This is a genomic window from Streptococcus hyointestinalis, assembly GCF_041225505.1.
Classification (GTDB): Bacteria; Bacillota; Bacilli; order Lactobacillales; family Streptococcaceae; genus Streptococcus; species Streptococcus hyointestinalis_B.
Genome location: NZ_JBCLSK010000011.1, coordinates 1 through 52,721 on the forward strand (window position 1 = coordinate 1; position 52,721 = coordinate 52,721).

Below are 52,721 nucleotides of genomic sequence, written 5' to 3' on the forward strand. Positions count from 1 at the left end.
AGACATATGAAAACTCCCCTTATAGTTTCTAGTGAATTTTTGTTTTTTCACTGTCTACTATATGGGGAGTATATCAATAAGTTAGATGTTCGATTTTTTCTTTTCTTCTATTTCATCGTCGGAAACAGCAACACATCACGGATGGTTGTAGTGTCAGTGAGGAGCATGACTAGTCGGTCAATACCGATACCGAGTCCGCCAGTTGGTGGCATGCCGTACTCAAGCGCTTCGACGTAGTCGTAGTCGATGCCAGTCGCTTCATCATCCCCAAGCTCTTTGGCAGCGGCTTGTGCTTTGAAGCGCTCAAGTTGATCGATTGGGTCATTGAGCTCGGTAAAGGCATTACCATATTCTTTGGCCATGATAAAGAGCTCAAAGCGGTCTGTAAAGCGTGGGTCGTCTGCATTTTTCTTAGCAAGCGGTGACACTTCGACAGGATGACCGTAGACAAAGGTTGGTTGGATAAGGGTTTCTTCGACAAATTCTTCAAAGAAAGCATTGATGATGTGCCCGACACTAGTGAAGTGTTTTTCAACAGGAACACCCTTGTCAGCAGCTAGTTGCTTAGCTTCGTCTAGAGTCATTTCACGCCAGAAGTCAACGCCAGTCACTTCCTTGATAGCGTCCACCATGTGCACACGCTTAAACGGCTCGTTAATCATGATTTCAGTGTCTTGATAAGTGATAGGCCCGTCTCCCTTGACTGCCTTAGCAGCGTGTTGGATGATACCCTCAGTCAAGTCCATGATGTCTTGGAAATCAGCATAGGCTTGATAGACCTCAATAGAGGTGAACTCAGGGTTGTGTGTAGCGTCCATGCCTTCGTTACGGAAGATACGTCCAATCTCATAGACACGCTCCATACCACCGACAATCAAGCGTTTGAGGTGCAACTCTGTTGCGATACGAAGCACCATGTCCAGATCTTGCGCATTGTGGTGCGTGATAAATGGACGAGCAGCAGCACCACCAGCTTCATTGTGCAAAACAGGCGTTTCCACTTCAAGGAAGCCAAGTCCATCAAGGTAATGACGGATTTCAGAGATGATTTTAGAACGTGTGACAAAGCGCTCAAAGCTATCACGGTTTGAAATCAAGTCGAGGTGGCGTTTGCGGTAAATGGTCTCAATATCAGTCAGCCCGTGGAACTTCTCAGGCAGTGGGCGAAGCGCCTTAGAGAGGTGGGTGATGTGTGTCGCCTTGATAGAGAGCTCACCCATATCTGTACGCATAACCTCACCTTCAACCCCTAAAAAGTCACCAAGGTCAGCCTTTTTGAAGATGTCGTAGTTTTCTTCACCGACAGCGTCTTTTCTGACGTAGATTTGGATTTGTCCATCTCGGTCTTGGAGATGTGCAAAGCCAACCTTACCTTTACCACGCTTAGTCATCAAGCGCCCTGCGATGATAGCTGTTTCATTGATTTCATGCAATTCTTCTTTGGTTTTGTCAGCGTATTTTGCTTTTAATTGACCAGATGTTGCTGTGCGCTCGAATCGTTTCCCAAAAGGGTCAATTCCTTGCTCAGCTAAAGCCGCCATTTTTTCACGGCGGACAATTTGTTGGTCATTTAATGTTTCATTATGTTCGTTTGACATCATTTCCTCCAAGTAGTTTCTCTCCGCTATTATACCATAAATAAAAGGAGACTTCACTATATTTTTAGATTGTCAAAGCTTTCTATTGTGATACTTGTCACATTGCAATAATTTTCTAAAAAAGGTATACTAATAAGGAGTAGAAAGGACTAAATAATGATTACTTCCATTGTATTTGACGTTGATGATACTATCTATGACCAGCAGGCGCCTTATCGTGTGGCTGTTGAGAAGTGTTTTCCAGACTTTGATATGAGCTGTATCAATCAAGCCTACATTCGTTTTCGTCATTATTCTGATGTTGGTTTTCCACGTGTCATGGCTGGTGAGTGGACGACAGAGTATTTCCGATTTTGGCGCTGCAAGGAGACGCTTCTTGAGTTTGGCTATCGTGAGATTGACCAAGAAAGCGGCAGCCATTTCCAAGAAGTCTATGAAAAAGAGCTGGAAAATATCACTATGCTGGATGAGATGCGCATGACGCTTGATTTTCTCAAGTCCAAAAATGTGCCGATGGGAGTGATTACCAATGGTCCAACAGAACATCAGCTCAAAAAGGTGAAAAAGCTAGGGCTTTACGACTATGTCGACCCTAAGCGTGTCATCGTCAGCCAAGCGACTGGTTTTCAAAAGCCTGAAAAGGAAATCTTTAACCTAGCGGCTCAGCAGTTTGACATGAATCCTGCAACAACTCTTTATGTGGGCGATTCCTATGACAATGACATCATGGGAGCTTTTAATGGCGGTTGGCACTCCATGTGGTTCAACCACCGTGGACGTAAGCTAAAGCCAGGTACCAAGCCTGTCTACGACCTTGAGATTGACAACTTCGAGCAGCTTTACGGCGCTGTCAAGGTCCTCTTTGACCTGCCAGACAATAAATTTATCTTTGACGTCAATGACAAGAAAAATCCTGTCCTTGAGCTGGGGATTAACAATGGCTTGATGATGGCAGCTGAGCGCCTGCTTGAGAGCAATATCAGCATTGACAAGGTCGTGATTTTGCTGCGCTTAACACCACAACAAGAAAAAGTCCTGCGTATGAAGTACGCACGCTAATCCATCAAAAAGGATTTTGGAAATGTCCAAAATCCTTTTTTTAAGCGATGGTTTCAACGGTTTCAAGATAAGTCTTGTCGTTCCAAGTGAGGAGGTCGTAGTGCTTGCAGTCTGTGGTTTCAAGGACAGTGACACTGGCATTGTAAAGCCCTCCATTTTGGCGGAGTTCACCGATGTCGTAGCCTAAGAGAGTACGAATAGACGCCGTCAGATTGGCACCGTGCCCGACGATGAGGACATTTTGATAGTCCTTGTCAGCGAGTGTTTGTAAAAAGCGCTTGACCCGTATGGTGGTATCATGCGGCGTCTCTGCTCCAAAATAGCCCGAGTGAAAAGCAGCTAGATTGTGGTGAAAGGCAGTCATTTCCTGCGGATAGATGTCTGTGATGACCGAAACCTTTTGCCCTTCGAGTCTGCCGAGGTGCCATTCTCGTAGAGCAGGAGTTGCGGTGATTGCGATAGGCTGATTGTTTTGCGCCATGATGACCTCTGCGCTATCCACAGCTCGCTTTAAATCACTAGAAAAAGCAGCGTCAAAAGAGACATTTTGTAAAAATGCTCCAAGCTCTGCTAGTTCATCACGAGCTTCAGACAGCAGTGGCGAATCTCCCTTTGCCCCCTGAAAACGCCCTTCTAAGTTCCATTCCGTTTTTCCGTGTCGTACAAAATAGATTTTCATTATTTTCCCTCAATGTGTTTCTAATAAATCTGCAAAGTCAGCAGAGACAAAGTCAGCTAGTGTCTGGCTGTCAATGCGAATGGAGCGCCCAATCTCACCAGCAGAGACAATCAAAAAGCCCTTGTCTTTTGCGGTATTGTCAATGTAAATCGGAAAGGCATGCTTTTGGCGGATACCGACAGGATTGTTGGCACCGTGGATATAGCCAGTTGTTTTTTGCAGGTCTTTTTGTGGAATCATGCTGACCTTTTTATTGCCAGAGACCTTGGCGAGTTTCTTTTCAGACAGGTGCTCGGTGATAGGGACGATACCGATAAGAGGACCGGTTTTATCTCCGATAAGGGCTAGGGTTTTGTAAATGTCAGATTTGTCGATGTCGTCTGGTAGGTCATCCTTTAGCGCATTGAGAGCAAGGCTATCATGCTCTATTTTTGCCTTGTCTAAGATTTGGTCGACCAGTGTTTTTTTGAGTTTTTTTGCTTTTGCCATCTTTATCCTTTCTTGTCTTATTGTCGTAAAAACAGCGCGTCCTAAAAGGTACACGCTAGTTTTTAGAAGTCACTTTGCCAAAGAGTTTTTCGTAGGTCTTTTTAGTGTCCTTGGTCACTGCGATTTGATTGAGGTCAAGGACATTGTCAAATCCAGGCAAAACTCCCTGTGACGTATACTGGTGCAAATCATAGGTGAGTGTCGTGTTTGGTGCAGCCTCATAGTAGCCTGAGTCGGTACCATAAGTCGGTATCCAAACAGCGTCAAACCCTTTTGTAGAAATGCCCTGTTCTTCCATAAAGTAAGTACCGATATAAAGCCCAACATTCTTAGCACCTAAGCGTCTCAGCTCGTCACGAAAAGCCTTGACCCCTTTATTCATATTGGACATGGTCTTTTCCTCAACGTCAATCCAGTAAAAGGTTGGGCTGTAAGGCGAAGCGTTTTTATAAAAACTTCTGGCTTCTGCCTTCATCTCCTTGACACTTTTACCTAGAGCGTAGCTGTAGACAGCGACAGGGACATTACGCTTTTGAAAGGCGGTGATATGCTCTTTAAAGGCTTTATCCACACCTGTTGTATAGGCGGCGTTGTTACTGCTAGTAATCTGTGAGCCTCCATAGACACGGACAATAGCGCCTGAGATATTATTTGAAAGTGTATCGTAGTCAATCTCGCTAGGACGCTGCCAGCCCGAGACATCAATTATCGGTTTTAGAACAAATTCGTCTTCATCTGTGGTGCTTTTGGTCGTCTTGGCTGTGCTGGTTTTGCTGACAGAAGGGATACTGTTTTTAGCATCGGTCAGCTGCTGCTCATAAGCTTTTTGCATTTTTTGATGGCTATAGAGCAAACAAAAAGCGAGAAAACCAAGAAAGAGATAGACCACAATAGGCTTAATTCTTCTTCTCATTTGGTTTTATTGTACCGTAAAATAGCTAAAATAGCAAAGTTTTTCGCCTGCTTTCTTCTATTCTTGGGGAAAATAGACTAAACATGATAGCGTTTTACATATCACAAGTCATGTTACACGATAAAAAGTCTCCTTGTGGAGACTTTTGTGAATTATTGTGAGATAGCTTCGCTGTAAGCGATAATGCTATCAACCGTGTCACTCAAGAATTGAATGGTGTCACGAAGAGGCTTGTCTGTACTGATGTCAGCACCGATGATTTTAGCTGTTTCAAGCGGTGTCTTGCTGCCACCAGATTTGAGAAAATCAAGCCAGTCAGAAGCGCCATTAGGACTTGACTTGAGATGGAGATAGCCGCTGGTTGCAATCACCAAACCTGCTGAGTAAGTGTAGCTGTAAAGCCCCATGTAGTAGTGGCTTTGGCGCATCCAAGTCAGAGCGGCGTCGTCATCAATCTCAACCGCATCGTCCCAGAAGTCGCTAAGCACTTCCTTCATGATGGCGTTTAATTGCTCAGCACCAAAGGTGCCGCCCTCTTCGATGATGGTGTAAACCTTACGTTGAAAAGCAGCTTCCAGCAAGTGCGTGATGAAGTTGTGGAAGTAAGTATCTGTCAGCCTGTGAGCAAGAGCAAAGCGTTTTTGACGAGCTGTGTCAAAGGCATGCTCTAGGTAATCACTGAGCAAAAGCTCATTGAAGGTTGACGGTGCTTCGACATAGTAGGTTGACATGTGGGTGTTAAAGTAGCTTTGGTGATTGTCAGAAAAGATAAACTGTCCAGAGTGTCCAATCTCATGGATGAGCGTGTAGACATCGCTCATACGTCCTGTCCAGCTCATCAGTACATAAGGGTGTACCTTGTAGGGGTCAGCAGCGTAGCCACCAGAGTCTTTGTTGGCGTTGGCTGCAAAGTCTACCCAGCGCTCTTTCTGATAGCGCTCGACCTCTCTTGTGTATTCGCTACCTAGACTAGCTACAGACTTCATGACAAGGTCGTAAGCCTCATCAATAGTCACGTCAGGATTGAGTTCATTGTCAATATCTAGTTTCCAATCGGCAAAGGTCATCTTCTCAAGACCATTGACCTTGGCGACATGTTTGAGGAATTTTCTAGCGACTGGGGCAAACTCCGTCATGATGAGGTCAATCTGACGGTCAAACATGGAGCGGTCAACCTCCTGCTCAGCAAGGAGGTAGTCAAAGACGGAGTCATAGCCACGCATATCAGCGATGAGCTTTTCAGACTTGACCTTAGCGAGGTAAGCCGCAGCGGCAGCATTTTGATGCTGTCTCAGACCTTTTGAGAAAGAGCGAAAAGCCTTCTCACGAATAGCTGCGTCCTCGTGGTTTTGGTAGAAGTTTTCATAGAGGACAAAGGAGTTGGTGTAGGTCTTGCCGTCCACCTCAAAGTCCTCCATAGAAAAGTCGCCAGCCCGCATTTTGGTATAGATGTCGTAAGGTGCGCCCATGACTTCGTTGAGGTTGGTGAGTGCCTTTTCGACCTCTGGCGCTAGAAGGTGCGCTTTTTGGATTTTTGCCTGACGAATGGCTGCGCTAAAGTGCGGATTTTCCTCTAGTTCATCTAAAATCGCCTCATCAGCCTGCGCTAGAGCCGTGTCAAAGAAACTGAGCTCAACGCTCGCTTTGGTCATAAAGTCACTACCAGCCTTGGCGATTTGGGCAAACTCTTCATTGCTAAAGTCTGTCGTCTGTGGCATGAAAGCATAAGTGTCAATGTGGCTCATCTGGATGTAGATTTGCTCGATTTCCATCAAGGCTTGTGTGAAGTCATCAACATCTGTCAGTTTGTTTTCATAGTTCTTGCGAAAAACACGCACATCCTCTAGCGCTTTTTCAATCGCCAAGAGAAAGTCTTCACGGTCTTTGTAGAGAGCGGTCAAATCCCAGAGTTCATTCTCGGGAAATTCTGAACGTTTTTTGAGTTCCATAGGTGTCTCCTTTGATTTTATTCTATTTATTTAGTATAACACAATTGAAAACGATAACAACGAATTTTACTATCTTTTTCTGTCAGAATATTCGTAAATAACTGGTAATTTTTCAGAAATAAGTTTACTTTTAAGGTCAAAAAGGGTATGATAATAGCAAGAAGTCTTTAATGTATCATTAAATCCAGATGAGAGGAGTGAAATCTGTGACGACTAAAAAGTTAGAAAGCAGTAGCAGCAATGGGCATATCACCGAAGAGGTCGCTATTTTGAAGCGTCTGCTGGATGAGACTGCCCAGCAATTGGTAGGAGAGGAAACTTTTGATACCATTCAGGAGTTGGTGTCTCTCTCAGCTACTGACCAGTATGTGGAGCTTGAAAAGCTAGTAGCTACGATTAGTAATGATGAGATGGTTGTAGTGGCGAGGTATTTCTCTATCTTACCGCTTCTTATCAACATCTCTGAGGATGTGGACCTTGCTTACAAGGTTAACTATGCCAATAACACTGATAGTGACTACCTGGGAAAATTATCAGCTACCATTGATACCGTAAGCGACAAGGATAATGCTAAGGAAATCCTAGAGCATGTCAATGTCGTACCAGTCCTAACTGCTCACCCAACGCAAGTACAGCGTAAAACAGTCCTTGAGTTGACCACTCAAATCCATGACCTTTTACGCAAATACCGTGATGTGCAGGCTGGTATCGTCAACAGAGAAAAATGGCTGGATGAGTTGCGCCGCTATGTTGAGATTATCATGCAGACCGATATTATCCGTGAGCGTAAACTCAAGGTCAAAAATGAAATCACCAATGTCATGGAATACTATAATGTTTCCTTGATTAAGGCGATTACAAAACTAACTACAGAGTACAAAAAACTAGCGAGTGAGCGTGGTCTCACACTAGACAACCCACGCCCGATCACTATGGGCATGTGGATTGGTGGTGACCGTGATGGGAACCCATACGTCACAGCTGAGACGCTGCGCATGTCAGCGACTGTCCAAAGTGAGGTTATCCTCAATTATTACATTGAGAAATTAACCACGCTTTACCGCACCATCTCACTCTCAACCACGCTTTGTCAGGCGTCTGATGCGGTTAAGGAAATGGCAGAGCACTCAAACGACACCTCTGTCTACCGTGAAAACGAGCCTTATCGTAAAGCCTTTAACTACATCCAATCAAAAGTTATTCAAACGCTGATTGAGCTTAAGACAGACGGCATTCCAAAACGCACTACAACTCTGGGAGACGTCTACACCAGCACCAACAACGCTAGCGTCGTTGCTCGCTATGTCCAAGGCAAGCTGACTGAGGTAGCGTCTGAGTTTAAGCAAGAGGTCTTTCCACACTACACAAGTGCAGCTGACTTTAAGCAAGATTTGTTGACCATCAAGGAGTCTCTAGAGGCTAATGGCGACCATGCTCTTATCAAAGGCGACTTTGAGGAGTTATTGCAGGCTGTTGATGTTTTTGGTTTCTACCTAGCAAGTATCGACATGCGTCAAGACTCTAGTGTTCATGAGGCTTGTGTGGCAGAATTGCTCAAATCTGCTCACATCGTTGACAACTACAGTGAACTCTCAGAGGATGAGAAATGTCAAGTTCTCCTAAAAGAACTGCTCGAAGACCTACGTCCACTGTCTGCAACGCATGCGCCTAAGTCTGAATTGCTGGAAAAAGAGTTGGCTATCTTTAGAACAGCTCGTGAGTTAAAAGACCAGCTAGGAGATGATGTCATCAAGCAACATATCATCTCACACACAGAAAGTGTCTCTGATATGTTTGAGCTTGCCATCATGCTAAAAGAAGTTGGTCTAACAGACAGCGAGTCTGCTCGTATCCAAATCGTGCCTCTCTTTGAGACGATTGAGGACCTTGACAACTCACGTGCCATTATGACACAGTACCTTGAGTATGATATTGTCAAAAAATGGATTGCAGCCAATAAAGGCTACCAAGAAATCATGCTGGGCTACTCTGACTCCAATAAAGACGGTGGCTATCTTGCTTCTGGCTGGACACTCTATAAAGCGCAAAACGACTTGACCAAGATTGGGGATGACCACGGTGTCAAGATTACCTTCTTCCACGGTCGTGGTGGTACTGTTGGTCGTGGTGGCGGTCCATCTTACGAAGCCATCACTTCTCAACCATTTGGCTCTATCAAGGATCGTATCCGTCTAACTGAGCAAGGGGAAATCATCGAAAACAAATACGGCAACAAAGACGCTGCTTATTACAACCTCGAGATGTTGATTTCAGCTTCTATCAACCGTATGGTCACTCAGATGATTGCTAATCCAAGTGAGATTGATGGCTTTAGAGAGATTATGGACGCTGTGGTGCAAGATAGTAATGTCATCTATCGTGATTTGGTGTTTGGAAATCCTCATTTCTATGATTATTTCTTTGAAGCAAGTCCGATTAAGGAAGTGTCTAGTCTCAACATCGGCTCACGTCCAGCTGCTCGTAAGACCATCACTGAGATTTCAGGTCTGCGTGCCATTCCTTGGGTCTTCTCATGGTCACAAAACCGTATCATGTTCCCAGGTTGGTATGGTGTCGGCTCTGCCTTTAAGCACTTTATCGACCAAGACGAGGCAAATCTGGCTAAACTCCAACACATGTACAAGACTTGGCCATTCTTCAACTCGCTACTATCAAATGTAGATATGGTGCTGTCAAAATCAAACATGAATATCGCCTTCCAATACGCTCAACTGGCTAAGGAAGAAGAAGTCCGAGACGTCTTTAACATCATCCTAGATGAGTGGCAGTTGACCAAAAATGTGATTTTAGCTATCGAAGGACATGACGAGCTCCTAGCAGAAAGCCCAAGCTTACGTGCTAGTCTTGATTACCGCTTGCCATACTTCAATGTGCTTAACTACATCCAAATCGAACTCATCAAGCGCTTGCGCAATGACCAGTTGGGTGAAGATTATGAAAAACTCATTCACATCACTATCAACGGTATTGCAACAGGTTTGCGTAATTCAGGCTAATAGAGAAACCTACAGTGTAAAAGCTGTAGGTTTTATCTTGCTGTTCAACTTTTACTTTGCCTAGCAAAGATGATATAATGGTAAATGCAAGTTTTGAATGAACGAGGTATTTATGAAAATTGAGAAACGCCATTTGCTAAATTACTCTATCCTCATTCCTTATTTGATTTTGTCGGTGCTGGGCTTGATTGTTATTTATTCGACGACCAGCGTCAGCTTGATTAGTAGTGGGCTCAATCCTTTTAAGTCTGTACTCAATCAGGCAGGATTTTGGGTAGTGAGTTTAGCAGCCATTGCTTTTATCTATAAACTCAAGCTAAACTTTTTGAAAAACGGCAATGTTCTGCGCATTGCTTTGATTGTCGAGATGATTTTGCTTTTTATCGCTCGTTTCTTTACACGAACGGTCAATGGGGCGCACGGCTGGATTGTGCTTGGTCCGATTAGTTTTCAGCCGGCGGAGTATCTTAAGGTCCTTATCGTCTGGCTCTTAGCTTTTACCTTTGCTAGAAAGCAGAAACTGATTGAAACCTATGACTACCAAGCGCTGACCAAGCGCAAGTGGATTCCTAGGAGTTGGTCAGATCTCAAGGACTGGCGGGTCTACTCACTTGTTCTTATCGGTATGGTTGTCATCCAACCTGACCTTGGGAATGCGGCGATTATCGTATTGACAGCGGTCATCATGTACTCTGTCAGTGGGGTGGGCTACCGTTGGTTCTCTGGGCTTTTAACAGCCATTGTGACTGTATCGGCTGCCTTTCTTGGCTTGATTGCCATTGTTGGTGTAGAGACTATGGGAAAAGTGCCTATCTTTGGTTATGTCGCTAAGCGTTTCAGCGCTTTTTACAACCCCTTTAAGGACGTGACAGACTCAGGACACCAGCTGGCAAACTCTTACTACGCTATGAGTAATGGCGGTTGGTTTGGGCTAGGTCTTGGAAACTCCATCGAAAAGCGGGGCTATCTGCCAGAGTCAACGACCGACTTTGTCTTTTCCATCGTCATGGAGGAGCTAGGTGTTATTGGCGCTTGTCTCATCTTAGCCTTGGTCTTTTTCTTGATTTTACGTATCTTTCACGTGGGTATCAAGGCGAAAAATCCCTTTAACTCCATGATGGCGCTGGGTATCGGAGGCATGCTCTTGATGCAGGTCTTTGTCAATATCGGCGGTATCTCAGGACTCATTCCATCGACTGGGGTAACTTTTCCTTTCCTATCTCAAGGGGGAAATAGTCTCCTCGTCCTTTCAGTAGCGGTAGGGATCGTCCTCAATATCGATGCCAATGAAAAACGGGACGCTATCTATAGAGCAGAAGAAGAAAAAAAAGAGCAAAGACGACAAGCCAAGATGCTTTCCCCAACAGACGACAAAATTATCCCTTTTAACCGTCAAGCCTAAAAAGTTTGAGTGACAACTCAAGCTTTTTTTACTATAATGGAGAAGTCCAAATGTGACACTTATCGCATAGACAGTAGAACAAGCAGAAGAAAAAGCAGATAAGATTTTCCCACTTTACCCTTTTTTAAAAAACAGAAAACAAGTAAAATTTGAAAAAGGCGTGGTTAAGGCTTGCAATTTTACCGGAATTTGTTAAAATAATAAGGTAAAGTTAGACTGTATTGCCTACCGTCTATCTATAAAATATATTTTATTGGAGGCTTTTCCTAAATGGCAAAAGAAAAATACGATCGTAGTAAACCACACGTTAACATTGGTACAATCGGACACGTTGACCACGGTAAAACTACTTTGACAGCTGCAATCACTACAGTTCTTGCACGCCGTCTTCCATCAGCAGTTAACCAACCACAAGACTACGCTGCAATCGATGCTGCTCCAGAAGAACGCGAACGCGGTATCACAATCAACACTGCACACGTTGAGTACGAAACTGAAAAACGTCACTATGCGCACATCGACGCACCAGGACACGCGGACTACGTTAAAAACATGATCACTGGTGCCGCTCAAATGGACGGTGCTATCCTTGTAGTAGCTTCAACTGACGGACCAATGCCACAAACTCGTGAGCACATCCTTCTTTCACGTCAAGTTGGTGTTAAACACCTTATCGTCTTCATGAACAAAGTTGACTTGGTTGACGATGAAGAATTGCTTGAATTGGTTGAAATGGAAATCCGTGACCTTCTTAGCGAATACGATTTCCCAGGTGATGACCTTCCAGTTATCCAAGGTTCAGCCCTTAAAGCTCTTGAAGGTGATGAAAAGTACGAAGACATCATCATGGAATTGATGAACACTGTTGATGAGTACATTCCAGAACCAGAACGTGACACTGACAAACCACTTCTTCTTCCAGTCGAAGACGTATTCTCAATCACTGGACGTGGTACAGTTGCTTCAGGACGTATCGACCGTGGTACTGTTAAAGTCAACGACGAAGTTGAAATCGTTGGTATCAAAGACGAAATCCAAAAAGCAGTTGTTACTGGTGTTGAAATGTTCCGTAAACAATTGGATGAAGGTCTTGCAGGGGACAACGTTGGTGTGCTTCTTCGTGGTATCCAACGTGACGAAATCGAACGTGGTCAAGTATTGGCTGCACCAGGATCAATCAAACCTCACACTAAATTCAAAGGTGAAGTTTACATCCTTACTAAAGAAGAAGGTGGACGTCACACTCCATTCTTCAACAACTACCGTCCACAGTTCTACTTCCGTACAACTGACGTAACTGGTTCAATCGAATTGCCAGCAGGTACTGAAATGGTTATGCCTGGTGATAACGTTACTATCGACGTTGAATTGATCCACCCAATCGCCGTTGAACAAGGTACTACTTTCTCTATCCGTGAAGGTGGACGTACTGTTGGTTCAGGTATCGTATCTGAAATCGAAGCTTAATTAGTATTAAGTTCCCAAATTAACAATTATAGTCAGACAACTTTAATTGTAACGAGCTCTTTGAGCTCGTTTTTTTGTAGACAAAAACACCACTAGCAAGGCTAGTGGTTTCATTTTTGGAAAAAGAAAATGCCACAAGCAGTGGCAATCAGATAAGAAAGATGTAGATGACAAGACCAAAGTAAAATAAGAGGGTGACAAGAAAGCCTACTCGCCAAAAGAGCTTGATAAAACGCTTGTAGCTAAAACGGTGCTTTTTAAAAATCAGAAAAGCAGCAATGGCTAGAGCTAAAAGGCTAAAGAGTGAGATGAGGTAGGGCAAAAGCCCGTGGGTTAGAAACTTGTCAGAAACAAGGATAATCTCTAAGACGTAGAGTGGGAAAGCGACGTCTGGAAACAGGAGCTTTAAGCGGTTAAGTCCAAAGAGTTTGACGATAATATAGGAAAAAATAGGGGTTAAAACAAGTAGCAGTAGGGCAATAAACTTATACATCATAGTATTATTTTACCTCTTGTGAGGAGACTTGTAAACTTTTTTAAAAGAAAAACTTGGTTTACCTTGATTTATTTTGAAAATGCGTTATAATAGTTAGGTATGCTAAAAAGCATATCTGTGGGAGGTAAAAATCTACAATTACCGAACGAACCACAACAGGAGGATATTTAAAATGGCTAAAAAAGTCGAAAAAGTTGTTAAACTTCAAATTCCTGCTGGTAAAGCGACACCAGCTCCACCAGTCGGACCAGCTCTTGGTCAAGCAGGAATCAACATCATGGGATTCACTAAAGAGTTTAACGCTCGTACAGCTGATCAAGCTGGTATGATCATCCCAGTTGTTATCTCAGTATATGAAGATAAATCATTTGATTTCATCACAAAAACTCCGCCAGCTGCTGTTCTTTTGAAAAAAGCTGCAGGTGTTGAAAAAGGTTCAGGTGAACCAAACAAAACTAAAGTTGCTAGCGTTACTCGTGCACAAGTACAACAAATCGCTGAAACTAAAATGCCTGACCTTAACGCTGCAAACATCGAGTCTGCAATGCGTATGATTGAAGGTACTGCTCGTTCAATGGGATTCACTGTTACTGACTAATAGTCCCCACTAAACCCGCACGACTTCATCAACATCTGATGAGTGACGTGGGAGATTTCACTAAATCGCTAGACCACATTACAAGGAGAAAATATAATGGCTAAAAAAAGTAAAAACTTGCGTGCTGCTCTTGAGAAAATCGACAGCACTAAAGCATACAGCGTAGAAGAAGCTGTAGCTCTTGCAAAGGAAACTAACTTTGCAAAATTTGACGCAACTGTAGAAGTTGCTTACAACCTTAACATCGACGTGAAAAAAGCTGACCAACAAATCCGTGGTGCAATGGTATTGCCAAACGGTACTGGTAAAACATCTCGTGTACTTGTATTTGCACGTGGTGCTAAAGCTGAAGAAGCAAAAGCTGCTGGTGCAGACTTCGTTGGTGAAGATGACCTTGTTGCTAAAATCAACGGTGGATGGCTTGACTTTGATGTTGTTATCGCAACACCAGATATGATGGCTATCGTTGGTCGTCTTGGACGTGTGCTTGGTCCTCGTAACCTTATGCCAAACCCTAAAACAGGTACTGTAACTATGGATGTTGCAAAAGCTGTTGAAGAGTCTAAAGGTGGTAAGATTACTTACCGTGCTGACAAAGCAGGTAACGTTCAAGCGCTTATCGGTAAAGTATCATTTGATACTGACAAATTGGTTGAAAACTTCAAAGCTTTCAATGACACAATCGTTAAAGCTAAACCAGCTACAACTAAAGGAACTTACATCACAAACCTTTCTATCACAACTACTCAAGGTGTTGGTATCAAGGTTGACCCAAGTTCACTTTAATTGTGAAAAGACCCGTTTAGGGTCTTTTTTGTGTGGGAAAATAAATCATGTATTTAGCAGGCTTATAGTGGTATTTTAGAAGACTTGATGATACACTAATAGTAAATAAAGAAGTAAGGAAATGATTATGAACGAATTTGAAGCATTTAAAAAGACTTTGTCGCAAGAGAGCCTAACGGACATCTACAATGAAACCAAAACAGAAGTGACAGAGGATTATTTGGAAGGGACAGAAGCCTTTTCAGTTGCTTTGGCGACGCAAATGGCGGTCAATCTGGTCGAAAAATACCATGAATGGCTAAAGGAAAAATAAGCTGCTTGTCTGCTACTAGGATTGTCAAAAAATCCTGCCTAGGCACTAGGAGAATAATGCAAAATATGATAAAATAGATAGGATAAAATAAGGAGAATTAAAATGGTTGAACCGAAATATCATCGTATTTTGATTAAATTGTCTGGTGAGGCATTGTCTGGTGACAAGGGTGTTGGTATTGATTTGCCAACTGTTCAGGCTATTGCAAAGGAAATCGCAGAAGTACATCAGTCTGGTGTGCAAATTGCGCTTGTTATTGGTGGGGGCAATCTCTGGCGTGGTGAGCCAGCGGCTGCTGCTGGGATGGAGCGTGTCCAAGCGGACTACACTGGTATGCTAGGTACTGTCATGAACGCTCTTGTTATGGCAGATAGCTTGCAGCAATGTGGTGTAGATACACGTGTGCAGACAGCTATTCCAATGCAAAATGTGGCTGAGCCTTATATCCGTGGGCGTGCGCTTCGTCACTTGGAAAAAGGGCGTATTGTCATCTTTGGTGCTGGTATTGGTTCCCCTTATTTTTCAACGGATACAACGGCTGCGCTTCGTGCGGCTGAGATTGAAGCGGAAGCTATTCTTATGGCTAAAAATGGTGTGGATGGTGTCTACAATGCCGATCCTAAGAAAGATGCCAATGCTATCAAGTTTGACGAGTTAACACACGTTGAAGTGATCAAGCGTGGTCTCAAAATCATGGACGCTACCGCATCTACCCTATCTATGGACAATGATATTGACCTTGTCGTCTTTAACATGAATGAGACAGGTAATATCAAACGTGTTGTCTTTGGTGAGCAAATCGGGACAACTGTATCAAATAAAGTATCTGAGGAGTAAAAGAGTATTATGGCAAACCCTATTATTGATAAAGCAAATGAGCGCTTTGAGCAGTCGCACCATTCGCTTGCTCGTGAGTTCGCAAGCATTCGTGCAGGCCGTGCAAATGCGTCACTACTTGACCGTATCGAAGTGGAGTACTACGGTGCTCCGACACCGCTTAACCAGCTAGCGTCTATCACTGTACCAGAAGCACGTGTTCTTTTGATTTCTCCATTTGATAAAGGTTCTATCAAGGATATTGAGCGTGCTATCAATGAGTCAGACCTTGGTATCAACCCAGCCAATGACGGCTCTGTCATCCGCTTGGTTATCCCAGCTTTGACTGAGGAAACACGTAAAGAGCTCGCTAAAGACGTGAAAAAAGTCGGTGAAAATGCTAAGATTGCTATCCGCAACATCCGCCGTGACGCTATGGACGAAGCTAAAAAGCAAGAAAAAGCCAAAGAAATCACAGAAGACGAACTCAAAGTGCTTGAAAAGGACATCCAAGCCGCTACAGACGCTGCTGTCAAGCACATTGACCAAATGACAGCTAATAAAGAAAAAGAACTCTTAGAAGTTTAATCAGACAGAACTCAGCTGGCTTGGCTAGCTGAGTTTGTTTGCCAAAAGAAGCATGAGATAAGATATGAATACACATTTAGCAACAATGATCACAGGTCTTGTGACCGATGAAAATACGGACTATTACTTTGTCCAAAAAGACGGTGTGACCTTTGCCCTTGCAAAGCAAGAAGGAGTGCATAAGCTTGGGGACATGGTCGAGGGATTTGTCTACACAGACAAACATCAGAAAAAGCGCATGACGACCGTCAAGCAAGAAGCAAGTCTAACCAGCTACGGCTGGGGTGTGGTGACTGAGGTGCGCCGTGACCTTGGTGTCTTTGTCGATACGGGGCTTCCAGACAAGGAAGTGGCAGTGTCACTAGATGTCCTCCCAGACCTCAAAGACCTGTGGCCTAAGAAAGGCGACAAGCTCTATGTCCGCTATGAGCTGGACAAAAAAGAGCGTCTGTGGGCGATTCCAGCCAGTCCAGAGGTCTTTCAAAAGCTGGCACGCCCTGCCTATGACAATATGCAAAACCAAACCTTACCTGCCATTGTCTATCGTCTCAAGCTGTCTGGGACATTTGTCTACCTACCTGAAAACAACATGCTGGGCTTCATTCACCCTAGTGAGCGCTACGCTGAGCCACGTCTCGGTCAGGTGCTAGAGGCCAGGGTCATTGGCTTTCGTGCGGTGGATAGAACGCTCAATCTCTCCATCAAACCACGCTCTTATGAGATGTTAGAGAATGATGCGCAGATGATTCTGACCTATCTAAAGGCAAATGGTGGTTTTATGACCTTAAACGACAAGTCCTCACCCGCTGACATCAAGGCGACCTTTGGTATCTCCAAAGGGCAGTTCAAAAAAGCCCTTGGTGGTCTCATGAAAGCTGGCAAAATCAAGCAAGACCAGTTTGGTGTGGACTTGATTGAAACAGACGATAAAGACTAATTTGTTTAAAAAGGATGTTTAGAGTTTCTTCTAAGCGTCTTTTTTGTTACAATAAAAGTCAACTTTTAGAAAGGAGAGCGGCATGCGAAAATCATTTTACACTTGGCTGATGACTGAGAGAAATCCAAAGTCAAACAGTCCCAAGGCGAGATTGGCGGACTTGGTCTTTGAGGAGACGACTTTTCCAAAGCACAGTTCGGACTTTGAGACCATCAGCCGTTATCTGGAAGATGAGGCGATTTTTTCCTTTAACTTGGGCGATTTTGACCAGATTTGGGAGGAGTATCTGGCGCATTAGGAGGTTACATTAGGATGAGTAGGAGTGAGGAGTTTATGACAAGGTGTTAGGCACTTTGGGTGAGTGTTTGCACAAGGATGAGGTTATTTTGGCGAAGTCACCTGTTGGACGCAAGGGCTATTTTTACGTGGCTGTTTTTCGGGATAAGTACTACTATAAAGTGCTGCGCTTTAGCGACCACAAGGCAGCTGTCCCTTATCTGGCTATTCCAACGATTGACTACACGGTATCACGGTCGGTTTTACGAGCTCGCATTGAAAAGGGCTTGAATGAGTCGTGGGCACGCTTTACTTTTGAGTCTTTTTATGCGCTCAAGGTGATTGAAAAATGGGCAGAACATCGTGTGTCTATCTTTTATGAAGAGGCTTATCGGCAAAAGCACTATCAAAAGCAGTCTTTTTATTTGCGTGAGGACTATGCTCTTGAGGGCAAGCGCATTTGTCTGAGTGAAAATGTCTCCAAAGAGTTGCGTCGTCTTTTGGTGACTGGGCTTTTAAATATCAGACGGGATATTGCTAGTCGGGACTTGCCTCTCTATCTGACGACTATCTCGACTGTTTTTAGTCATTATTTTGACCGTGAGTATGGAAAGACATGGACACAAAAAGCTCAGCAAATCAGCTGGCAATTGCCAAACAGCGACTCCTTTGAAGCGAGAAAAAGCCGCCTCAAAGAAGATGTAAAAGTAGCTTATCAGGTTGACATGAGTCAGCTCTATCCTATCTCATCAGAGCCTTACTATCCGACCTACCTCTATCAAGCAGCTGCGCTACCTTTTTGGCGACGCCTTTGGCAAAAGATTTGTCAGATATTTAATAGAAAGAAGCAAGCGATAGAAGAAATAGCGCCATTGGAAAAAATAGAAGCGCAGGCAACAACAGCTCCTCAAGATAAAGAAAAAAGAGAACAAAAGCTATCGCCAGATGATGTGCTACTTGCTGAGAAAAAACGGCTCGAAAAGTATAAGAAAAGCACGCACTCGCTAAAGGATGAAGCCGTTAAAAAACGGCATATGGTCGGTATAGAGACGACCATGTCTGCCCAGTCCCTTGAAAAGCTCCAAGCCCTAAGAGATAGTCTAGCTAAAGAAGATGAAAAGCACTAAGCCGTGGTTTTCAAGCACCAAATGGCTGATAAAATGGTATAATAAAGTGATACAGAGCAAGGGAGACAAAGAATTTGCAAGATTACTCAATTGATATTCAACTGGCTCATCCGGATGATATGATGAGTCTCTTTGGAACGAATGAACGGCATTTAAAAGTTATCGAAAAGGCGCTAGATGTGACTATTCACGCTCGAGTGGAGCGTGTGCAGGTGATTGGTGAGGAGTCAGCTGTTGAAGTGGCGAGACTGGTCATCAATGCCCTCCTTGTCCTTGTTGGGCGTGGCATGCTGGTCAATACCTCTGACGTGGTCACTGCGCTCAATATGGCGCAAAATGGTACTATTGACAAGTTTGTAGCCCTCTACGAGGAAGAAATCATCAAGGACAACTACGGTAAACCCATCCGTGTCAAGACGCTGGGGCAAAAAGTCTATGTCGATAGTGTCAAAAAGCACGACATTGTCTTTGGGATTGGTCCAGCTGGTACTGGTAAGACCTTTCTAGCGGTGACTTTGGCTGTGACGGCGCTCAAGCGTGGTCAAGTCAAGCGTATCATCCTCACACGTCCCGCAGTTGAAGCGGGCGAGAGCCTTGGTTTTTTGCCAGGGGACTTAAAAGAAAAGGTCGACCCTTATCTACGCCCTGTCTATGACGCTCTCTATCAGATTCTCGGCAAAGAGCAGACGACACGGCTCATGGAGCGTGAGATTATCGAGATTGCACCGCTTGCCTATATGCGTGGGCGTACGCTCGATGACGCTTTTGTCATCCTCGATGAAGCGCAAAACACCACCATCATGCAGATGAAGATGTTTCTGACTCGTCTTGGCTTTAACTCCAAGATGATTGTCAATGGTGATACTAGCCAGATTGACCTGCCAAGAAATGTCAAGTCTGGTTTGATTGACGCAACGCAGAAGCTGAAAAATATCGAGCAGATTGACTTTATCTATCTGTCTGCTAAGGACGTGGTGCGCCACCCAGTGGTCGCTGAAATCATCACCGCCTACGAGGAAGATACCGAAAGACCCGATATGCCTAAGGAAAGTCAGACAGAAGACAAAGACACTAGGTCTGGTCTCACCAACTACGAAGTGATTGGTGAGCTGCCAATTTCTGATGAGAGCTGATATTTGCCACAAGCCCCTTTAAAAAGGGGCTTTTTTGGTCTAAGTATGGTATAATGGGAGTGAATAGAACAGTTGGAATGTGAGAAAAAAGATGTATGTAGAAATGATTGATGAGACGGGTCAAGTCTCAGAAGCTATCAAAAAGCAGACGCTAGATTTGCTGCAGTTTGCGGCTGAAAAAACTGGCAAAGAGGACAAGGAAATGGCGGTTACTTTTGTGACCAATGAGCGCAGTCATGAGCTCAATCTGGAGTATCGGGATACCGACCGTCCGACCGATGTCATCAGCCTAGAGTACAAGCCAGACGAGGCTATCACTATCGATGAGGACATGCTGGCGGCTGACCCTAAACTTGCCGATATGATGTCAGAGTTTGACAGCTATATCGGTGAGCTCTTCATCTCGGTGGACAAGGCTCATGAACAAGCCCGTGACTACGGACACTCCTTTGAGAGAGAGATGGGATTTTTAGCGGTGCATGGTTTTTTACACATCAATGGCTATGATCACTACACCTCAGAGGAAGAAGAAGAGATGTTTACGCTGCAAGAAGAGATTTTGAGCGCCTATGGACTTACAAGACAATAACCAAAAAAAGTGGAAAAATCGTGATTTACTAACCAGCATGGAGTTCGCCATGACAGGGGTCGTGACGGCTTTTAAGGAAGAGCGCAACATGCGCAAGCACATGGTGTCGGCTGTCCTTGTGATTATCGCTGGTTTTATCTTTCAGGTATCGGCTATCGAATGGCTCTTTTTACTGCTTAGCATTTTTTTGGTCGTGACTTTTGAAATTATCAACTCGGCTCTTGAAAATGTGGTGGACTTAGCTAGTGGCTATCACTTTTCACTCCTTGCTAAGAACGCCAAGGACATGGCAGCTGGAGCGGTGCTGGTCATTTCAGGCTATGCTGTTTTGACGGGCTTGATTATCTTTGTGCCAAAAGTGCTAAGACTCATCTTTAGATAGAAAGGACAAAAAACAAGGAACGATGTTTAAGTCAGGTTTTGTGGCGATTTTAGGTCGCCCAAATGTAGGAAAATCAACCTTTTTGAACCATGTCATGGGACAAAAAATCGCTATCATGAGCGATAAAGCCCAAACCACTCGTAATAAAATCATGGGGATCTATACGACAGATAGTGAGCAGATTGTCTTTATCGACACACCAGGGATTCACAAGCCAAAGACGGCGCTTGGGGACTTTATGGTGGAGTCTGCCTACAGTACACTGCGTGAGGTGGACACTGTCCTCTTTATGGTGCCAGCGGATGAGGCTCGTGGTAAGGGCGATGACATGATTATGGAGCGCTTGAAGCAGGCAAAAGTGCCTGTGATTCTGGTCATCAATAAAATCGACAAGGTGCACCCAGACCAGCTTTTAGAGAAAATCGAGGACTACAGCGCTCAGATGGACTTTAAGGAAATTGTGCCTATCTCTGCTCTGCAGGGCAATAATATCCCAAGACTCCTTGAGATTTTAAAAGACAACCTAGAGGAAGGTTTCCAGTACTTCCCAGCGGATCAGATCACAGACCACCCAGAGCGCTTTTTGGTGTCTGAGATGATCCGTGAGAAGGTCTTGCTCCTCACTCGTGAGGAAGTGCCTCACTCTGTAGCAGTCGTGGTGGATAGCATGAAGCGGGACGAGGAGACCGACAAGGTGCATATCAGAGCTACTATCATGGTCGAGCGTGACAGCCAAAAGGGTATCATCATCGGTAAAAAAGGCGCTATGCTCAAGAAAATCGGCAGTCTCGCCCGCCGTGACATCGAGCTCATGCTAGGCGATAAAGTCTATCTGGAGACTTGGGTCAAGGTCAAGAAAAACTGGCGTGACAAGAAACTAGACCTGGCAGACTTTGGGTATAACAAAAAAGAATATTAAAAAACATTTAATGGCATTTGCCGTTAGATGTTTTTTTGTTGGGAAGATTTTTTCTGTAGATTTTCAAATATATCTTTATCTGAAAGTTTCGATGATACAGAGTTAGAGTTGCACATCTTTGTTAAGAATAACGAAGACGGTAAAGGTTGCTACCTATCTTCTGCTTACTTCACAAAAGCTGGTACCACAGTTGCTAGAGAAGTTGAAGAAACTGAAGAAGCTACAAATTGTAAAACAGAAATTGTGAAAGTACAACCAGAGTTCAGAAACGTTTACGCTAAAGAAGCTGGTAAAAATCCAAATGCCAACAACAGCAAGTCTTCTCTAGGTATCACAAAGACTGTTACAGGTGACTACGCAGATAAAGATACCTCTTTTGAATTCAACATCACTGTTCAAGAACTTGCTAGTGAAGACGTATTAAAACAAGTTATCAAAGAAGCTAGCGCTGCTGATAATCCATGGTCAAGTATCACTGTAAAAAATGGAAAAATCACAAAACTAACAGCCTACGTGCAAGATATCAAAAACTATGACAAGGTTCCAGGTGTAGAAGATAAAACTGCTAAAGCAGTTACCTTGACTGCTGATGGCAGTGGTCGCTTTACAGGTACTTTCACCCTCAAAGACGGTCAATACCTCACCTTTGTATCACTTCCAGCAGGATTCAAATATGACGTTACAGAAAAAGGAACAGGTGGCTTTACTCCAAGCGCTACTTTGTTCGAGAACGTAGACTTGCGAAACGATAAAACTCTTCTTGGTAGCCAAAACCCAATCCAACAACGTTTGGCTACCATCAAAGCAGGTCAAGGCTTCTCTACAACATCAGCTCCAATCTCTCTTACTGATGATAACGACGCTATTAAGGTGACATCTACTAGTGAGCGTGGATTCGGTGAAAGTCTACGCTCTAAGAAAAACATCCTTATCGGTGAGCACGACAACTCATTTGACGTGACAAATAGAGGTGAAGATCTTCCTGGAACTGGTCTTATCGTGAAAAACTTACCATTTATCGTCATGATTGGTCTTGGTGTGCTTGTCTTTCTTGGTCTTACTAAAAAACGTCGTGCTAACGACTAATGGAGACGGCAAAAGAAAAAAGGAAAATAGGATACATCCGTAGAGGGATAGCAGTTCTAGACAGTGTGATTAGCCATGTGTTACTCTTTGGCGCTAGTCTCGTCTTTCTCCTTGGCTTTTACGCACTATGGGATAGCAATCAAGTCCAGCTAGAGGCGTCCTCTAGCCAGTACCAAAGCTATAAGCCCACGAGCGACACTACTGATGAGCTTGCCACTTTCTCTGGCTTTCAAAAGCTCCAAAAGATCAACCCCGATGTCCTTGGTTGGCTCAACATCTATGGTACAAACATCGACTACCCCTTAGTACAGACGACTGATAACGATACTTACCTCAACAAAAACGCCAAGAAAGAGGATAGCGTAACAGGAGCCCTCTTTCTGGACTATCGCAGCAGTCCGAACTTTGACGACTTTAACACCATCATCCATGGTCACCACATGGAAAACGGTGTCATGTTTGGCGATATTGATAAGTTTATGAAAAAAGCCTACTTCAAAAAACATCGCTACGGTACAATCTACTATAACGGCAAGGAAAAAGGTATCGAGATAGTAGCCATCCTAGAGGCGGACGCCTATGACGAGACTATCTACCAGCCAGCGGTCAAGACGACTGAGGAGCGCCAAGCTTACTATCAGTACCTGCTCTCAAAGGCAAAGCACAAGCGTGATGTAGCAGTCAGCGCTAGCAGTAAGCTGGTCTTACTCAGCACCTGCTTTGTCGATGTGACCAACGGACGGCACCTGCTCGTCGCTAAAATCACCGACAAAGTCACACAGGGAGTAGCGACATCAGCTAGTCCTGAAAAAAGTGGCTTTCTCCTTGTCCTTGCTTGTGTCCTGCTTGTCCTTGCCCTCATGATGATTGGCGTGATTCTCTACCTAAGAGCACGTCTGAAAACGATCCTAACACTCTCACGAAAAAACAATAAGGAGGCTATATGAACAAACGACAACTCATCGCTCTGGTGACCATCTCAGGCATGCTGCTGTCCCCCTGTTCCTATCCCTTAGAGACGCTAGCAAAGGCAGATACGGTCTTGGAGGATACATCTAGCGAGCTAGACAATCTTGAGGAAAAAGATACCAGCCTAGAGGATGAAAAGGCAGAAGAAACAGATACTAAAGATACCATTGACAGCGACACATCTGATAGTGCTACAGATGATAGTAGCGATAAAGATACAGAAGAAACACCAAGTCAGCCTAGCACCCCTAGCCAAGGAGAGGAGACAAAGGAAGACACTGATACATCAAGCTCTACTAGCTCAACCAGCACTCCAGCTGTCGTCCCTATCCCACAGCCTAGTAGCCGACCTAGCTACCAAGCGCCAGCCCTCTATCCTCCTATCAGCTCGAGTACACTTGATGAGGACTACTCAAATGACATCAAGCCCGTCTATGTCAAGGACTGGTCTGGTGAGGACGCTTACAGCCATCACTTGCTTTGCCAGCGCTACGGTATCACAGCAGAGCAGTTAGACGGCTTCCTAGACGCTACAGGTATCGCCTACGACAAGAGTCGTATCAACGGCGAGAAGCTCCTTGAGTGGCAGGAAAAGAGCGGGCTGGATGTCAGAGTCATTGTCGCTATTGCCATCATGGAGAGCTCACTCGGCACGCAAGGTGTCTCTAGTAATAACGGTGCCAACCTCTTTGGCTACGGCGCCTTTGACAATAACCCTGACAACGCCAAAAACTATGACGATGACAAGGCAGTCTGTCAGCTGACAGCAGTGACCATCATCAAGCACCAAAACACCAGCTTTAAGAGCCAAGATATCAAGGCGCAAAAACTAGCAGAAGGAACGCTTGACGTTAGCAGTGAGGGCGGTGTCTACTTCACCGACACATCTGGCAGTGGTAAGCGCCGTGCCGAGATTATGGAGGCGCTCAATGACTGGATTGACACTCACGGTGGCACGCCAGAAGCACCGAGTGAGCTGATAGCGACAAGTGGCTCTGCGACTTTACAGAGCGTGCCTGCTGGCTATGCGTTGAGCAAGAAAATCAACGTCTCAAACTACATCAGCCAGACCTACCCTTGGGGGCAGTGCACTTGGTACAGCTACAACCGTGCTCGTGAGCTTGGTGTCTTTTACGACGCTTATATGGGTAATGGCGGCAGCTGGAAAGATAAGGCAGGCTACGCTACGACCAATACGCCAAAAGTCGGCTATGCCGTGTCCTTTAGCCCAAATCAAGCTGGCGCAGATAGCACTTATGGGCATGTGGCGATTGTCGAGGTAGTCAACGAAGACGGCTCTATCCTCATCTCAGAGTCCAATGTCCTAGGGCTGGGTATCGTGTCTTATCGCACCTTTAGCGCCCAAGACGCTAAAAAGCTGACCTACGTCATCGGCAAAACAGCGCCGTAAGTGTGAGTAAGCTGTTCATTTTTCTTTCATGCACTTTAGTCAAAATTATGATAGAATGTATAGGTCTAGTCGGTTAGAAATAGAGAGTGAGTGTGCTGCTGTACACTCTCTTGTTTTTGACTTTGTGACGATTATCCTAGAAAGTGAGAATGCCTATGCCAGAACTTCCAGAAGTTGAGACCGTCAGACGAGGTTTGGAGCGTCTGATTGTCGGACGAACCATCACAGATGTCGAGATAAAAGTGCCAAAGATGATAAAGCTCGATAGCAAGGTCTTTCGGCAGGAGCTTGTGGGTGAGACCTTTCAAGCTGTCAAGCGCCGTGGCAAATACCTGCTCCTTGAACTTTCCGACAAAATCATCATCTCGCACCTGCGCATGGAGGGCAAGTACCTGCTTTTTCGTGACCAAGTGCCTGAAAACAAGCATTTTCATGTCTTTTTCAGCCTAGATGACGGCTCGACCTTGGTTTATCAAGATGTGAGAAAGTTTGGCACCTTTGAGCTGGTGGCAAAGTCGCAGGTAGACACTTACTTTGAGCGTAAAAAAATCGGACCAGAGCCGACTGTGTCTGACTTTTTGCTTGCCCCTTTTAGGGAAAAGCTGGCAAACTCACGTAAACCCATCAAGCCCTTCCTCCTTGAGCAGACCTTGGTGGCAGGTCTTGGCAACATCTATGTGGATGAGGTCTTGTGGACAAGCGCTATTTACCCAGAGCGTCCAGCAAATAGCTTGACTGATGAGGAAGTGGAGCGCCTGCATGATGAGATTATCCGTATCTTGCAGCTGGCTATCACAAAGGGGGGCTCCACCATTCGCACTTATCGCAATGCTCTTGGTGAGGACGGCACTATGCAGGACTATCTGCAGGTTTACGGCAAGACTGGCGATCCTTGTTCTAGATGTGCCACACCTATCGAGAAAATCAAAGTCGGAGGGAGGGGGACGCACTTTTGCCCGTCCTGTCAAAAGAGATGAGCCATATTATCGGGATAACAGGCGGTATCGCCTCAGGCAAGTCAACAGTTGTCAAGATGATACGTGAGGCAGGCTATCAGGTCATTGACGCTGATAAGCTGGTTCACGACCTGCAAAAAAAAGGTGGCAGGCTCTACCAAGCCTTGCTAGCACACTTTGGTAGCTCCATCCTAGATGAGAGGGGCGAACTTAATCGCTCTAAACTTGCTAGGATAATTTTTGCCAATTCTGAAAATCTAGCGCTTTCGTCACAATTGCAAGACAGTATCATCAGAGAAGAGCTGGCAAAAGCACGTGATAGTTTAGCAAAGCATGAGCAGGTCTTTTTCATGGACATTCCACTTTTGATAGAGGGTGGCTATGTCGAATGGTTTGATAGCATTTGGCTGGTTTATGTGGATGAGACGACACAGCTCGCCAGGCTCAAAAAACGCAACCACTACACCGACGAGGAAGCGCACAAACGCTTAGAGAGTCAGATGTCGCTTGCAAAAAAGAAAGCTTATGCCGATGTCATCATTGACAACAACGGCAGTGAAAAAGCGCTAAAAGAGCAAGTTGATGTCCTTTTAGCACAGTTAGCACTTGATAAGTCGTGCTAAGAAAACTATAATGTAGAAAGAAGATGATGATATGCCAATTGAAACGGTAAATTGGCGACAAAATTTGAAAATCGCCTGGTTGGGGAATTTCTTTACAGGCGCTAGTTTTTCCTTGGTCATGCCCTTTATGATTCTCTATGTGGAGGAGCTAGGGGCACCAAAAGGGATGGTCGAGCTTTATGCGGGGCTTGCGGTCTCCCTGTCTGCGCTGGCTTCGGCGCTAGTAGCCCCCTTGTGGGGTTGGCTGGCTGACTGCTATGGGCGTAAGCCTATGATGGTCAGAGCTGGCTTAGTCATGACCTTAACCATGGGTGGGCTTGCCTTTGTGCCCAATGTCCACTGGCTGTTATTTCTAAGACTGCTCAATGGGATGTTTGCAGGCTATGTGCCAAACTCCACAGCTCTCATTGCCTCGCAGGCGCCAAAACAGCACTCTGGATATGCCCTAGGCACCCTGTCCACTGGTGTGACTGGAGGTATGTTGATTGGACCTTTGATGGGTGGGATTTTAGCCGAGTGGCTGGGTATCCGACATATCTTTTTACTGGTCGGCTTTATCCTCCTAATCTGCAGTTTGATGACAATCTTCTTTATCAAAGAGGACTTTGAGCCGGTCTCACGTGAGGAAGCCATGCCGACAAGAGAGGTCTTTAAGGAGGTCAAGAGCTTACAGATTTTGATTGGGCTTTTTATCACTAGCATGATTATCCAAATCTCAGCCCAGTCGGTCGCACCGATTTTGACCCTCTACATTCGTCACCTAGGGCAGACAGAAAATCTCATGTTTGTCTCTGGTTTTATCGTCTCTGCCATGGGCTTTTCTAGCATGCTCAGCAGTTCACGCTTAGGACGGCTTGGCGACCGTATCGGCAATCACCGCCTGCTGCTCATTGCGCTCTTTTACAGCTTTTGTATGTACTTTCTCTGTGCATTAGCCACAACGCCATTGCAGCTGGGGATTTTACGCTTTCTCTACGGCTTTGGGACAGGAGCGCTCATGCCAAGTATCAATTCGCTCCTGACTAAAATCACGCCAAAAGCAGGGATTTCAAGGATTTTTAGCTACAACCAGATGTTTAGCTATCTAGGGCAGGTGCTGGGTCCTATGGTAGGGTCAAATGTGGCGGCTAGTCTCGGTTATCGCTCAGTCTTTTTTGTGACCTGTGGCATTGTCTTTGTCAACTTTTTGTGGAGTTTTATCAATTTTAGAAAATATCTTAGAGTTAAGGAAATCGTGTGAGAGTTAAAATCAATCTAACCTGCACTTCATGTGGCAGTCGCAATTATCTAACCAGTAAAAACAAACAAAATCATCCTGAAAAAATCCAAGTGCCCAAGTACTGTCCCAAAGAGAGAAAAGTGACCTTACATGTTGAAAGTTAGGACACTTTATGATAAAATGAAATTTGACTAGTGTGGAGGAGATAACATGTATAAATTACTCTTGACCTTGTTACTTATTTTGTCAGCAGTGATTGTCATTGCGGTCTTTATGCAACCTCAAAAAAATCCAAGTAGCAATGTGTTTGATAGTAGTGGTTCAGAAGCTCTTTTTGAACGTACCAAGGCACGTGGATTTGAAGCATTTATGCAGCGTTTGACAGCAATTCTTGTCTTTTTCTGGCTGGCAATTGCTCTAGCGCTTGTAGTTTTATCAAGTAAGTAATAAGTGAGCTTGACCGACGTCTGGCTCCTTTTTTATCTTTCTCCCCAAAATCGAAATAGAATTGAGAACACATGAAAGAACGTATATTAGATTATTTAAAAAAAGAAGGCAAAAGCAGCGTCAATGACTTGGCGGCTGCTCTTGAGATGACAGGTAGTAAAGCCTTTCCAAAGCTGATAAAGGACATCTCGCACCTAGAGAGTCAAGGGCTTATCCGCTTTGACGATAGTGGCAAGCTTTCTTTACGCACCAAAAAGAAAGCCAAAAAAGAAGTGACTGTGACAGGGACTTTTCGTGCTAATAAAGCTGGCTTTGGCTTTTTAGCGGTGGATGATGACGAGGATGACTTGTTTATCGGGCGTGGTGATGTGGGCTACGCTGTAGATGGTGACATCGTTGAGGCGGTTATCAAAAAGCCCGCCAATCGCCTAAAAGGCACCGCAGCAGAGGCTCGTGTGGTCGCTATTGTGGAGCGTAGTCTCAAGATCGTTGTCGGCAAGTTTATCCTTGATGATGAGCGTCCTAAGTATGCTGGCTACATCACCTCTAAAAATCAAAAAATCACACAAAAAATCTACATCAAAAAAGAACCCATTGTCCTTGATGGGACTGAGATTATCAAGGTAGCTATTGACAAATACCCAACCAAGCACCATGATTATTTTGTGGCTAGTGTGCATGATATTATCGGACACAAGGACGATGTGGGAATAGATGTGCTAGAGGTGCTCGAGTCTATGGACATCGTGTCTGAGTTTCCAGAGGAGGTTCTAAAGGAAGCTGACGCAGTGCCAGATCGTCCGTCTGATAAGGATCTTATAGGACGTGTTGACCTGCGAGGTGAGACCACCTTTACTATTGACGGGGCGGACGCTAAGGACCTTGACGACGCAGTGCATATCAAAAAGCTAGATAATGGCAACTTTGAGCTGGGGGTGCATATCGCTGATGTGTCTTACTATGTCAAGGAAGGCTCTGCGCTTGATCGTGAAGCGCTAAGCCGTGGGACATCGGTCTATGTGACAGACCGTGTGGTGCCAATGCTGCCAGAGCGTCTCTCAAACGGTATCTGCTCGCTCAATCCAAACGTGGAGCGCCTAACCCAGTCCTGTCTCATGGAGATAACCCCTAAAGGCAAGGTTGTTTCGCACCAGATTTGTCAGTCGGTCATCAAGACGACATTTCGTATGACCTACAGCGATGTCAATAAAATCATCGCTGGCGACAAGGAGCGGATAGAGACTTATCAGCCAATCGTTGAGAGCATTCACTACATGGTCGCTTTGCACAAGATTTTAGAAGGTATGCGGACTTTCCGTGGGGCGCTTAACTTTGATACGCAGGAAGCGAAGATTATCGTGGATAAGAAAGGTTTTCCTGTGGACATTGTCCTGCGTGAGCGTGGGCTTGCGGAGCGTATGATTGAGTCCTTTATGCTGATAGCTAATGAAACGGTGGCTGAGCACTTTGCAAGACTGAATTTACCTTTTATCTATCGCATCCACGAGGAGCCAAAGGCAGAAAAACTGCAAAAGTTTATGGACTATGCTAGTCTCTTTGGCGTATCTATCAAAGGAACAGCTAATAAAATCAGCCAGTCAGCCCTGCAAGACTTCATGAAAAAGGTGGAGGGCAAGCCAGGCAGTGACGTGCTGTCTATGATGCTCTTGCGCTCCATGCAGCAGGCACGCTACTCTGAGCACAATCATGGGCACTACGGGCTAGCTGCGGAGTTTTACACTCACTTTACCAGCCCGATTCGCCGCTACCCTGACCTTTTGGTGCACCGTATGATTCGTGAGTACACTCTAGGTGATAAGGAAAAGGCAGAAAGTTTTGCGGCTAAAATCCCTGAAATCGCTAGCCAGACCTCAACTTTGGAGCGTCGTGCTATTGATGCGGAGCGTGTCGTTGAAGCCATGAAAAAGGCTGAGTACATGGAAGAGCATGTTGGCGAGGAGTTCGATGCCGTGGTCGCTAGTGTTGTCAAGTTTGGTCTCTTTGTCGAGCTGCCAAATACTATCGAGGGACTCATCCACATCACGACATTGCCAGAATTTTACCATTACAATGAACGCACCATGTCGCTTCACGGTGAAAAGTCTGGTAAGGTGTTCAAGATCGGACAGCAAATCCGAGTGAAGCTCATCCGAGCAGACAAGGAAACAGGCGACATTGACTTTGAGTACTTGCCAAGTGATTTTGATGTGGTGGAGAAAGTGCCTAAGGACAAGAAAGACAAAAAGGATAAGAAAGGCAGAAAACCACGTCATTCTAAGGAAGCGCACGCTTCTAGCCGTAAAAAAGGACAGGGCGACAAAAAGGGCAAGAAAAACAAGAAGCCCTTTTACAAAGACGCCGCACGTAAAAAGCAAAAACGTAAGCGCTAAAGACGCTAGTGGAGGTAGAGATGGCGACAGTAAAAGACAAGGCACTTGCGCAAAATAAAAAAGCAAGACATGACTATACCATTGTGGACACCATTGAGGCGGGGCTGGTTTTGACAGGGACGGAGATTAAAAGCGTCCGTGCTGCAAGAATCACCCTAAAAGACGGCTACGCTCAAATTAAAAATGGCGAAGCTTGGCTGATTAATGTCCACATCACACCCTATGAGAAGGGCAATATCTGGAATCAAGACCCTGATAGGACACGGAAACTGCTCCTCAAAAAACGTGAAATCGCAAAACTAGAAGCGGAGCTAAAAGGGGCAGGCATGACCCTTGTCCCCTTAAAAGTCTACATCAAAAACGGCTTTGCCAAAGTCCTTATCGGATTGGCTAAAGGAAAACACGACTACGACAAACGTGAGTCCATTAAACGCCGTGAGCAAAACCGTGACATTGCTAGACAAATGAAAGATTTTAATGGGCGATAAAACCTTCAAAGAGAGACGATAGTGTCTCTTTTTTTAGAATCGCACTAGTAATCATATTTTCCTTAAAATAAACTTAAACACGTTGACAAATGTCAGAATATTTCTTATAATAAATGTTGAAATCGCATACTTTTGTTTCTTGGGAGTTTAGGAGAAGCAAAAGAGAAATGCGTAGGAAAGAAGGAATATTATGAAGAGAGAACTCAACCGTTTTAGCTTTCGCAAGACAAAGGCTTTTGGGCTTTGTTCAGCAGCTATTGCTGTTTTTATCTTAGCCAATGGGGCTAATAGCGCTTTTGCAGATGATGTGCAGTCTGATAATTCAGATAATTTAACCTTGGTCGATAGCTCCACAGCTGATAGCAGTGACGCCTCTAATACAGCAGAAAGCACGACGGTATCTGTGCCAGAGAGTGCGATTTCCTATGATGAGAATGACGCATACGTGCCAAGTGAGGTAGAAGAAGCGATTGTGCAAGCTGTCACAGAGGTTAAGGCTGCAGGTGGAGAGGTCGAGGTCGTTGAGGACGAGCCTATTAAGCTAGCCTATGACGAATACTATGATACAGAGGAAAAGGTTGCCTCTATCAAAGAGGACACCAAAACTTACCTAGACGCTCTTAGCACTTACCAAAAGGAGCAAGAAAGTTATCAAGAGGAAAAAGCAAACTATGATGAGACTATAGCCCAGCTAAATGCGGACTATCAAGACGCCCTGACCAAGTATCATAACGAACTTGCTAAATATCAAGAAGACCTTGACAGCTACAATGAAGCCAAGTCTGCCTACGAAGCCTACGTCGCTGAGGTCAAAGCAGGTGGTCAAGCTGCGGTTGAGACTGTGCAAAAACTCACCTTTACCACAGAGCCAAATGCTATAGTCACTGTTGCTGGCATTAGCAAATACCTAACAAAAGAAGCGGTTGAGCGCCTTGGACAGTCAGGAATGTGGGCACAATATACTAGTGGCAATGTTTCTGCTAATGATCTCACAACTAGCAGTCCTTATCAAAATGACGAGGATCAGTGGGCTTATATCAAAGAAGGGGATAGCTATACCGTCACCTACACCAATCTGACTAATTCTGCCTACGAAGACAGCGCTATTAAAAAGGTTGTCTACCATTATCACCTTAATTCTAGTACAGCAAGTGATGGGCAGGCGATTGTTCGTATTCACCGCGACCCTACGACAACTGCGACAATGGGTGCTAGTACAGATGATACCAGCAAGTCTCTATCTATGGATGTGACGGTTCAATTTTTTGATGCTGATGATAATGAACTGGCTGTTGGTGATCGTAATAACGCTATTATCTCTATCAATTCGCTCAATCACTGGGAAGGTGCTGCTTATGTGACATCTGAAAAACCAGGTCTTTTGACACTTGAGACAAGAGCTATAGATGGTACAGTAGTCAGAAGCCAGTACAACCCTTATGAGGGCGACCTTGTCCCTAGTGCTGATGGCGGTCGAGCAGTTAGTCGGTCACAGTTAGCAAGCACTCTATCCTTTACAGATGACAATGGCGAGGTCAAGGTTGTTAACATCAGTGAGGATAACCCTCTAGCTATCGTGGTTGACAATCAAGCAAGTAGCGCAAGCAGTGTCTACGCTAGCGGCGCTGCAAATGGCTATACGACCTCAACTGGTCGTCTAACATGCACAATGATGCTACATATAGAGGATGTGCTTGGGGTGTACACCATTGACCCTGCGACAGGTCTCATCACCTATACGCCTGAGGTTAAGTACGATGGCAGTCACCACATTGAGCGTGTGGGCATTGGCAATAACCAGTTCATCAAAATCCCAGGGTCTTCTATTACCCTGCAGGATGGTGAAGCCTATGCTGTCAATGACAATCAGTATATAGCACACGGTGCCACCTTTAACGGTGAGTCTAGTGGACAAGCTAGTGATGGGATTGAGGTTACTGGCTGGGATAGTCAGAGCTCGCCTTACTATTATTACGGTGGTGCAGGTGTTCTTTTAGATGATGCCCACCTAACCTTTAGCGTTGATGGCAATCAAGAAGGAGACACTAGTGTCTTTTGGTTTGCCATAAACTCTGTGGTTAGCCTGCCTAAGCTCCCAGGAAATCCACCACAAGCGCCTGTTGCCCCTGAAAAGCCAGTCTATCCAGATGAGCCCGAAAAACCAAGCAGTCAAAAACCAGAAACATTGACGCTCTACTATGAAGCTATTCTTGATCCAACGATTCATGTCGGTGATGTTCTCGTACACTACGTGGATGAGGACGGAACTGTCCTTAAAGAGCCCGTAGTTGCAGTAGAGGAGGACTTTGTAGGTGCAATCTATGACACCAGTGTCCATCGCTTAGCCACTATCACAGTAGATAAGGACAGTCAGCCAGTGACTTATAACTTTATCAGAGTGCAAACTGGTGACAAGGAAGTTGGCGAGATTGTCGAAGGAACGATGCATGTGACTTATATTTACAAAAAGGTCGTAGAGCCGGTGGACAATCTAACTCCTAAGCCAACGCCAGAACCATCATCTGATCCTACCCCACCATCTCTTAAAGATAAGACAGGTGTGCCAGTTTATCAAGCTCCTATGTCAAGAACGCCTCGCTACCACAAGCCTTATACAGCGGGCGTTAGAGAATTGCCAAAAACAGGGGACAAGGATGACACTGCCAGCTTTACTTTATTTGGTGCGACTTTGCTAGCAGCAACACTAGGCTTAGCACCACTTTCTAAAAAATCTAAACCGTAAGAAAACATCAGGCTTTGCCTGATGTTTTTAACGTTTCTCTTTAACAATATAGACAGGGCGTTTTTTGGTTTCGGTGAAGATTTTAGCGATGTATTTGCCGATGATACCAAGACAGAGTAGCTGAATGCCTCCGATAAAGAGGATGATGGACACGGTACTTGCCCAACCAGAAACGGGGTCGTTCCAGATGAGCTTACGAATAACGATAAATAAAATAGCAAGGCAAGAAAAAACAAAGCTCAATGTCCCAATCCATGTGGCGATACTTAGTGGCATATCAGAGAAATTAACAAAGCCATCAATGGAGTAGCGCAATAGACTAAAGAAGTTCCAGCTGGACTCGCCTGCGACACGCTCACGATTTTCAAACTCGATGTAGGTCACATCAAAGCCAACCCATGAAAAAATGCCTTTTGAAAAACGGTTGACCTCCTCAAGCGAGAGGATACTGTCCACCACTTGGCGAGTCATTAGACGAAAATCACGCGCTCCATCGACCATCTCGGTGTCAGAGACGGTATTGATGAGCCTGTAGAAAAGTTTGGCAAAAAAGGAGCGAATAGGTGGCTCGCCCTTACGGTCCGTGCGACGTGTCCCCACCACGTCATAGCCTTCTTGGATTTTCTGATACATATTTGGTAGCAGCTCTGGTGGGTCTTGGAGGTCAGCGTCCATGACGGTGATAAAGTCACCTGTCGCCGCTTCGAGCCCAGCGAGGAGCCCAGCTTCTTTGCCAAAATTGCGTGAAAAGGAGATGTAGTGGACGTTAGGATAGCGGTCAGCCATCTCACGTAACACCTCTAGGGTCTTGTCTTTTGAGCCGTCATTGACAAAGATATACTCAAAAGAGAGCTGGTTTGCCATGTCTTTTTCGACCTTTTGTGTCGCTTCTAAAAAAGGATGAATGGTCTCTTCTTCGTTATAACAAGGGACAACAATGGATAATACAGGCATGCTCTTTCCTCTCAAGTCTTTTTTTGCTTATTTTAACACGAAAAGCTTAAAAGTGACAACTTAAAGTTTAAAAATTTCAAAGAAGCATAAAATAGTGTATAATGGAAGAGATATTACATTGTTACGGAGATGATTATGTTTCAGTACATATCTAAGCACTATCACCGCTTATCAGAAAAGCAAAAGGGCGGACTTGCTATTTTTGCCATCTGCCTTTTTGCTTTTTTACTCTTGCTGCCTCAGCTGATTAGTGGTGGCTCTATTGCAGGGAGTGACTTTTTATTTCACTATAACCGTTTTTACGAAACAGCAGAGCAGATTAAGACGGGAAACTTCAGCTATTTTATCTCGCTGTATGGCTTTAACGGCTCGGCTCGGATTGTCAATGCTCTATATGGTCCATACTTTGCTTACTTGCAGGGCGCTATTCTACTTTTGAGCAAGACCTGGTACACTTATCAGCTGGTGTCACGCTTTTTGATAGCCAGTCTAGCTGGGCTTTCCATGTACCGTTTGCTACGCTTTATTCCTGTTAAGAGGCGGACGTCCTTAGCCATAGCGCTGCTGTTTATGACGACCTTCTCCATCCAATATTGGACCTTTAGACAAGGTTTCAATAGTTGGGGAGCTGCTTTCATGCCTTGGTGTCTCATTCCAGCCATTGATTTTCTAAAGACTGGTCGTGTCAAAATCATCCGCTTAGCTGTCGCTGTTGCCATCATGACGCAGGTGCATATGCTCAGTACGCTCATGCTGGTTTTGATGTACATTCCTTTTTACCTCTATGGCTTTATCAAAAGTCAGCACAAGCTTGAGGTCTTTCTAAAAGGAACGGCAGCTGCCTTGCTGTGTTTATTACTCACGGCAAATGTCTGGCTAGCGATTCTCCAAGTCGGCTCAGGTAATGAGCTGGTGCAGCCTTTCATCAACTCCAAACTCTACATCATGACGGTCAATCAGCGCAGTATCGAATGGCTGATAACGCCTTACCCTTTGGTTGTGATTGTGCTTTATGTGCTCTATTTCAGCTTTAGACACTGGCGCCACTATGATAAATTGCTAAGAACAGCTACGACAGCCTTTTTCATCTTTTTGGTGCTGTCGACCAGTATCTTTCCTTGGTATCAGGTCAATAAACTAAAGCTCAATCTGGTCAATCTCATCCAGTTTCCGTTTCGCTTTTTCATCCCGACAACCGTGCTCTTGCTCCTTGTCTTAGCCTTGATCATTGAGCGCTATCTAGATGTCAAGTACAGCAAGTGGGTGGCAGCGACCCTGCTTGCGGTTAATATCATTGGCTTTGCACAGATTTCGTATCGCTCAACCTTGAAGCTCTGGGATTATCACAATGCAGCGCCTATTAAAAACGCTACACACCAGTTTGTTTTGGGCAGTGACAGCGACATTAGAAAGAGCTTTCACAGTCAAGACCTTAGCCGTCTCTTGAGTCTTGCCATCAAGTCAACACCAGACTATCTTCCTGCTCAAAAAGGCAATAAGGAAAATAAATACGTCCTTTATGAGTACTATGTCTTATCCAATGACAATCACTTTGAGGAGTCGCAAAAGGGGGATAAGCTGACAGTGACGTGGACAGGTGACAAGGCTGGGCGTGTTTCCCTTCCTATCACCAAGTACAAGGACACCCAACTCATCCTAAACGGGCAAAAACTCACCGAGTTTGACTACACGCAGACGGGAATTGGCACCATCAGTGTCAACCAAAAGGTCGGCAAAAATACACTAGTCGTCAGCTACCGTGTCTCTTGGTTTAAGTATGTCCTTATAGGAAATGTCCTTGCTTGGCTAGCGACCCTAGCCACTTGGCTCTATCTAGGACGCTTCAAACAGAAAAAACAAATCTAACAAAAATCACTCTCCAATAGGAGAGTGATTTTTTAAAATGCCTTTAAGTTAATGACTTCGATTTTATAGCCGTCTGGGTCTTGGATGAAGTAGTACATCTTTGGGCGTCCAGGCAGTCCAGATAGGTCTGTGACAGGATAACCTGCTGCCTTGTGCTTTTGGTGGCTTTCTTCGAGATTGTCAACACCAACGGCGATATGCCCGTAGCCGTCTCCAAGGTCATAAGCTTCGTGGTTGTAGTTGTAGGTGAGCTCTAGCTCATAGCTAGGGTCATCCTCTAGAGCTAGATACACCAAGGTGAATTTATAATCTGGAAAATCACTGCGACGCACTTCCTTAAAGCCAAGCGCTTCTTGGTAAAAAGCAAGTGAAGCGTCCAAATCCTTCACACGGATACAAGTATGTAAAAATTTCATGTTTATCTCCTTTTCTAGTCTACCCATGTCACCACCGCACTGCGGTCTTTTCTGACACGTTTATGTTTAGGTTCGCTAGCACGATAACCAAAGGATACCATGGTAGCGAGTTTTTCCTTGTCTGGGTCAATCAAGCCGTGCTTGACCAAAACGTCATTGACCTCATCGTCGTGAAATCCCTCAATAGGACAAGAGTCAATGCCGATAAAGCTGGCGGCTGTCATCATATTGCCAAGAGCGATATAGGTTTTTTTGGCTGCCCATTCCCATAGTAGGCGCTCATCGTCTGCCATTTTCTTGTGATTTTTTTGGAAATCCTCATATCTCAAGAGACGACTGGCAATCATTTCTTCGCTAAGTTCTTTGCGATAAAGACTGTCCTTGACAGCTTGACTGTCGTAGCGAACGTTTTTTTCGGCAAGGAGTAGCGCAAAGTGGCTAGCGGTGTCTAGCTGAGAGCCAGCTCCCCAAGAAGCAGGTTTTAAATCGTCAGCGATTTTTGCAATGGCTTTGCGGTATAAAACGACAAAGCGCCAAGGCTCAAGTCCGATAGATGATGGACTGAGCCAAGCCATATCAAGGATGTATTCCATATCTTCTCTTGGGATATCCTTGTCGTTATAGACACGAATGGAAACACGGTGGTCAAAGGCTTGTCTGACCTGTGCTTTGATATCTTCTTTAGTCATATCTTGCCTCCATTTTTCTTTCTATCATAGCATGTTCACGGGAAAATTACTAGTTTTGAGCAAAGCGAACCAAGCCATCTAGCCAAGCTTGGTGCCCGTTGAGCATAGTGTTTGGTGTGGATTTAGCGAGTTCTTTTGCGGGAGTGCCGATTTGAGACTCTTGGGTCAGGATACGCACACGGCTTTTATCCAATCGCTCTACCAACCAAGCGTGGTAGACTTCGAGGAATCCATCGCCCTCTTCCTCGTTCCAGCCACGCCAAGCAAGACGCAGACTACCTGCTTCTTGGTCAAGGGCATATTCTTCCACTTGCGCCTCGACGTCAAAGCCAAAGGTTTTAAAGCGAAAGCGTGTGTTGTCGCTTAGTATCGTGCTCTCTTGATTGTACATAAAAATATCTGAGCTGTTGTCGTAGTAAGTCTCCCACTTGGCAGCGTCTAAGAGCCCGTCGAGGACTTTAGTAAAATCAAGATCTTTGACGATAACCTCATTAGAGACGAAGTTATCAGTGTATCCTGGTGTCCATTTTTCTGGAAATTGAATAGCAAGCATGGTTATCATCCTTTCAAACTTAAGATGATAAGAGTATAACATAAATTAGTTGCACATACAAGCATAAAAAGAAAAAAATTTTTATTTTCCATAAATCTGGTTTGAAACGTCGTTGATTTCTGTAGCGAGCTGGTCGCTGTAGCTATCTCCGATGATGTAACCGTAGCTATGATGAAGCGTGTCCCAAGCTTTTTGCACTTCAGGTACCATCTTTTTGCCTTCTTCGGTCAAAAATACAAAGCTGATACGTCCTTGGGCTTGTGTGGTCACATAGCCTTTTTGGTTTAACTTTTCGATGAAGCGTGTCAGAGTAGACGGTGCGATGTGGAGAATGCTTGCGATATCCTTTTGTGCCCTTCCATCCTCTTCGGCTAAGATGAGGAGGATAAAGGCATAAGTCGGCGCCAAGCCCACACGTGAAAAAGCTTCATCTGCCATTTTATTGAGCAGACGATCCAGTTTTTTAACGGTAAAGAACAGGCAACTATCAAGGGACTCCTGAAGCGTTTTTGACATAATCTTCCTCATTTCTCTAAAGTTACTGTTAATCATAACACAGAAAGGAGATAATAACAAGTTATAAAAAAGAGACCAGAGGTCTCTTTTTTATAAGCCTTCAAAGAAGCGAAGTTCTTTTGGTGTTTGTGTAAAGGCGTTGAAGCCGTCTTTTGTGACATAGCCACAGTCTTCGATACGCACACCGACTTTTCCTGGAATGTAAATACCAGGCTCGATAGAAAAGCACATGCCCTCTTCAATGACAAGGTCATTTCCCTCCATGATAGAAGGGTACTCGTGGACGTCCATACCGATACCGTGACCGAGTCTGTGGTTGAAGTATTCGCCGTAGCCAGCTTTTTCGATGACTTGGCGAGCAGCATGGTCGACTTCGCTTGCGCTAACACCTGGTTTGACAAAGTCTTGCGCAGTGAGCTGTGCTTCAAGGCAGAGGTTGTAGATGTCTTGTTTAAACTGGTCAGGTTGTCCAACAGCGACGGTGCGGGTCATATCAGAAGCGTAGCCCTCATACATCACCCCAAGGTCAAAGAGGAGCAGAGCGTTGTTTTCGATACGGTTGACTCCAGGCTGACCATGTGGGTTTGCGGCATTGTCACCAGTTAGCACCATGGTTTCAAAGCTCATTTTGTTGATACCTTGCTCTTTCATGCCAAACTCGATTTTCGCTAAAATGTCAGTCTCCGTGCGGTTTAGAGAGATGTTATCAATTCCAATCTGCACAGCTTTGTCAGCATATTGTCCAGCAATCAGCATCTTGTCAATCTCATCTTGAGATTTGATGAGGCGCATGCGTTGGATAAATGGTGTAAGATTTTCAAAGTGCCCGTCAAAGACTGTTTGAAGTCCTTGGAACTTCGTGACATTTAAGTTATCAAATTCAGCAAAAAGTTTTTTGCCAGCAGTTGACGGCAGACCAGATTTGATTTTTTCCCAAGGGTTTTCAAAGTCGACATAGCCAAGGACAGGGAAGTTTAAGAGACTAGTCGCCTTAGCCAGCTCAAGCGCTGGCACAAAGAGCACTGGTTCACGATCCGCATAGACAAATAAAAACATTTGGCGCTCATGTGGGTCACAAACAAAGCCTGTTAAGTAGTTGACAGTGACAGGGTCTGAGATGACAGCTAAGCTAGCTCCTTCTTGATTGAGGTAAGTTTGGATTTGAGTAAGTTTTGACATAGGATTTCCTTCTTTCTGTCTACTATTTTTCCAAAAATCACGCTAAAAATCAAGCATTTGTGGCAGAATTGTCCAGCAAAAAGGAGGACTTGAAAACTTTTGCAAAAAAAATAAGACCAAACACTTGAAAGTGTTTACAAAACATGTTAAAATCATATTGAAAGCGAGTTTTCAATTTTTTGAGGTAAGTATCGTTAACCGCTTAAAAGTAAATGAAAGGAAGACAGATATGAATACTGATGATACGATTACGATTTATGATGTCGCTCGTGAAGCCGGTGTTTCGATGGCGACAGTCAGTCGTGTTGTAAATGGCAACAAAAATGTAAAAGAAAACACACGCCAAAAGGTTCTTGAAGTGATTGAACGCTTGGACTACCGTCCAAATGCCGTTGCACGAGGGCTTGCAAGTAAAAAAACAACAACTGTCGGTATTGTGATTCCAAACATCGCAAATGCTTATTTTTCAAATTTAGCACGAGGTATTGACGACATTGCCGCTATGTACAAGTACAATATCGTCCTTGCTTCTAGCGATGAGGATGATGAAAAAGAAATCAATGTTGTGAATTCTTTGTTTGCTAAGCAGGTGGATGGTATCATTTTCATGGGCTATCACTTGACTGAAAAACTACGTGTTGAGTTTTCACGCTCACGCACACCGATTGTCCTAGCAGGGACTATCGACCTTGAGCACCAATTGCCAAGCGTTAACATCGACTACCAAAAGGCAGTTAGTGAAGTGGTGGACTTATTTGCTAAGACGCATAAGGATATTGCATTTGTGTCTGGACCTTTGATTGATGACATCAATGGTAAGGTTCGCCTAGACGGCTACAAGGAAGGTTTGAAGCGCAATAACTTGCCATTTAAAGAAGGGCTTATCTTTGAAGCGAAATACCACTACCAAGATGGCTACAATCTAGCGCAACGTGTGCTCAACTCTGGTGCGACAGCTGCTTATGTGGCAGACGATGAGTTGGCAGCGGGTCTGCAAAATGGTCTCTTTGCAGCTGGCAAGTCAGTTCCAGAGGACTTTGAAATCATCACCAGCAACGACTCCTCTGTGACACAGTTTACACGTCCAAACCTAAGCTCCATTAGCCAACCTGTCTACGACCTTGGTGCCGTTAGTATGCGTATGTTGACAAAGATTATGCATAAAGAAGATTTGGATGAAAAAGAAATTGTCCTTAATCACGGTTTGGTCAAGCGTGGTTCTACACGTTAAGTACTAAAAAGCTAGAGAGCGTCACTGCCTCTAGCTTTTTTTATTGTAAGATTGCTGAAAAAAATCAAAAATTACGGTATAATAGTGACATTATGACAAAAGAAAAAATCAAAGTCAATATGCTAAGCTCAAGTGAGACTGTTCCTGGACAAGGTGTTTCAGGAGCCTATCGTGAGTTAATGCGCCTTTTAAAACGAGACGCTAGAGAGGCTATTGACCTTACCGAAAATAAACGTATCAAAGCTGACATTACGCATTATCACACGATTGATATTCCTTTTTATCTGTCGACTTTCCGTAAAAAACGTGTCGGGCGTCGGATTGGCTATGTGCACTTTTTGCCAGACACTTTGCAAGGAAGCCTTCGTATTCCTAGGATTGTACAGCCCATTGTGGCAAAGTACGTGACCAGTTTTTACAACCGCATGGACCACTTGGTCGTTGTCAACCCTAGCTTTATCGAAAACTTGGTTGCTTTTGGAATTGACCGTGATAAGATTACTTACATCCCAAACTTTGTCAACTCAGAAAAATGGTTTAAGCCAAGTGCTGATGACAAAAGTGCGGTGCGCAAGCGCTATGGTTGGAAAGACGAGGATTTTGTCGTTCTTGGTGCTGGGCAAATCCAAAAACGTAAAGGCATTGACGATTTTGTCACACTTGCCAAAAACAATCCCGACATCCAGTTTGTCTGGGCAGGCGGTTTTTCATTTGGTGGGATGACAGATGGTTATGACACCTACAAAAAGCTCATGAAAAATCCACCAGCTAACCTGACCTTTACAGGTATTGTGGACGCTGATGAGATGCGACAACTCTACGGAGCTTGCGATTTGTTTTTACTACCAAGCTTTAATGAGCTCTTTCCAATGACCATTCTTGAAGCTGCAGCGTGCGGAGCGCCGATTATGCTGAGAGACTTGGAGCTTTACCGTATCATCTTAGAGGGAATGTACTTGCCAGCTAGTGACGTCTCAAAAATGAGCGAGGCGATTAGGCACTTGCATACACATCCAACAGAGCTTAACCACCTCCAAAGTCAATCCGAAAAAATTTCAGAAACATACTCAGAAGAGCGTTTGCTTGAGACTTGGCTTGACTTTTACCGCCAGCAGGCAGACCTCAAATAACTAAGGAGGGGTAGTATGCGTATTGGATTATTTACAGATACTTACTTTCCGCAGGTGTCTGGTGTTGCGACAAGTATAAGGACACTAAAGGAAGAACTTGAAAAACATGGACATGATGTCTATATCTTTACCACAACGGACCCAGAGGTCAAGCGTTATGAAGACCCGACCATTATTAGGTTGCCTAGTGTGCCTTTTATCTCCTTTACAGACCGCCGTGTCGTCTATCGTGGCTTGATTTCCTCTTACAAGATAGCAAAAGCTTATAAGCTGGATATTATCCACACGCAGACAGAGTTTAGCCTTGGGCTTTTGGGGAAATGGATTGCTAGTGGTCTGCATATTCCGGTCGTTCATACCTACCATACCCAGTATGAGGACTATGTGGGCTATATTGCCAAAGGGCGCTTGATAAAGCCAAGCATGGTCAAGTATATCATCCGAGGTTATCTCAGCGACCTTGATGGGGTGATTTGCCCATCTCGTATCGTGCTCAATCTGTTAGAGGGCTATCATGTCAAGATTCCAAAGCGTGTCATTCCGACAGGTATCCCTATTGAGGAGTATGTCCGTGAGGACATCACAGAAGAAGACAGAGCAGAGCTGCGCCATGAGCTTGGGATTGCACCAGATGAGACCATGCTGATGAGTTTATCTCGTGTCTCCTCTGAAAAAAACATCCAAGCTATCTTCAAGAGCCTGCCTGATGTCTTGGCGCAAAATCCTAAGGTCAAGCTGGTGGTCGTTGGAGATGGTCCTTATCTCAAGACCTTAAAAGAGTTGGCTCGTCACTTGAAGTTAGAGCATGCTATTATCTTTACAGGGATGGTGCCCCATCAAAAAGTAGCTTATTATTACAAAGCATGTGACTTTTTCATCTCAGCGTCAACCAGTGAAACGCAGGGCTTGACTTATATCGAGAGTCTAGCCAGCCACCGTCCTATCATCGCCCAGTCCAATCCTTACCTAGACGATGTCATTGACCACAAGATGTTTGGGACACTCTATGCCAAAGAGTCGGATCTCGCTGCAGGTATCTTAGACGCTATCGAAAATACACCTGAGATGACCGAGGCTCGCTATCAGAAAAAACTATACGAGATTTCAGCGCAGCATTTTGCCCGCTCAGTCTACAGTTTTTACCTCGATGTTCTCATTTCTCAGGAAAATAAAAAACGCCGTAAACTCTCCATGGCGATGAAGAAAAATGGACCAAAGGTGAGTAAGACGTCTTATAAACTGCCTAAGCAAGTGCTAAAAATCACCGGCTCAACCTCTAAAAAGGTTATGCGAGCGCCTAAGCGGATGATTATGTCCATCAAAGATTTTCTGGATTAAGAAACCTTCTCGTTTATTCGAGAAGGTTTTTAGGATTAGTTAGAAGAGCTAGATGTTGCTTGGTTAATCATATCGTTAAACTGTTGCAACTGCTCTGCGGTCATGTGTGTCTTGTCATCTGCAAAGGCGCTATCTAGTTGTTCTTTGGTGAAGTCACTAGCGTTTTCTTTGACGTAGTTGTAGAGCTCTTCAAATTGCGATTGGCTGTATTTGTAGTGGGTCTCCATCAGGCTTGTGAGCTGTGTTGTGGATAGAACAGAGCTTGCTTCAGGTGCTTGTGGAGAAGTGTAGTCCACATCTTTAACTGTCATTTTAGCATTGAGTGATGAGATACCGAGCGTCTTACTGTTTTTAAAGACAAGAGAAGCGGTTGCTGTTTGCTTGCCATTTTTGTCAATGCTGATACGCAGGCTTGATTTGTTTGAGAGAAGTGAGCTGAGTGATAAATTGTCGCTAGCCTTGCTGTTACTTGACTTGATAGCGTCATTGAGGAAGCTTGATAGCGTTTTGACCGTCAAGGTCAAGATAGCATTGTCCTTATAAGTGCTAAAGTCATCATCGCTAAGAGTCTTGAGCCAAGAAACGTCTGTCAGACTAGTGTAGTCGTCAAACTTGAACTTGTTATCTGAAATGTCAGAAGCATTGATGTACTTGCCTGTAAAGTCCCCACCTTCAAAGGAAATCTGTGAAGACTGGTTGAGATTTTGCAGTTGCATGAGAGCATCAAGGTTCATATAAAGATTGTCCCCAATAGCGATAAACTCATAGCTAGGTAGTTTTGAGTCAAGCTGAGCCAGATCAATTTTAACGCTTGCTTTTTTCCCTTTTGGCGAAATGTTTACTGTGGTTGTAAAGGATTTGTTGTTGAGATTTTTCAGCGAGCTATCGTCTGTTTTGATGTCAGAGATAGTCGTTGTTATCTGATAAGCATGGTTTTTAGTCGTTGTGTTTTCTTCGATACGACTGATAAAGGAGTCTTTAGCGCTCTTGCCACAAGCGACCAGTAAAACCAGCAGTGGCAAAAGAAGAAGTAGTTTTGTTTTCTTCATGTAGTGTATCCTCGTTTGGCGATTGTACGCAGTTTATTCTTCTAGATTTTGGAGCGTTTGAAATTGACCGTTTTTAATCGCCTTGTAACCTTGCTCTTTAAGCGTTTTGGCACTGAGTTTGTAGCTGATATAGGCTATTTTTTTGTTTTGGCTGTTGCCGTCCGTTTGAGACCCTTGAAGAGCTAGCACCTCGTTTGGGTCAGCTTTTTTGTAGTTAATAGAGACCGTCTCAAGGACGTAATTTCCTTTGAATTCAAGTGTTTCTTTGACGCCTTTGACACCGTTGTAGGAGTCTTGGACCTTTTTGAGTTTAGCCTTGATAGTGTCTAGATTATCTGTTTTGGCGCTCTTTTTAAGCGCAGCGTAGGTGATACGGTTTTCAGCCGTTTGTTTGGTCACCTTATCACTGTCTTTTGCCATATAGTAGGTAATTCGCAAATCAGTGCCCTTTTTTTGGCTAAAGAGCTGAAACTCTTTTTTGACTGTCGTGCTAGCAAAGGCGCTAGGTGCGCTAACAAGCGTAGTCGTTACGAGTAGCAGACTCATAAAGAGCAAGGTTGTGATTTTTTTAGGCGTTAATGTCATTTTGACGCTTCCTTTCTAGTTTACCATAAAGCGAGTTCTTAATCTAGTGAAATTTGAAAATAAAAGCTAAAACTTTTGCATTAAAAAAGAGTGGAGGACGAAAAGCCTTCTCGCTCTGTATAGGTTTAGTGGAATTGCATACCACCATCAACAATAAGTGTTTGTCCTGTTATGTAGTCAGAGTCTTTGCCTGCTAGGAAACTAACAGCATTGGCAACATCCTCAGGCTCAGACAGACGTTTTAGGGCGATGTCTTTAGCAAAGGTTTGCATGCCCCACTCGTCATCCTTACCAGCGTTTTTGCCGACTTGGTGGGCAATGTCAAACATCATCGGAGTCTTAACGATACCGGGAGCATAAGCGTTGACCGTGATACCTTCATCGGCAAGGTCACGAGCGAGAGTTTGTGTAATCCCACGAATGGCAAACTTAGAAGAACCATAGACGGTTAGGTTTGGATTCCCAACGACACCTGCTTGTGAGGTAGCGTTGATGATTTTTCCGCCGTGTCCTAGCGCTTTAAAGTGTTTGTGCGCAGCCTGTGCTCCCCAGATGGTACCTCCGACATTGATGTCAAAGACATTCTGGAATTGCTCTTCTGTGATGGTATCAAGCGGTGTTGTCGGTGCGACACCAGCATTATTGATGACAACATGTAAGTCACCAAATGCTTCAACCACCTTGTCAAAAGCAGCGAAAACCTCGTCACGTTTTGCGACATTTGCCACAACGGCAATGGTGTCCTCGCTTGAGATAGCGTTCACAGCTTTTTGCGCTGTTTCGGCATTATAATCTAAAATCCCAACTTTAAAGCCATCTTCATGTAAACGCTTAGCAATGGCAAAGCCAATCCCTTGACCTGCTCCTGTTACAATAGCCACTTTAGTCATAATGTATTCTCCTTTTCATAACATAGACCATTAGAAAATTCTAATATAAGTGATTTCTTTCACGTTCAGTATAGTCTTTTTAGCCAGAAATGTCAATGAAAAAGCAACCGTTTTCCAGTCAACTATATAGGGCTTGAAAAAGTTTGATTTCGTGATATAATATTAGAGAAGACATGTCGGGTAGAAAACCTATCTTAAGAGCGAGCACTGGCTGGTGGAAAGGGTGCAGGATAGGCTTACTTGATACTCCTTCCAAGCTGTTATGAAAACATAATAGGGTAGTGCCTTATAGCTAGCAGAGGTCTTACATGGAGTTGTTCTTTGTGTGGACAAATGAAGGTGGTATCACGTTGCGACGTCCTTTTGGGGCGTCGCTTTTTGGTTTTTAAAAATATCGCCTTGAGCATTTAAAGCTAAAAAGACCACTGTAAATCCCCTTGCTTGAAGTCAGCTTGATGTCGACAATAAAACAAAAGGAGAGACTTTATGATTAACATTACTTTTCCAGATGGTGCTGTGCGTAGTTATGATGATGGCAGCACAACTTTTGAAATCGCCCAATCTATCAGCAATTCCTTGGCAAAAAAAGCCTTGGCTGGTAAGTTGAACGGTAAATTGATTGATACGACTCGTCCTATCCATGAGGATGGTAGTCTTGAGATTGTGACACCTGATCATGAGGACGCACTGCCTATTTTGCGTCACTCAGCGGCTCACCTCTTTGCGCAAGCAGCACGCCGTCTTTTTCCAGATATTCACTTGGGCGTTGGTCCTGCCATTGAGGACGGTTTCTACTACGATACGGACAATGAAGCTGGGCAAATCTCAAATGAAGATCTTCCTCGTATCGAAGAAGAAATGAAAAAAATCGTCAAAGAAAATTTCCCAAGCATTCGTGAGGAAGTCACTAAAGAAGAAGCGCGTGAGATTTTCAAAAACGATCCTTACAAGTTAGAGCTCATCGAGGAGCACTCTGAGGATGAGGGCGGACTCACGATCTACCGTCAAGGCGAGTATGTCGACCTCTGCCGTGGCCCACATGTGCCATTTACTGGTCGCATTCAAGTCTTTCATTTGTTAAATGTCGCTGGTGCTTACTGGCGTGGTGATAGCAACAATGCCATGATGCAACGTGTCTATGGTACCGCTTGGTTTGACAAGAAAGACCTCAAAAACTACCTCAAAATGCGTGAGGAAGCTAAAGAACGTGACCACAGAAAACTGGGTAAAGAGCTTGACCTCTTTATGATTTCCCAAGAAGTGGGACAAGGGCTTCCATTCTGGTTGCCAAATGGTGCGACTATTCGCCGTGTGCTAGAGCGCTACATCACAGACAAAGAGCTAGCGTCTGGCTACCAACACGTCTACACGCCACCTTTGGCTTCTGTTGAGCTTTACAAAACCTCTGGACACTGGGAACACTACAAGGAAGACATGTTCCCAACCATGGACATGGGAGACGGTGAGGAGTTTGTCCTTCGTCCGATGAACTGCCCACACCACATCCAAGTCTACAAAAACCATGTGCACTCATACCGTGAGTTGCCTATCCGCTTTGCAGAGCTTGGTATGATGCACCGTTATGAAAAATCTGGTGCTCTCTCTGGGCTTCAACGTGTGCGTGAGATGACCCTCAACGACGGTCACATCTTTGTCGCTCCAGACCAAATCCGTGATGAGTTTAAAAAGACTTTGCAGTTGATTATTGATGTCTATGAGGACTTCAACTTGACAGATTACCGCTTCCGCTTGTCTTACCGTGACCCTAAGGACACGCACAAATACTATGACAATGACGAGATGTGGGAAAATGCACAGTCTATGCTCAAAGCTGCGCTTGATGATATGGGTGTGGATTACTTTGAGGCAGAGGGTGAAGCAGCCTTTTACGGACCAAAACTAGACATTCAAGTCAAAACTGCCCTTGGTAATGAAGAAACACTCTCAACCATTCAGCTGGACTTCCTTTTGCCTGAGCGCTTTGACCTCAAGTACACAGGACCAGATGGTGAAGAGCACCGCCCAGTTATGATTCACCGTGGGGTTATCTCAACCATGGAGCGCTTCACAGCTATCCTCATTGAGACTTATAAGGGAGCTTTCCCAACTTGGCTTGCCCCTCATCAAGTGACGGTTATTCCGATTTCAACAGAAGCACACCTTGACTATGCTTGGGAAGTTGCCAAAGTCTTGCGTGACAAGGGCGTGCGTGTGGATGTGGATGAGCGCAATGAAAAAATGCAATACAAAATCCGCCAAAGCCAAACACAAAAAGTCCCTTACCAACTCATCGTTGGGGATAAGGAAATGGCAGACGGCACAGTCAATGTCCGCCGCTACGGCTCAAAAGCTACAGAAGTGCAAACAATTGATGCCTTTGTCGACACTATCCTAGCCGATATTGCCCGCAAATCTCGTGTGGAAAAAGACTAGAAACGTTTAGAAATGAGAAAGAAGATTAGATATGGATGTGTTTACACAGCTTTGGAAAGCTTTTGCCGATTTACCAATGGTAGAAGCTATTGCGCTAGGGGGTTCTCGCTCAACTTAGGTTTATGATGAAACGTCTGACTATGACCTGTATATCTACTGCTCATCTGTACCAGATGAGAAAATGCGCAAGGAAATTTTAGAGAAAACCTGCCAATACACAGAAATTGGTAATCACTACTGGGAATTAGAAGATGATTGTACTCTGAAAAATGGCGTTGATATCGACATTTTATATCGAAATATCTCTGATTTTACAGCTGACTTGGCAGATGTTGTAGAAGATGGTCATGCTAGGTGTGGTTATACGACATGCTTCTGGCATAATCTCTTGACGTGTAAGGTTCTTTACGACCCTCATAAAAAACTGGAGAAGCTCAAGAAGCGCTTTGATATTCCTTATCCTCAAACGCTGAAACAAGCCATTATCAAGCAAAATATGGATTTGTTAACAGGTAAATTGCCTTCCTACGATAAGCAAATGATGAAAGCCAGCCGTCGTGGTGATTGGGTCAGTGTTAATCACAGAATAGCAGCTTATCTTGCTTCTTATTTTGATGTTATTTTTGCTGTTAATGAACTGACACACCCTGGTGAAAAACGTATGGTCAGCTATGCCAAGGAGCATGCGAGCAAATTACCAGTTGATTTTGAGGAAAATATCAATAGTCTATTAGAGCTAGCAATGGCTGAGCCAATTAGCCTTAGCAAGTGTTTGACACAGTTGCATACTAATCTCAAAGAAATTCTCTAAAACCGAGCCGCTAAGATAGCGGTTCGGTTTCTTTTAAAGACAAGTTAACGATTTTAAGCTATACTAGACATAAAAGCGTCAAGGAGGGTGTATGGCTAAGGTTTATATTGCTGATGATGAAAAGAATATTAGAGAATTGATCGCTTCTTTTTTGCGAGAAGATGGCATTGAGGTGGAGCTGTTTGAGACGGGGGATCAGCTTTTGCTGCGTTTTTTAGAAGCGCCAGCAGATGTGGTGGTTTTAGATGTTATGATGCCAGGTAGCAGTGGCTTTACCATTGCTGAGAGTCTGCGTAAGCGCTCGGATGTGCCCATTATTTTACTGACAGCGAGAGATAGCGATAGCGACTTTTTAGAGGGCTTTAGCGCAGGAGCGGATGATTATTTTACCAAGCCTTTTTCCCCACTCAAGCTCAGTCTTCGTATAAAGGCGATTTTATCTCGTCAGCTGCAGCAAGATTTAGCTATCATGGTCTGCAACTCTCAAGCAAAAACCGCTCTGCTATTTACCAAGATAGTAACATCAAGCTAACCAATACAGAGTTTGAACTGCTCAAGCTCCTCCTTGAGCGCAAGGAGGAGGCTGTCTCACGTGATGAGCTGTTAGAGCAGGTTTGGGGCTATGAGAGTGATGTGGAGACGAGGGTGACAGATGACACTATCAAGCGCTTGCGCAAGAAATTAAGAGGAGTAGAGAGTCATGTCGTTATTGAAACGGTTTGGGGCTACGGCTTCAAACTCACCTACAAAGACTAAGAGAAACGGGCGCTTGCGACTGCGCACGACCCTCTTTTTGCAACCTTTTACCATTCTGCTGTTTTCTTTTGGCTTGATTTTTCTTTTGTTCAATGGTGCCATGCACTATGTCATCAATAGCCAAGCAGACAAGGCGATTGAGAGCCAATTTCACCAGCTGGATAGGCTTTTTATGGGGGAGAGCAGTGCTCAAAATACTACAAGGCCGATATTTAGCAGCACTTATGTCATTGTTGATCAAGAGTTCAAGGTGCAGTATGTCTCGGTAGCTTTAGGAGATGAGGAGGAGGCTTACTTTTCAGAGGAGATTGCCCGCTACGCTCATCAAAAGGACGAAGAAAAGCGTCTGTCTGATATGGACAACATTGGAAAAGTCACGCTTGATGATACCACCTACATGGTCAAAATGGCGACCTACACAGGCAAGCTAGAAAAATACTACATCAAGAAAAACAGTGGCAAACGCTCCCAGACCTACCGTGTCTTTGTCTTTGTCGATGTCAGTCCTGCTAGCTACCTTAGCTGGTGGCTGAATAGCTCGCTGTTTCTTTTGCTGGTCATCATCGGGCTTATTGCTAGTTTGTTCATTTACCTGACAGGTAAGCGTGTTGACAGTGCCTTTACCAGCTTAAAGGACAGTATTACTCGTCTAGGTAAGCGCCAAAAACTGGGTAAAAAAGAGGATCTGCCCTACGAAGAGTTTAATGACGTGATGACGACTGTTGCGAAGATGAGTGATATGATTGACGCCAATCAGCGTAGTCAACAGCTCTTTTTCCAGAATGCCTCGCATGAGTTGAGAACGCCGCTCATGTCCATTCAAGGCTATGCAGAAGGTCTTAAAGAAGGCGTGCTAAAGAATCCTAAAGAAGCGGCAGGTATCATCTACGATGAGAGTCAAAAAATGACAGAGCTGGTGGATGACATCCTTACGCTATCAAAACTAGAAACCATACAGACAAAGCTAAACCTAGAAAAAGTCGTCTTAGATAACCTCCTCTATGATGTTAGCTGGCGATTAAAGCACAAGGCAGACGAGAGAGGCTTGGTTTTTGACCACGATTTTCACGATGACAATTGTGAGCTGGTGCTTGATGAGATGCTTGTGGAGCGTGCCTTTCTCAATATCATCAGCAACGCCGTCCGCTATGCTAAGCACACCATCACTCTCAGTACAGAGCTTCTGGAGGACAAAGTTGTGGTGCATATCACAAACGACGGTCCTGAGATTAGCAGGGAAACGCAAGAGCATATCTTTGAGCGCTTTTACAAAGGGGATAAGGGGCAGTTTGGCATTGGGATTTCCATGACCAAGGACATTATCGAGCGCCACGGTGGGGAGATTTCTCTAAGGTCACAAGCTGACAAGACAACCTTTAGTGTGGCACTACCACTTGTGGCAAATTAGTCTAAGATTTTGCCACAAATCTGCCACAGTTTTTCTCAGAACTTACCGAGAACTTTTGCCTGGCTTTGAGTATACTAGATATATCATTACAAACGAGGTAACGTATATGTCATTTAAAAAATCACTAAAAGATAATAGCCAAAAAGTACAGAAAAGTTTGACCAAAAACTGGAAGAAAACCGTGTTGTTTAGCTCAGCTTTTCTAGCGGTAGGGGGTGCAGGAGTTGCCATCGGTAGCAAAGTCGCTGACCATCAAGAGCATGGCGATCGCATGAGTCGCAGCTATGACAAGCTGGACAGCTCAAAAAGCTACGGTGCACCCCAATTTAAAAAAGGTATGGGACATGGCTCTTATCAGTACGATAAGCAAAATGTCATGACCTATGACGAGTGGAAGACTGCAGTGGAAAACTCAAGTCTCTCAAGCAGTGATAAAAAGACTTTCCTTGCAGCTCTTGAAAAATCAAAAGACAAAATCACAAAGGCCAGTGACCTGTCCACTCAGCTCGACAAACTCTACACCGATAACTTAGAAAAATTGGACAAAGAGCTGGAAACGCTGGTGTCAAAAAACAGCAGTCTCTGGCAAAAAGTTGACGACGCTGATGAGCTGCGCTCACTTTCGGGCTTAGACCTCGATGATTTGACAGACTTAAAGCAGTCTATCAATGAAAGTAGCCTCTCTTCTAGTGAGAAATCAACCTTGCAAGCAGACTTAGACAGTATCAAAAAGCTCAAAGAGCAATATTCAACAGCCTATGCGACTTATGTTGAAAAATCAGCAGAGCTTGAAAAAGAACTGGAAACTGCCCAAAAAGCTGTGACCACTAGCTTAAAAGACAACAAAGTCACAAACAGCATGATTTCAGAAGTTGTCGGTCGCCCGTCCATGTCCTTTGACTGGGATGATAAAGATGATGATAATGATAGTGACACAGACGAAGATTAAAAAGTAAAGAAAGAAACTCATTTGAATGAACAGCTCCCTGTCAAGTAGACAGTGAAATAATAAAATGATTAAGCAACCTGATTCCTGAATTCAAAAGGAGTCA

The 52,721-nt window shown here is 44.4% G+C and carries 47 protein-coding genes and 4 pseudogenes; 36 read left to right on the forward strand and 15 right to left on the reverse strand.

The window, feature by feature from the left end; genetic code table 11:
* Positions 1 to 107: 107 nt before the first annotated feature.
* Positions 108 to 1,598 (reverse strand): lysine--tRNA ligase, encoded by a 1,491-nt coding sequence (lysS, locus tag AALA56_RS04065; RefSeq protein ID WP_369908867.1) that lies wholly within the window; start codon positions 1,596 to 1,598, stop codon positions 108 to 110.
* 156 nt (positions 1,599 to 1,754) lie between these two features.
* Here lysS and AALA56_RS04070 point away from each other — a divergent pair, with 156 nt between their 5' ends.
* Positions 1,755 to 2,657 carry an HAD family hydrolase gene (locus AALA56_RS04070; protein ID WP_369908868.1) on the forward strand — a complete coding sequence of 301 codons (903 nt, stop codon included), beginning with the start codon at positions 1,755 to 1,757 and terminating at the stop codon, positions 2,655 to 2,657.
* A 40-nt stretch (positions 2,658 to 2,697) separates the two neighbouring features.
* On the opposite strand, the gene AALA56_RS04075 is transcribed toward AALA56_RS04070, so the two are convergent.
* From AALA56_RS04075 to pepF, 4 genes and pseudogenes are all read right to left on the reverse strand, one after another.
* Positions 2,698 to 3,336 (reverse strand): histidine phosphatase family protein, encoded by a 639-nt coding sequence (locus AALA56_RS04075; RefSeq protein WP_369908869.1) that lies wholly within the window; start codon positions 3,334 to 3,336, stop codon positions 2,698 to 2,700.
* A 9-nt stretch (positions 3,337 to 3,345) separates the two neighbouring features.
* Complete coding sequence (locus AALA56_RS04080; protein WP_369908870.1) at positions 3,346 to 3,825, reverse strand: aminoacyl-tRNA deacylase; 480 nt, start codon at positions 3,823 to 3,825, stop codon at positions 3,346 to 3,348.
* Positions 3,826 to 3,880: 55 nt separating this feature from the next.
* Positions 3,881 to 4,633, reverse strand: a pseudogene (locus tag AALA56_RS04085) (glycoside hydrolase family 25 protein); the annotation flags it as partial.
* 257 nt (positions 4,634 to 4,890) lie between these two features.
* Positions 4,891 to 6,687, reverse strand: coding sequence for an oligoendopeptidase F (pepF, locus tag AALA56_RS04090; RefSeq protein WP_369908871.1), 1,797 nt, complete (start codon positions 6,685 to 6,687; stop codon positions 4,891 to 4,893).
* Positions 6,688 to 6,893: 206 nt separating this feature from the next.
* Here pepF and ppc point away from each other — a divergent pair, with 206 nt between their 5' ends.
* From ppc to tuf, 3 genes and pseudogenes are all read left to right on the forward strand, one after another.
* Entirely contained in the window at positions 6,894 to 9,704 is a 2,811-nt protein-coding gene (gene ppc, locus AALA56_RS04095) for a phosphoenolpyruvate carboxylase (RefSeq protein ID WP_369908872.1), read from the forward strand.
* 112 nt (positions 9,705 to 9,816) lie between these two features.
* Positions 9,817 to 11,028, forward strand: a pseudogene (locus tag AALA56_RS04100) (FtsW/RodA/SpoVE family cell cycle protein); the annotation flags it as partial.
* 348 nt (positions 11,029 to 11,376) lie between these two features.
* The gene (gene tuf / locus AALA56_RS04105) at positions 11,377 to 12,573 is read left to right on the forward strand and encodes an elongation factor Tu (RefSeq protein ID WP_115268633.1); all 1,197 of its coding nucleotides are present in this window, start codon (positions 11,377 to 11,379) and stop codon (positions 12,571 to 12,573) included.
* A 148-nt stretch (positions 12,574 to 12,721) separates the two neighbouring features.
* Here the strand turns inward: tuf and AALA56_RS04110 are convergent, their stop codons facing one another.
* Positions 12,722 to 13,069, reverse strand: a complete 348-nt coding sequence (locus AALA56_RS04110; RefSeq protein WP_164683583.1) for a DUF3397 domain-containing protein — start codon at positions 13,067 to 13,069, stop codon at positions 12,722 to 12,724.
* Between the two features lie 172 nt (positions 13,070 to 13,241).
* On the opposite strand from AALA56_RS04110, the gene rplK reads away from it, so the two are divergent.
* The 23 genes from rplK to AALA56_RS04225 all read left to right on the forward strand — a co-directional run bounded on the left by rplK (position 13,242) and on the right by AALA56_RS04225 (position 33,865).
* Positions 13,242 to 13,667: a 50S ribosomal protein L11 gene (gene rplK / locus AALA56_RS04115; protein ID WP_115268639.1), complete on the forward strand. Its 426-nt coding sequence runs from the start codon at positions 13,242 to 13,244 to the stop codon at positions 13,665 to 13,667.
* Between the two features lie 96 nt (positions 13,668 to 13,763).
* Positions 13,764 to 14,453, forward strand: coding sequence for a 50S ribosomal protein L1 (gene rplA / locus AALA56_RS04120; protein ID WP_115268641.1), 690 nt, complete (start codon positions 13,764 to 13,766; stop codon positions 14,451 to 14,453).
* A 127-nt stretch (positions 14,454 to 14,580) separates the two neighbouring features.
* Positions 14,581 to 14,766 (forward strand): hypothetical protein, encoded by a 186-nt coding sequence (locus AALA56_RS04125; RefSeq protein WP_115268643.1) that lies wholly within the window; start codon positions 14,581 to 14,583, stop codon positions 14,764 to 14,766.
* 102 nt (positions 14,767 to 14,868) lie between these two features.
* On the forward strand, positions 14,869 to 15,603 hold the full coding sequence (gene pyrH / locus AALA56_RS04130) for a UMP kinase (RefSeq protein ID WP_369908873.1): 735 nt from the start codon (positions 14,869 to 14,871) through the stop codon (positions 15,601 to 15,603).
* Positions 15,604 to 15,612: 9 nt separating this feature from the next.
* Positions 15,613 to 16,170, forward strand: a complete 558-nt coding sequence (gene frr, locus AALA56_RS04135; protein ID WP_115268647.1) for a ribosome recycling factor — start codon at positions 15,613 to 15,615, stop codon at positions 16,168 to 16,170.
* Between the two features lie 64 nt (positions 16,171 to 16,234).
* Positions 16,235 to 17,107, forward strand: a complete 873-nt coding sequence (locus AALA56_RS04140) for a CvfB family protein (protein WP_369908874.1) — start codon at positions 16,235 to 16,237, stop codon at positions 17,105 to 17,107.
* Between the two features lie 82 nt (positions 17,108 to 17,189).
* Positions 17,190 to 17,405: a YozE family protein gene (locus AALA56_RS04145; RefSeq protein WP_369908875.1), complete on the forward strand. Its 216-nt coding sequence runs from the start codon at positions 17,190 to 17,192 to the stop codon at positions 17,403 to 17,405.
* A gap of 43 nt (positions 17,406 to 17,448) precedes the next feature.
* Positions 17,449 to 18,510 (forward strand): hypothetical protein, encoded by a 1,062-nt coding sequence (locus tag AALA56_RS04150; RefSeq protein ID WP_369908876.1) that lies wholly within the window; start codon positions 17,449 to 17,451, stop codon positions 18,508 to 18,510.
* A gap of 119 nt (positions 18,511 to 18,629) precedes the next feature.
* Complete coding sequence (locus AALA56_RS04155) at positions 18,630 to 19,643, forward strand: PhoH family protein (protein WP_369908901.1); 1,014 nt, start codon at positions 18,630 to 18,632, stop codon at positions 19,641 to 19,643.
* 91 nt (positions 19,644 to 19,734) lie between these two features.
* Positions 19,735 to 20,232, forward strand: a complete 498-nt coding sequence (gene ybeY, locus AALA56_RS04160) for an rRNA maturation RNase YbeY (protein WP_369908902.1) — start codon at positions 19,735 to 19,737, stop codon at positions 20,230 to 20,232.
* The gene (locus AALA56_RS04165; protein ID WP_164683575.1) at positions 20,213 to 20,614 is read left to right on the forward strand and encodes a diacylglycerol kinase family protein; all 402 of its coding nucleotides are present in this window, start codon (positions 20,213 to 20,215) and stop codon (positions 20,612 to 20,614) included. Before ybeY ends, AALA56_RS04165 begins: the two co-directional genes overlap by 20 nt.
* A gap of 22 nt (positions 20,615 to 20,636) precedes the next feature.
* On the forward strand, positions 20,637 to 21,533 hold the full coding sequence (gene era / locus AALA56_RS04170) for a GTPase Era (RefSeq protein ID WP_369908877.1): 897 nt from the start codon (positions 20,637 to 20,639) through the stop codon (positions 21,531 to 21,533).
* 108 nt (positions 21,534 to 21,641) lie between these two features.
* Entirely contained in the window at positions 21,642 to 22,619 is a 978-nt protein-coding gene (locus AALA56_RS04175; protein ID WP_369908878.1) for a DUF7601 domain-containing protein, read from the forward strand.
* A complete protein-coding gene (gene srtB, locus AALA56_RS04180) occupies positions 22,619 to 23,566 on the forward strand; it encodes a class B sortase (RefSeq protein ID WP_369908879.1) in 948 nt (315 codons plus the stop codon). Before AALA56_RS04175 ends, srtB begins: the two co-directional genes overlap by 1 nt.
* Complete coding sequence (locus AALA56_RS04185; RefSeq protein ID WP_369908880.1) at positions 23,563 to 24,999, forward strand: CHAP domain-containing protein; 1,437 nt, start codon at positions 23,563 to 23,565, stop codon at positions 24,997 to 24,999. Before srtB ends, AALA56_RS04185 begins: the two co-directional genes overlap by 4 nt.
* A gap of 155 nt (positions 25,000 to 25,154) precedes the next feature.
* Entirely contained in the window at positions 25,155 to 25,976 is an 822-nt protein-coding gene (mutM, locus tag AALA56_RS04190) for a DNA-formamidopyrimidine glycosylase (protein ID WP_369908881.1), read from the forward strand.
* Positions 25,961 to 26,578: a dephospho-CoA kinase gene (gene coaE, locus AALA56_RS04195; protein ID WP_369908903.1), complete on the forward strand. Its 618-nt coding sequence runs from the start codon at positions 25,961 to 25,963 to the stop codon at positions 26,576 to 26,578. The genes mutM and coaE overlap by 16 nt, the downstream gene beginning before the upstream one ends.
* Before the next feature lie 70 nt (positions 26,579 to 26,648).
* Positions 26,649 to 27,818, forward strand: a complete 1,170-nt coding sequence (locus tag AALA56_RS04200) for a multidrug efflux MFS transporter (RefSeq protein ID WP_369908904.1) — start codon at positions 26,649 to 26,651, stop codon at positions 27,816 to 27,818.
* Entirely contained in the window at positions 27,815 to 27,961 is a 147-nt protein-coding gene (gene rpmG, locus AALA56_RS04205) for a 50S ribosomal protein L33 (protein WP_115268681.1), read from the forward strand. The genes AALA56_RS04200 and rpmG overlap by 4 nt, the downstream gene beginning before the upstream one ends.
* 46 nt (positions 27,962 to 28,007) lie before the next feature.
* Positions 28,008 to 28,244: a preprotein translocase subunit SecG gene (secG, locus tag AALA56_RS04210; protein WP_164683565.1), complete on the forward strand. Its 237-nt coding sequence runs from the start codon at positions 28,008 to 28,010 to the stop codon at positions 28,242 to 28,244.
* Between the two features lie 71 nt (positions 28,245 to 28,315).
* Entirely contained in the window at positions 28,316 to 30,634 is a 2,319-nt protein-coding gene (gene rnr, locus AALA56_RS04215) for a ribonuclease R (RefSeq protein ID WP_369908882.1), read from the forward strand.
* 20 nt (positions 30,635 to 30,654) lie between these two features.
* Positions 30,655 to 31,122: an SsrA-binding protein SmpB gene (smpB, locus tag AALA56_RS04220; RefSeq protein WP_369908883.1), complete on the forward strand. Its 468-nt coding sequence runs from the start codon at positions 30,655 to 30,657 to the stop codon at positions 31,120 to 31,122.
* 190 nt (positions 31,123 to 31,312) lie between these two features.
* Positions 31,313 to 33,865 (forward strand): GbpC/Spa domain-containing protein, encoded by a 2,553-nt coding sequence (locus AALA56_RS04225; RefSeq protein WP_369908884.1) that lies wholly within the window; start codon positions 31,313 to 31,315, stop codon positions 33,863 to 33,865.
* Between the two features lie 27 nt (positions 33,866 to 33,892).
* Here the strand turns inward: AALA56_RS04225 and AALA56_RS04230 are convergent, their stop codons facing one another.
* Entirely contained in the window at positions 33,893 to 34,819 is a 927-nt protein-coding gene (locus AALA56_RS04230) for a glycosyltransferase family 2 protein (RefSeq protein WP_369908885.1), read from the reverse strand.
* Between the two features lie 135 nt (positions 34,820 to 34,954).
* On the opposite strand from AALA56_RS04230, the gene AALA56_RS04235 reads away from it, so the two are divergent.
* Complete coding sequence (locus AALA56_RS04235) at positions 34,955 to 36,685, forward strand: hypothetical protein (protein WP_369908886.1); 1,731 nt, start codon at positions 34,955 to 34,957, stop codon at positions 36,683 to 36,685.
* Between the two features lie 32 nt (positions 36,686 to 36,717).
* Here the strand turns inward: AALA56_RS04235 and gloA are convergent, their stop codons facing one another.
* From gloA to AALA56_RS04260, 5 genes are all read right to left on the reverse strand, one after another.
* The gene (gene gloA, locus AALA56_RS04240; protein ID WP_369908887.1) at positions 36,718 to 37,101 is read right to left on the reverse strand and encodes a lactoylglutathione lyase; all 384 of its coding nucleotides are present in this window, start codon (positions 37,099 to 37,101) and stop codon (positions 36,718 to 36,720) included.
* Between the two features lie 14 nt (positions 37,102 to 37,115).
* Entirely contained in the window at positions 37,116 to 37,790 is a 675-nt protein-coding gene (locus AALA56_RS04245) for an NAD(P)H-dependent oxidoreductase (RefSeq protein ID WP_369908888.1), read from the reverse strand.
* Positions 37,791 to 37,839: 49 nt separating this feature from the next.
* Positions 37,840 to 38,343, reverse strand: coding sequence for an SRPBCC domain-containing protein (locus AALA56_RS04250; RefSeq protein ID WP_369908889.1), 504 nt, complete (start codon positions 38,341 to 38,343; stop codon positions 37,840 to 37,842).
* 81 nt (positions 38,344 to 38,424) lie between these two features.
* Complete coding sequence (locus tag AALA56_RS04255) at positions 38,425 to 38,859, reverse strand: MarR family winged helix-turn-helix transcriptional regulator (protein ID WP_369908890.1); 435 nt, start codon at positions 38,857 to 38,859, stop codon at positions 38,425 to 38,427.
* 90 nt (positions 38,860 to 38,949) lie between these two features.
* Positions 38,950 to 40,038: an aminopeptidase P family protein gene (locus AALA56_RS04260; protein WP_369908891.1), complete on the reverse strand. Its 1,089-nt coding sequence runs from the start codon at positions 40,036 to 40,038 to the stop codon at positions 38,950 to 38,952.
* A gap of 229 nt (positions 40,039 to 40,267) precedes the next feature.
* On the opposite strand from AALA56_RS04260, the gene ccpA reads away from it, so the two are divergent.
* The 3 genes from ccpA to AALA56_RS04275 all read left to right on the forward strand — a co-directional run bounded on the left by ccpA (position 40,268) and on the right by AALA56_RS04275 (position 43,737).
* A complete protein-coding gene (gene ccpA / locus AALA56_RS04265; protein ID WP_369908892.1) occupies positions 40,268 to 41,269 on the forward strand; it encodes a catabolite control protein A in 1,002 nt (333 codons plus the stop codon).
* A gap of 92 nt (positions 41,270 to 41,361) precedes the next feature.
* The gene (locus AALA56_RS04270; RefSeq protein WP_369908893.1) at positions 41,362 to 42,399 is read left to right on the forward strand and encodes a glycosyltransferase family 4 protein; all 1,038 of its coding nucleotides are present in this window, start codon (positions 41,362 to 41,364) and stop codon (positions 42,397 to 42,399) included.
* A 15-nt stretch (positions 42,400 to 42,414) separates the two neighbouring features.
* Complete coding sequence (locus AALA56_RS04275; protein ID WP_369908894.1) at positions 42,415 to 43,737, forward strand: glycosyltransferase family 4 protein; 1,323 nt, start codon at positions 42,415 to 42,417, stop codon at positions 43,735 to 43,737.
* A gap of 35 nt (positions 43,738 to 43,772) precedes the next feature.
* On the opposite strand, the gene AALA56_RS04280 is transcribed toward AALA56_RS04275, so the two are convergent.
* The 3 genes from AALA56_RS04280 to AALA56_RS04290 form a co-directional block, all read right to left on the reverse strand.
* Positions 43,773 to 44,786 (reverse strand): hypothetical protein, encoded by a 1,014-nt coding sequence (locus AALA56_RS04280; RefSeq protein WP_369908895.1) that lies wholly within the window; start codon positions 44,784 to 44,786, stop codon positions 43,773 to 43,775.
* Between the two features lie 33 nt (positions 44,787 to 44,819).
* Positions 44,820 to 45,371 carry a DUF1307 domain-containing protein gene (locus AALA56_RS04285; protein WP_369908896.1) on the reverse strand — a complete coding sequence of 184 codons (552 nt, stop codon included), beginning with the start codon at positions 45,369 to 45,371 and terminating at the stop codon, positions 44,820 to 44,822.
* 125 nt (positions 45,372 to 45,496) lie between these two features.
* Entirely contained in the window at positions 45,497 to 46,261 is a 765-nt protein-coding gene (locus AALA56_RS04290) for a (S)-acetoin forming diacetyl reductase (protein WP_369908897.1), read from the reverse strand.
* A gap of 486 nt (positions 46,262 to 46,747) precedes the next feature.
* Between AALA56_RS04290 and thrS the strand changes: the two genes are divergently transcribed.
* From thrS to AALA56_RS04315, 5 genes and pseudogenes are all read left to right on the forward strand, one after another.
* On the forward strand, positions 46,748 to 48,694 hold the full coding sequence (thrS, locus tag AALA56_RS04295) for a threonine--tRNA ligase (RefSeq protein ID WP_369908898.1): 1,947 nt from the start codon (positions 46,748 to 46,750) through the stop codon (positions 48,692 to 48,694).
* Between the two features lie 31 nt (positions 48,695 to 48,725).
* Positions 48,726 to 49,505 (forward strand): annotated as a pseudogene (locus tag AALA56_RS04300) (nucleotidyltransferase domain-containing protein).
* A 91-nt stretch (positions 49,506 to 49,596) separates the two neighbouring features.
* A pseudogene (locus tag AALA56_RS04305) lies at positions 49,597 to 50,261 on the forward strand (response regulator transcription factor).
* On the forward strand, positions 50,206 to 51,669 hold the full coding sequence (locus tag AALA56_RS04310) for a sensor histidine kinase (RefSeq protein ID WP_369908899.1): 1,464 nt from the start codon (positions 50,206 to 50,208) through the stop codon (positions 51,667 to 51,669). The pseudogene AALA56_RS04305 and the gene AALA56_RS04310 overlap by 56 nt, the downstream one beginning before the upstream one ends.
* 106 nt (positions 51,670 to 51,775) lie before the next feature.
* On the forward strand, positions 51,776 to 52,618 hold the full coding sequence (locus AALA56_RS04315) for a hypothetical protein (RefSeq protein ID WP_369908900.1): 843 nt from the start codon (positions 51,776 to 51,778) through the stop codon (positions 52,616 to 52,618).
* The last annotated feature ends 103 nt before the right edge of the window (positions 52,619 to 52,721 follow it).

What these genes read in the sequence shown, in the direction of transcription:
- lysS (WP_369908867.1), bottom strand. Translation starts at nt 1,598, where the DNA reads ATGTCAAACGAACATAATGAAACATTAAATGACCAACAAATTGTCCGC.
- AALA56_RS04070 (WP_369908868.1), top strand. Translation starts at nt 1,755, where the DNA reads ATGATTACTTCCATTGTATTTGACGTTGATGATACTATCTATGACCAG.
- AALA56_RS04075 (WP_369908869.1), bottom strand. Translation starts at nt 3,336, where the DNA reads ATGAAAATCTATTTTGTACGACACGGAAAAACGGAATGGAACTTAGAA.
- AALA56_RS04080 (WP_369908870.1), bottom strand. Translation starts at nt 3,825, where the DNA reads ATGGCAAAAGCAAAAAAACTCAAAAAAACACTGGTCGACCAAATCTTA.
- pepF (WP_369908871.1), bottom strand. Translation starts at nt 6,687, where the DNA reads ATGGAACTCAAAAAACGTTCAGAATTTCCCGAGAATGAACTCTGGGAT.
- tuf (WP_115268633.1), top strand. Translation starts at nt 11,377, where the DNA reads ATGGCAAAAGAAAAATACGATCGTAGTAAACCACACGTTAACATTGGT.
- AALA56_RS04110 (WP_164683583.1), bottom strand. Translation starts at nt 13,069, where the DNA reads ATGATGTATAAGTTTATTGCCCTACTGCTACTTGTTTTAACCCCTATT.
- rplK (WP_115268639.1), top strand. Translation starts at nt 13,242, where the DNA reads ATGGCTAAAAAAGTCGAAAAAGTTGTTAAACTTCAAATTCCTGCTGGT.
- rplA (WP_115268641.1), top strand. Translation starts at nt 13,764, where the DNA reads ATGGCTAAAAAAAGTAAAAACTTGCGTGCTGCTCTTGAGAAAATCGAC.
- AALA56_RS04125 (WP_115268643.1), top strand. Translation starts at nt 14,581, where the DNA reads ATGAACGAATTTGAAGCATTTAAAAAGACTTTGTCGCAAGAGAGCCTA.
- pyrH (WP_369908873.1), top strand. Translation starts at nt 14,869, where the DNA reads ATGGTTGAACCGAAATATCATCGTATTTTGATTAAATTGTCTGGTGAG.
- frr (WP_115268647.1), top strand. Translation starts at nt 15,613, where the DNA reads ATGGCAAACCCTATTATTGATAAAGCAAATGAGCGCTTTGAGCAGTCG.
- AALA56_RS04140 (WP_369908874.1), top strand. Translation starts at nt 16,235, where the DNA reads ATGAATACACATTTAGCAACAATGATCACAGGTCTTGTGACCGATGAA.
- AALA56_RS04145 (WP_369908875.1), top strand. Translation starts at nt 17,190, where the DNA reads ATGCGAAAATCATTTTACACTTGGCTGATGACTGAGAGAAATCCAAAG.
- AALA56_RS04155 (WP_369908901.1), top strand. Translation starts at nt 18,630, where the DNA reads ATGATGAGTCTCTTTGGAACGAATGAACGGCATTTAAAAGTTATCGAA.
- ybeY (WP_369908902.1), top strand. Translation starts at nt 19,735, where the DNA reads ATGTATGTAGAAATGATTGATGAGACGGGTCAAGTCTCAGAAGCTATC.
- AALA56_RS04165 (WP_164683575.1), top strand. Translation starts at nt 20,213, where the DNA reads ATGGACTTACAAGACAATAACCAAAAAAAGTGGAAAAATCGTGATTTA.
- era (WP_369908877.1), top strand. Translation starts at nt 20,637, where the DNA reads ATGTTTAAGTCAGGTTTTGTGGCGATTTTAGGTCGCCCAAATGTAGGA.
- srtB (WP_369908879.1), top strand. Translation starts at nt 22,619, where the DNA reads ATGGAGACGGCAAAAGAAAAAAGGAAAATAGGATACATCCGTAGAGGG.
- AALA56_RS04185 (WP_369908880.1), top strand. Translation starts at nt 23,563, where the DNA reads ATGAACAAACGACAACTCATCGCTCTGGTGACCATCTCAGGCATGCTG.
- mutM (WP_369908881.1), top strand. Translation starts at nt 25,155, where the DNA reads ATGCCAGAACTTCCAGAAGTTGAGACCGTCAGACGAGGTTTGGAGCGT.
- secG (WP_164683565.1), top strand. Translation starts at nt 28,008, where the DNA reads ATGTATAAATTACTCTTGACCTTGTTACTTATTTTGTCAGCAGTGATT.
- rnr (WP_369908882.1), top strand. Translation starts at nt 28,316, where the DNA reads ATGAAAGAACGTATATTAGATTATTTAAAAAAAGAAGGCAAAAGCAGC.
- smpB (WP_369908883.1), top strand. Translation starts at nt 30,655, where the DNA reads ATGGCGACAGTAAAAGACAAGGCACTTGCGCAAAATAAAAAAGCAAGA.
- AALA56_RS04225 (WP_369908884.1), top strand. Translation starts at nt 31,313, where the DNA reads ATGAAGAGAGAACTCAACCGTTTTAGCTTTCGCAAGACAAAGGCTTTT.
- AALA56_RS04230 (WP_369908885.1), bottom strand. Translation starts at nt 34,819, where the DNA reads ATGCCTGTATTATCCATTGTTGTCCCTTGTTATAACGAAGAAGAGACC.
- AALA56_RS04235 (WP_369908886.1), top strand. Translation starts at nt 34,955, where the DNA reads ATGTTTCAGTACATATCTAAGCACTATCACCGCTTATCAGAAAAGCAA.
- gloA (WP_369908887.1), bottom strand. Translation starts at nt 37,101, where the DNA reads ATGAAATTTTTACATACTTGTATCCGTGTGAAGGATTTGGACGCTTCA.
- AALA56_RS04245 (WP_369908888.1), bottom strand. Translation starts at nt 37,790, where the DNA reads ATGACTAAAGAAGATATCAAAGCACAGGTCAGACAAGCCTTTGACCAC.
- AALA56_RS04250 (WP_369908889.1), bottom strand. Translation starts at nt 38,343, where the DNA reads ATGCTTGCTATTCAATTTCCAGAAAAATGGACACCAGGATACACTGAT.
- AALA56_RS04255 (WP_369908890.1), bottom strand. Translation starts at nt 38,859, where the DNA reads ATGTCAAAAACGCTTCAGGAGTCCCTTGATAGTTGCCTGTTCTTTACC.
- AALA56_RS04260 (WP_369908891.1), bottom strand. Translation starts at nt 40,038, where the DNA reads ATGTCAAAACTTACTCAAATCCAAACTTACCTCAATCAAGAAGGAGCT.
- ccpA (WP_369908892.1), top strand. Translation starts at nt 40,268, where the DNA reads ATGAATACTGATGATACGATTACGATTTATGATGTCGCTCGTGAAGCC.
- AALA56_RS04270 (WP_369908893.1), top strand. Translation starts at nt 41,362, where the DNA reads ATGACAAAAGAAAAAATCAAAGTCAATATGCTAAGCTCAAGTGAGACT.
- AALA56_RS04275 (WP_369908894.1), top strand. Translation starts at nt 42,415, where the DNA reads ATGCGTATTGGATTATTTACAGATACTTACTTTCCGCAGGTGTCTGGT.
- AALA56_RS04280 (WP_369908895.1), bottom strand. Translation starts at nt 44,786, where the DNA reads ATGAAGAAAACAAAACTACTTCTTCTTTTGCCACTGCTGGTTTTACTG.
- AALA56_RS04285 (WP_369908896.1), bottom strand. Translation starts at nt 45,371, where the DNA reads ATGACATTAACGCCTAAAAAAATCACAACCTTGCTCTTTATGAGTCTG.
- AALA56_RS04290 (WP_369908897.1), bottom strand. Translation starts at nt 46,261, where the DNA reads ATGACTAAAGTGGCTATTGTAACAGGAGCAGGTCAAGGGATTGGCTTT.
- thrS (WP_369908898.1), top strand. Translation starts at nt 46,748, where the DNA reads ATGATTAACATTACTTTTCCAGATGGTGCTGTGCGTAGTTATGATGAT.
- AALA56_RS04310 (WP_369908899.1), top strand. Translation starts at nt 50,206, where the DNA reads ATGTCGTTATTGAAACGGTTTGGGGCTACGGCTTCAAACTCACCTACA.
- AALA56_RS04315 (WP_369908900.1), top strand. Translation starts at nt 51,776, where the DNA reads ATGTCATTTAAAAAATCACTAAAAGATAATAGCCAAAAAGTACAGAAA.